Source organism: Paractinoplanes toevensis, assembly GCF_018332695.1.
Lineage (GTDB): Bacteria > Actinomycetota > Actinomycetes > Mycobacteriales > Micromonosporaceae > Actinoplanes > Actinoplanes toevensis.
Genome location: NZ_BOQN01000010.1, coordinates 56,490 through 112,189, shown reverse-complemented (window position 1 = coordinate 112,189; position 55,700 = coordinate 56,490). Strand labels below are relative to the sequence as shown.

Annotated in this window: 56 protein-coding genes, 1 pseudogene and 1 riboswitch (2 of these 58 cut by a window edge); of the genes and pseudogenes, 33 read left to right on the top strand and 24 right to left on the bottom strand. The window is 70.5% G+C overall.

The features are described from left to right. Window positions 1-290 carry the 5' portion of an ABC transporter ATP-binding protein gene (locus tag Ato02nite_RS04000; protein WP_213004975.1) on the bottom strand. 1,126 nt of this gene lie to the left of the window's left edge, so the window shows 290 of its 1,416 coding nt (coding positions 1-290); it begins with the start codon at window positions 288-290; the stop codon falls past the left edge of the window. A gap of 10 nt (window positions 291-300) precedes the next feature. After that, entirely contained in the window at window positions 301-882 is a 582-nt protein-coding gene (locus tag Ato02nite_RS03995; RefSeq protein ID WP_213004974.1) for an ECF transporter S component, read from the bottom strand. 54 nt (window positions 883-936) lie between these two features. Then, window positions 937-1,039: riboswitch (TPP riboswitch) on the bottom strand. Window positions 1,040-1,178: 139 nt separating this feature from the next. On the opposite strand from Ato02nite_RS03995, the gene Ato02nite_RS03990 reads away from it, so the two are divergent. After that, a complete protein-coding gene (locus Ato02nite_RS03990) occupies window positions 1,179-2,024 on the top strand; it encodes an alpha/beta fold hydrolase (RefSeq protein WP_213004973.1) in 846 nt (281 codons plus the stop codon). Here the strand turns inward: Ato02nite_RS03990 and Ato02nite_RS03985 are convergent. From Ato02nite_RS03985 to Ato02nite_RS03955, 7 genes are read right to left on the bottom strand one after another with little or no spacing between them, the layout of a single operon-like run. Beyond that, the gene (locus Ato02nite_RS03985) at window positions 1,984-2,598 is read right to left on the bottom strand and encodes a hypothetical protein (protein ID WP_213004972.1); all 615 of its coding nucleotides are present in this window, start codon (window positions 2,596-2,598) and stop codon (window positions 1,984-1,986) included. The two genes, Ato02nite_RS03990 and Ato02nite_RS03985, sit on opposite strands and share 41 nt — an antisense overlap. Before the next feature lie 27 nt (window positions 2,599-2,625). Next, window positions 2,626-3,030 (bottom strand): Fur family transcriptional regulator, encoded by a 405-nt coding sequence (locus Ato02nite_RS03980; RefSeq protein ID WP_213004971.1) that lies wholly within the window; start codon window positions 3,028-3,030, stop codon window positions 2,626-2,628. Beyond that, window positions 3,027-3,329: an ArsR/SmtB family transcription factor gene (locus Ato02nite_RS03975; protein WP_213004970.1), complete on the bottom strand. Its 303-nt coding sequence runs from the start codon at window positions 3,327-3,329 to the stop codon at window positions 3,027-3,029. The genes Ato02nite_RS03980 and Ato02nite_RS03975 overlap by 4 nt, the downstream gene beginning before the upstream one ends. 31 nt (window positions 3,330-3,360) lie before the next feature. Beyond that, complete coding sequence (locus Ato02nite_RS03970) at window positions 3,361-4,227, bottom strand: metal ABC transporter permease (RefSeq protein WP_213004969.1); 867 nt, start codon at window positions 4,225-4,227, stop codon at window positions 3,361-3,363. Between the two features lies 1 nt (window position 4,228). Beyond that, window positions 4,229-5,011 carry a metal ABC transporter ATP-binding protein gene (locus Ato02nite_RS03965; RefSeq protein WP_213004968.1) on the bottom strand — a complete coding sequence of 261 codons (783 nt, stop codon included), beginning with the start codon at window positions 5,009-5,011 and terminating at the stop codon, window positions 4,229-4,231. Then, window positions 5,008-5,901 (bottom strand): metal ABC transporter substrate-binding protein, encoded by an 894-nt coding sequence (locus Ato02nite_RS03960; protein WP_213004967.1) that lies wholly within the window; start codon window positions 5,899-5,901, stop codon window positions 5,008-5,010. The genes Ato02nite_RS03965 and Ato02nite_RS03960 overlap by 4 nt, the downstream gene beginning before the upstream one ends. A gap of 50 nt (window positions 5,902-5,951) precedes the next feature. After that, complete coding sequence (locus tag Ato02nite_RS03955) at window positions 5,952-6,209, bottom strand: DUF6703 family protein (protein ID WP_438873008.1); 258 nt, start codon at window positions 6,207-6,209, stop codon at window positions 5,952-5,954. A gap of 31 nt (window positions 6,210-6,240) precedes the next feature. Here Ato02nite_RS03955 and Ato02nite_RS03950 point away from each other — a divergent pair, with 31 nt between their 5' ends. The 3 genes from Ato02nite_RS03950 (at window position 6,241) to Ato02nite_RS03940 (ending at window position 8,551) form a co-directional block, all read left to right on the top strand. Then, complete coding sequence (locus Ato02nite_RS03950) at window positions 6,241-6,582, top strand: antibiotic biosynthesis monooxygenase family protein (protein WP_213004966.1); 342 nt, start codon at window positions 6,241-6,243, stop codon at window positions 6,580-6,582. A gap of 17 nt (window positions 6,583-6,599) precedes the next feature. Beyond that, a complete protein-coding gene (locus tag Ato02nite_RS03945) occupies window positions 6,600-7,094 on the top strand; it encodes an Rv0361 family membrane protein (protein ID WP_213004965.1) in 495 nt (164 codons plus the stop codon). A 77-nt stretch (window positions 7,095-7,171) separates the two neighbouring features. Next, entirely contained in the window at window positions 7,172-8,551 is a 1,380-nt protein-coding gene (locus tag Ato02nite_RS03940; protein ID WP_213004964.1) for a glycine--tRNA ligase, read from the top strand. A gap of 18 nt (window positions 8,552-8,569) precedes the next feature. Here Ato02nite_RS03940 and Ato02nite_RS03935 read toward each other — a convergent pair whose 3' ends face one another. Continuing rightward, complete coding sequence (locus tag Ato02nite_RS03935) at window positions 8,570-9,052, bottom strand: XdhC family protein (protein ID WP_246606043.1); 483 nt, start codon at window positions 9,050-9,052, stop codon at window positions 8,570-8,572. Between the two features lie 253 nt (window positions 9,053-9,305). Between Ato02nite_RS03935 and Ato02nite_RS03930 the strand changes: the two genes are divergently transcribed. The 5 genes and pseudogenes from Ato02nite_RS03930 to Ato02nite_RS03910 all read left to right on the top strand — a co-directional run bounded on the left by Ato02nite_RS03930 (window position 9,306) and on the right by Ato02nite_RS03910 (window position 13,759). Further along, window positions 9,306-9,833, top strand: coding sequence for a hypothetical protein (locus tag Ato02nite_RS03930; RefSeq protein ID WP_213004963.1), 528 nt, complete (start codon window positions 9,306-9,308; stop codon window positions 9,831-9,833). A 64-nt stretch (window positions 9,834-9,897) separates the two neighbouring features. Continuing rightward, window positions 9,898-11,016, top strand: a complete 1,119-nt coding sequence (gene dusB, locus Ato02nite_RS03925; RefSeq protein WP_213005046.1) for a tRNA dihydrouridine synthase DusB — start codon at window positions 9,898-9,900, stop codon at window positions 11,014-11,016. Next, on the top strand, window positions 11,013-12,083 hold the full coding sequence (locus tag Ato02nite_RS03920; RefSeq protein ID WP_246606041.1) for a DUF2786 domain-containing protein: 1,071 nt from the start codon (window positions 11,013-11,015) through the stop codon (window positions 12,081-12,083). The genes dusB and Ato02nite_RS03920 overlap by 4 nt, the downstream gene beginning before the upstream one ends. Window positions 12,084-12,146: 63 nt before the next feature. Continuing rightward, window positions 12,147-13,208: pseudogene (locus Ato02nite_RS03915) on the top strand (MFS transporter); the annotation flags it as partial. Window positions 13,209-13,243: 35 nt separating this feature from the next. Continuing rightward, window positions 13,244-13,759: a DUF1269 domain-containing protein gene (locus Ato02nite_RS03910; protein ID WP_213004961.1), complete on the top strand. Its 516-nt coding sequence runs from the start codon at window positions 13,244-13,246 to the stop codon at window positions 13,757-13,759. 57 nt (window positions 13,760-13,816) lie between these two features. Here the strand turns inward: Ato02nite_RS03910 and Ato02nite_RS03905 are convergent, their stop codons facing one another. From Ato02nite_RS03905 to Ato02nite_RS03885, 5 genes are all read right to left on the bottom strand, one after another. Continuing rightward, entirely contained in the window at window positions 13,817-14,188 is a 372-nt protein-coding gene (locus Ato02nite_RS03905; RefSeq protein WP_203814157.1) for a hypothetical protein, read from the bottom strand. A gap of 62 nt (window positions 14,189-14,250) precedes the next feature. Further along, window positions 14,251-14,781 carry a roadblock/LC7 domain-containing protein gene (locus Ato02nite_RS03900; RefSeq protein WP_213004960.1) on the bottom strand — a complete coding sequence of 177 codons (531 nt, stop codon included), beginning with the start codon at window positions 14,779-14,781 and terminating at the stop codon, window positions 14,251-14,253. Window positions 14,782-14,827: 46 nt separating this feature from the next. Next, window positions 14,828-15,874, bottom strand: coding sequence for a DUF4388 domain-containing protein (locus Ato02nite_RS03895; RefSeq protein ID WP_213004959.1), 1,047 nt, complete (start codon window positions 15,872-15,874; stop codon window positions 14,828-14,830). 11 nt (window positions 15,875-15,885) lie between these two features. Next, complete coding sequence (locus Ato02nite_RS03890; protein ID WP_213004958.1) at window positions 15,886-16,266, bottom strand: roadblock/LC7 domain-containing protein; 381 nt, start codon at window positions 16,264-16,266, stop codon at window positions 15,886-15,888. A gap of 109 nt (window positions 16,267-16,375) precedes the next feature. Next, window positions 16,376-16,792 (bottom strand): hypothetical protein, encoded by a 417-nt coding sequence (locus tag Ato02nite_RS03885; protein WP_213004957.1) that lies wholly within the window; start codon window positions 16,790-16,792, stop codon window positions 16,376-16,378. 122 nt (window positions 16,793-16,914) lie between these two features. On the opposite strand from Ato02nite_RS03885, the gene Ato02nite_RS03880 reads away from it, so the two are divergent. Continuing rightward, window positions 16,915-17,271 (top strand): VOC family protein, encoded by a 357-nt coding sequence (locus Ato02nite_RS03880; RefSeq protein WP_213004956.1) that lies wholly within the window; start codon window positions 16,915-16,917, stop codon window positions 17,269-17,271. Here the strand turns inward: Ato02nite_RS03880 and Ato02nite_RS03875 are convergent. Further along, window positions 17,265-18,818, bottom strand: coding sequence for a methyl-accepting chemotaxis protein (locus Ato02nite_RS03875; RefSeq protein ID WP_246606040.1), 1,554 nt, complete (start codon window positions 18,816-18,818; stop codon window positions 17,265-17,267). The two genes, Ato02nite_RS03880 and Ato02nite_RS03875, sit on opposite strands and share 7 nt — an antisense overlap. Before the next feature lie 44 nt (window positions 18,819-18,862). Here Ato02nite_RS03875 and Ato02nite_RS03870 point away from each other — a divergent pair, with 44 nt between their 5' ends. The 6 genes from Ato02nite_RS03870 to Ato02nite_RS03845 are packed head-to-tail and all read left to right on the top strand — an operon-like array spanning window position 18,863 to window position 24,998. Continuing rightward, window positions 18,863-20,077 (top strand): deoxyguanosinetriphosphate triphosphohydrolase, encoded by a 1,215-nt coding sequence (locus Ato02nite_RS03870; protein WP_213004955.1) that lies wholly within the window; start codon window positions 18,863-18,865, stop codon window positions 20,075-20,077. An 11-nt stretch (window positions 20,078-20,088) separates the two neighbouring features. Beyond that, complete coding sequence (gene dnaG, locus Ato02nite_RS03865; protein ID WP_213004954.1) at window positions 20,089-21,954, top strand: DNA primase; 1,866 nt, start codon at window positions 20,089-20,091, stop codon at window positions 21,952-21,954. Further along, entirely contained in the window at window positions 21,951-22,472 is a 522-nt protein-coding gene (locus Ato02nite_RS03860) for a hypothetical protein (RefSeq protein ID WP_213004953.1), read from the top strand. Before dnaG ends, Ato02nite_RS03860 begins: the two co-directional genes overlap by 4 nt. Window positions 22,473-22,505: 33 nt before the next feature. Then, entirely contained in the window at window positions 22,506-23,429 is a 924-nt protein-coding gene (locus Ato02nite_RS03855; RefSeq protein ID WP_213004952.1) for an ABC transporter ATP-binding protein, read from the top strand. After that, on the top strand, window positions 23,429-24,187 hold the full coding sequence (locus tag Ato02nite_RS03850) for an ABC transporter permease (protein ID WP_213004951.1): 759 nt from the start codon (window positions 23,429-23,431) through the stop codon (window positions 24,185-24,187). The genes Ato02nite_RS03855 and Ato02nite_RS03850 overlap by 1 nt, the downstream gene beginning before the upstream one ends. A 1-nt stretch (window position 24,188) precedes the next feature. Continuing rightward, complete coding sequence (locus Ato02nite_RS03845; RefSeq protein ID WP_213004950.1) at window positions 24,189-24,998, top strand: ABC transporter permease; 810 nt, start codon at window positions 24,189-24,191, stop codon at window positions 24,996-24,998. 60 nt (window positions 24,999-25,058) lie between these two features. Here Ato02nite_RS03845 and Ato02nite_RS03840 read toward each other — a convergent pair whose 3' ends face one another. After that, entirely contained in the window at window positions 25,059-26,207 is a 1,149-nt protein-coding gene (locus Ato02nite_RS03840) for a YihY/virulence factor BrkB family protein (protein WP_213004949.1), read from the bottom strand. A 278-nt stretch (window positions 26,208-26,485) separates the two neighbouring features. On the opposite strand from Ato02nite_RS03840, the gene Ato02nite_RS03835 reads away from it, so the two are divergent. From Ato02nite_RS03835 to Ato02nite_RS03805, 7 genes are all read left to right on the top strand, one after another. After that, window positions 26,486-27,664 (top strand): ROK family protein, encoded by a 1,179-nt coding sequence (locus tag Ato02nite_RS03835; protein WP_213004948.1) that lies wholly within the window; start codon window positions 26,486-26,488, stop codon window positions 27,662-27,664. Then, the gene (locus tag Ato02nite_RS03830; RefSeq protein WP_213004947.1) at window positions 27,661-29,208 is read left to right on the top strand and encodes a sugar ABC transporter ATP-binding protein; all 1,548 of its coding nucleotides are present in this window, start codon (window positions 27,661-27,663) and stop codon (window positions 29,206-29,208) included. Before Ato02nite_RS03835 ends, Ato02nite_RS03830 begins: the two co-directional genes overlap by 4 nt. Next, window positions 29,205-30,206 (top strand): ABC transporter permease, encoded by a 1,002-nt coding sequence (locus Ato02nite_RS03825; protein ID WP_213004946.1) that lies wholly within the window; start codon window positions 29,205-29,207, stop codon window positions 30,204-30,206. The genes Ato02nite_RS03830 and Ato02nite_RS03825 overlap by 4 nt, the downstream gene beginning before the upstream one ends. A 48-nt stretch (window positions 30,207-30,254) precedes the next feature. Further along, on the top strand, window positions 30,255-31,295 hold the full coding sequence (locus Ato02nite_RS03820; RefSeq protein ID WP_213004945.1) for a substrate-binding domain-containing protein: 1,041 nt from the start codon (window positions 30,255-30,257) through the stop codon (window positions 31,293-31,295). Between the two features lie 27 nt (window positions 31,296-31,322). Next, window positions 31,323-32,492, top strand: coding sequence for a Gfo/Idh/MocA family protein (locus tag Ato02nite_RS03815; RefSeq protein WP_213004944.1), 1,170 nt, complete (start codon window positions 31,323-31,325; stop codon window positions 32,490-32,492). A 537-nt stretch (window positions 32,493-33,029) separates the two neighbouring features. Continuing rightward, on the top strand, window positions 33,030-33,917 hold the full coding sequence (locus Ato02nite_RS03810) for a sugar phosphate isomerase/epimerase family protein (protein ID WP_246606038.1): 888 nt from the start codon (window positions 33,030-33,032) through the stop codon (window positions 33,915-33,917). A gap of 198 nt (window positions 33,918-34,115) precedes the next feature. Continuing rightward, a complete protein-coding gene (locus Ato02nite_RS03805; protein ID WP_213004942.1) occupies window positions 34,116-35,123 on the top strand; it encodes a sugar phosphate isomerase/epimerase family protein in 1,008 nt (335 codons plus the stop codon). A 43-nt stretch (window positions 35,124-35,166) separates the two neighbouring features. Here Ato02nite_RS03805 and Ato02nite_RS03800 read toward each other — a convergent pair whose 3' ends face one another. Then, window positions 35,167-37,236 (bottom strand): M14 family zinc carboxypeptidase, encoded by a 2,070-nt coding sequence (locus Ato02nite_RS03800; RefSeq protein WP_213004941.1) that lies wholly within the window; start codon window positions 37,234-37,236, stop codon window positions 35,167-35,169. A 10-nt stretch (window positions 37,237-37,246) separates the two neighbouring features. Then, the gene (locus tag Ato02nite_RS03795; protein ID WP_438873007.1) at window positions 37,247-38,734 is read right to left on the bottom strand and encodes a M1 family metallopeptidase; all 1,488 of its coding nucleotides are present in this window, start codon (window positions 38,732-38,734) and stop codon (window positions 37,247-37,249) included. 209 nt (window positions 38,735-38,943) lie between these two features. Here Ato02nite_RS03795 and Ato02nite_RS03790 point away from each other — a divergent pair, with 209 nt between their 5' ends. The 5 genes from Ato02nite_RS03790 to Ato02nite_RS03770 all read left to right on the top strand — a co-directional run bounded on the left by Ato02nite_RS03790 (window position 38,944) and on the right by Ato02nite_RS03770 (window position 45,577). Next, the gene (locus tag Ato02nite_RS03790) at window positions 38,944-39,366 is read left to right on the top strand and encodes a DoxX family protein (RefSeq protein WP_213004940.1); all 423 of its coding nucleotides are present in this window, start codon (window positions 38,944-38,946) and stop codon (window positions 39,364-39,366) included. 132 nt (window positions 39,367-39,498) lie between these two features. Next, a complete protein-coding gene (locus Ato02nite_RS03785; RefSeq protein ID WP_213004939.1) occupies window positions 39,499-41,388 on the top strand; it encodes an IPT/TIG domain-containing protein in 1,890 nt (629 codons plus the stop codon). A gap of 246 nt (window positions 41,389-41,634) precedes the next feature. Beyond that, a complete protein-coding gene (gene pflB / locus Ato02nite_RS03780) occupies window positions 41,635-43,866 on the top strand; it encodes a formate C-acetyltransferase (protein WP_213004938.1) in 2,232 nt (743 codons plus the stop codon). A 14-nt stretch (window positions 43,867-43,880) separates the two neighbouring features. After that, window positions 43,881-44,600, top strand: coding sequence for a pyruvate formate-lyase-activating protein (pflA, locus tag Ato02nite_RS03775; protein WP_246606036.1), 720 nt, complete (start codon window positions 43,881-43,883; stop codon window positions 44,598-44,600). 23 nt (window positions 44,601-44,623) lie between these two features. Next, the gene (locus Ato02nite_RS03770; RefSeq protein ID WP_246606034.1) at window positions 44,624-45,577 is read left to right on the top strand and encodes a nucleoside hydrolase; all 954 of its coding nucleotides are present in this window, start codon (window positions 44,624-44,626) and stop codon (window positions 45,575-45,577) included. Here the strand turns inward: Ato02nite_RS03770 and Ato02nite_RS03765 are convergent. Together Ato02nite_RS03765 and Ato02nite_RS03760 are read right to left on the bottom strand one after the other, a co-directional pair. Then, on the bottom strand, window positions 45,531-46,187 hold the full coding sequence (locus tag Ato02nite_RS03765; RefSeq protein WP_213005041.1) for a DNA alkylation repair protein: 657 nt from the start codon (window positions 46,185-46,187) through the stop codon (window positions 45,531-45,533). The two genes, Ato02nite_RS03770 and Ato02nite_RS03765, sit on opposite strands and share 47 nt — an antisense overlap. Window positions 46,188-46,268: 81 nt before the next feature. Next, entirely contained in the window at window positions 46,269-48,992 is a 2,724-nt protein-coding gene (locus Ato02nite_RS03760) for a M14 family zinc carboxypeptidase (RefSeq protein WP_213004936.1), read from the bottom strand. A 164-nt stretch (window positions 48,993-49,156) separates the two neighbouring features. On the opposite strand from Ato02nite_RS03760, the gene Ato02nite_RS03755 reads away from it, so the two are divergent. From Ato02nite_RS03755 to Ato02nite_RS03745, 3 genes are all read left to right on the top strand, one after another. Further along, window positions 49,157-49,822 carry a response regulator transcription factor gene (locus tag Ato02nite_RS03755; RefSeq protein ID WP_213004935.1) on the top strand — a complete coding sequence of 222 codons (666 nt, stop codon included), beginning with the start codon at window positions 49,157-49,159 and terminating at the stop codon, window positions 49,820-49,822. After that, entirely contained in the window at window positions 49,815-51,125 is a 1,311-nt protein-coding gene (locus Ato02nite_RS03750; RefSeq protein WP_213004934.1) for a sensor histidine kinase, read from the top strand. Before Ato02nite_RS03755 ends, Ato02nite_RS03750 begins: the two co-directional genes overlap by 8 nt. 88 nt (window positions 51,126-51,213) lie before the next feature. After that, window positions 51,214-51,531 (top strand): PepSY domain-containing protein, encoded by a 318-nt coding sequence (locus Ato02nite_RS03745; protein WP_213004933.1) that lies wholly within the window; start codon window positions 51,214-51,216, stop codon window positions 51,529-51,531. Here the strand turns inward: Ato02nite_RS03745 and Ato02nite_RS03740 are convergent. Genes Ato02nite_RS03740 through Ato02nite_RS03730 form a run of 3 tightly spaced genes read right to left on the bottom strand, consistent with a single transcriptional unit; the run spans window position 51,528 to window position 54,957 of the window. Further along, the gene (locus Ato02nite_RS03740) at window positions 51,528-53,030 is read right to left on the bottom strand and encodes an acyl-CoA synthetase (protein WP_213004932.1); all 1,503 of its coding nucleotides are present in this window, start codon (window positions 53,028-53,030) and stop codon (window positions 51,528-51,530) included. The genes Ato02nite_RS03745 and Ato02nite_RS03740 overlap by 4 nt on opposite strands. Window positions 53,031-53,033: 3 nt before the next feature. Beyond that, the gene (locus tag Ato02nite_RS03735) at window positions 53,034-54,161 is read right to left on the bottom strand and encodes a DUF5938 domain-containing protein (protein ID WP_213004931.1); all 1,128 of its coding nucleotides are present in this window, start codon (window positions 54,159-54,161) and stop codon (window positions 53,034-53,036) included. Between the two features lies 1 nt (window position 54,162). Beyond that, entirely contained in the window at window positions 54,163-54,957 is a 795-nt protein-coding gene (locus tag Ato02nite_RS03730) for an SDR family NAD(P)-dependent oxidoreductase (protein WP_213004930.1), read from the bottom strand. Window positions 54,958-55,060: 103 nt separating this feature from the next. Here Ato02nite_RS03730 and Ato02nite_RS03725 point away from each other — a divergent pair, with 103 nt between their 5' ends. Beyond that, on the top strand, window positions 55,061-55,660 hold the full coding sequence (locus tag Ato02nite_RS03725) for a TetR/AcrR family transcriptional regulator (RefSeq protein ID WP_213004929.1): 600 nt from the start codon (window positions 55,061-55,063) through the stop codon (window positions 55,658-55,660). A 29-nt stretch (window positions 55,661-55,689) separates the two neighbouring features. Further along, window positions 55,690-55,700, top strand: partial view of a serine/threonine-protein kinase gene (locus Ato02nite_RS03720; protein WP_213004928.1) — the 5' end (the start) only. It continues 2,050 nt past the right edge of the window; only the first 11 of its 2,061 coding nucleotides appear in the window; its start codon is at window positions 55,690-55,692; the stop codon falls past the right edge of the window.

Sequence of the window (55,700 nt, the reverse complement as noted above, 5' to 3'; positions counted from 1 at the left end):
CCGCTGCGGGCCATCACCAGCTGGGTCTGCGGGTCCTGGAAGACGATGCCGACCCGGTCGCGGGCGTCGGCGGGGGAGCGGCCGTCGATCTCGACGGTGCCGGCCTGTTCACCCGAGTCGTCGGGGAGCAGGCCGGCCAGCGCGGCGAGCAGGGTGCTCTTGCCGGCCCCGGAGGGACCGAGCAGCAGCACCCGTTCGCCGTGGTCGATGCGCAGGTCGACGTCGCGGACCGCCCAGGCGCGGCGGCCCGCGTGCCGCCAGCCGAAGCCACGTAGGACGACCTTGCTCATGCGGGACGGATCAGACGAGGGCGCGGGAACGGCCGGCCGCGAACCGGTCGAGCACCCCGGTCTGGGCGAGCGCCCGGACCAGCAGGAGGCTGCCCAGGCCGGCGATCACCAGCGACGACGCCGCGGTGATCAGGATGTACGGCAGTCGCATGCTGGCCCAGGACGTGCCGGGGTACCAGACCAGCGCGTCGTACACCGAGGCGACGATGCCGGCGGTGGCGCCGGCGAGCAGCGCCACCGGCAGGTTGTAGACCTTGTAGGCGAACGCCGCGAAGATCAGTTCGGCGCCGAGGGCTTCCAGCGGTCCCTGCACGACGAGGGTCCAGCCCCAGCTCGTGCCGATCGCGACGGAGACCAGCGAGGCGAGGGTGAGGGTGTAGAACGCGGCTCCGGGCTTGCGCACGATCAGCGCGCCGAGCACGGCCGGGACCAGCCACATCCCGTAGAGGACGGCCCGCCCGGGCAGCGGGATGGCGTCGGCCGGCCCGTTCCAGAGCAGGCCCCAGGCCCAGAAGATGACGCCGAACGCGACGGCCACGATCGAGGCGATCACGATGTCTATCGTGCGCCAGCGGTTGGGATTTGTTGCCATGTGTACCTCCCGATGGGTACCGGGAGGAGACGCACGCCGCAACGCTGCGGCGCGGCTGGAGAAAGACCGAGCTTCCTGCGCTGGCATTACCCAGATCAGGTACGAGGGTCTGCGGTTGCCCGCACTCTCAGCGCTGTGCGCTCCCCTGTCGGATCGAAGCTTGTTCGCGACCTACCTCGACCCCCGCATCGCGTGAGCGATGCAGCTGATCTCCGCCGTCGCGAACAAGCTTCGCTGCATGTGTTTCGATGACGCTAACACCGTTGGCAGTGCGTGGACAGCGAGGGAGCCGTCACATGGAGATCAAGGCGCGCGGGATGACCTTCGACGTGTACGAGGGTGGGCCGGCCGACGGCGAGCCGGTTCTGCTGCTGCACGGCTTTCCGCAGGATCACCGGGAGTTCGACCTGATCCTGCCCCGGCTGCACGAGGCCGGCCTGCGCACGTACGCCGTAGACCAGCGTGGTTACTCGCCCGGCGCCCGCCCGGAGAACGTCAGCGCCTACCGGATCACCGAGCCGGCCAAGGACGCCATCGCGATCCTGGACGCCCTCGGCGTCGAGAAGGCGCACGTCATCGGCCACGACTGGGGCGCGCAGGTCGGCTGGATCCTGGCCGCCCAGTACCCCGAGCGGGTGAGCACCCTGACCGCGGTGTCGGTGCCCCATCCGCGCGCGTTGCGCCTGGCCATGCGGGTCCGGCCGACCCAGCGGGCCCGGTTCAGCTACTTCGCCGTGTTCCGCAGCGCGATCGCCGAGCGTTTCCTGCTCGGCGCGAACGCGGCGGTGCTCAAGGCGATGCTGAACCCGATCGGTGACCGGGCGTCGCTGTACGTGGACGCGATGCGTGAACCGGGCGCGCTGACCGGCGGCCTCAACTGGTACCGCGCTTTCAGCGGCAGCGACCTGGGCGGCGTCAGCGTGATCACCGTGCCCACCACGTACGTCTGGAGTGACCGGGACGGTGTCGTCGCCCGCACCGCCGCGTTGCGCACCCGGGACTGGGTGGAGGCCGATTACCAGCTCGTGGTGCTGCGCGGGGTGAGCCACTGGGTGCCCGAGCAGGCGGCCGGGCCGCTCGCCACGTACGCCCTGGCCCGGATCACCGGCGGCGGCCCGACGCCGTCAGGCCCAGCTTCTTGAGTTCCAGCCCGGCGAGCGCGTCCAGCGCCGCGGCGTCGCCGTTGCGCCAGCTCTGGGCGATGTCGGGGCCGAGTTTGGCCAGCTCGTTCAGGGGCTGGCCGGCGAGGGCGCGCAAGGCCAGGAGATCGCGGCCGGCGGGCTCACTCCGTACCGAAGAAGCCACCGCGGCCCGGCGCATCCACCGCAACCGCAGCGGAAGCCAGAGGAACAGCACCAGCGCGAGCGGAACGGAGAGCGCGAGGATCATCATGATCAGCGCCAGCTGATCGACTATTTCCTGCTGCTGGGCGCCCGCGTCGGCGAGCGAGCGGGCCGCGTCGGCGGCACCGTTGAACGGTTTGACCAGCTGGTCGCCGACCAGCGGCACCCGGCCGATCTTGCCGCCGGCGTCGGCCAGGTTGTCGGCGATGCCGCCGCCCGCGCTCTGCAGTTTCTGGCCCGGCACGGCCAGTTTCTCGACCATGTCGTGCACCCAGAGACCGGCCCGGATCCACAGGTAGACCCAGATGATGACGATGATGTCGGTGAGCAGTTGGCGGATGGCGGTGGGGATCCGCTCGGCGTAAAGCTTCACGGGGCACAGCGTCCCACGTGGAGTGGATCAGCGCTTGGTCGCGCACTCCGGACAGGTGCCGAAGATCTCCATCGTGTGCGAGACGTCGACGAAGCCGTGCTGCGCGGCCACCCGGTCGGCCCACGACTCGACCGCCGGGCCCTCCACCTCGACCGCCGTGCCGCAGGAGCGGCAGACCAGGTGATGGTGGTGGCCCTGGCTGCACCGGCGGTAGAGGTGCTCGCCGCCGGGCGGGCGCATCACGTCGATCTCGCCGGCGTCGGCGAGGCCCTGCAGCGTGCGGTACACCGTGGTGAGGCCGACGCGTTCGCCCCGCTCCCGCAGGATCGCGTGCAGGTCCTGGGCGCTGTTGAAGCCCTCGGTGTCGTTGAGCACGGCGCTCACCGCGCTGCGCTGCTTGGTGTTGCGCTGCGCGGTCGATTCGGCGTTCACGATCTGACCTCCCTCGCGTGGCTGACGGCGTCGGCGACGATGTGCGCGACGTGGTCGTCCACCAGCGAGTATGCGATCTCCCGGCCACGGCGTGCACCCCGGACCACGCCGGCGCCGCGCAGCACCCGCAGATGCTGGGACACCAGCGGCTGGGGTGCGCCCAGTTTCTCCACCAACTCGTGCACGCAGCGTTCTCCCACACCGAGCTCCGCGACGATCGCGACACGGATCGGCGCGGACAGAGCACGCAGGAGCTCCCCGGCCGATTCGTACGCCTCATATCCGGTCGACGTCGTCATCGCGGTGCCCAATTTAGCGTGTGCCTGCGGCTCATCCTTGGAGGACGACATCGGGCGGCTCCACTTCCCGGGGATGCTGGGCGCGGCGACGCAGCGCCCGGACGGCAGCGCCGCCGGCCGCGATCGCCACGAAGACGGCGAGCGCGACGATGACGGTGGTCGCGCCGGGGGCGGTGTCCGCTTCGGCGGAGACGGCCACGCCGACCCCCGCGGCGCCGAGCCCGATCACCATGGCGAGCGCCATCGTCGTGAGGAAACCCCGGGTGACCTGCTGGGCGGCGGCGACCGGGACGACCATCAGAGCAGAGACCAAGAGCAATCCGACGGTACGCATGGCGATGGTCACGGTCACCGCGGTGGTCACCGCCATCAGCAGATTGAGGGTACGCACCGGAAGGCCGCTGACCTTGGCGTACTCCTCGTCGTTGCAGACCGCGAACAGCGCCGGGCGGAACACCGTCATGGTGATCAGGACCGCCGCGCCGAGCGCGACGATGACCACGACGTCCTGCGGCGAGGTGGTGATCAGCGAACCGAACAGGTACTGCATCAGGTTGGCGTTGCTGCTGTCGTCGGAGAGCCCGACCAGCACCACGCCGCCCGCGATGCCGCCGTAGAACAGCAGCGCCAGGGCCAGGTCGCCGGAGGTGCGGCCGCGCTGGCGGATCAGTTCGATGCCGACCGCGCCGATCGCCGACACGATCACCGCGCTGATCACCGGGGAGTGGTGCAGCAGCAGGCCCACGCCGACACCGGTGAGCGCGACGTGGCCGATGCCGTCGCCGATCAGCGACAGCCGCCGCTGCACCAGGTAGATGCCGAGGGCGGGGGCGGCCAGGCCGATCACCAGCGCGCCGATCAGTGCACGGATCATGAAGTCGTACTGGAAGAGATCCATTTCAGCCCGCCGTCATCCGGTCGGCCGGCGCCCACTCGCAGATGCCGGCCTTCTCCAGGGCGGCGTGCGGGTGCACGTGGTCGTGGCCGGGGTCGGCGTGGTGGCCGGCCGGTTCGGGCGGCACGCCCTCGTGGGCGATGCGGCCCTCGTGCACCACGACGGCCCGGTCGATCAGCGGCCGCAGCGGGCCCAGCTCGTGCGCGACGAGCAGGATCGTGCCGCCGCGGGCCGCGAACCGGCCCAGGGCGGCGGCGAACGCCTCCTGGCTGGCGGCGTCCACGCCGGCCGTGGGCTCGTCGAGGACCAGCAGGTCGGGCTTCCCGGCCAGGGCGCGGGCGATGAGGGTGCGCTGCTGCTGGCCGCCGGACAGGGTCGACACCGGGTCGGCGATCCGGTCGAGCAGGCCGACGTCCTCCAGGGCCGCCGTGACCGCGGCCCGGTCGGCGGTGCCGGCCGGGCGGAAGATGCCGCGCCGGGCCAGCCGGCCGGAGGCCACCACCTCACCGACGGTGGCGGGCACGCCGCTGCCGGCGCCGAGGCGCTGCGGGACGTAGCCGACCCGGGCCCAGTCCCGGAACTTCCGCTGGGCGGTGCCGAACAGGTCGATGTCGCCGCGGGCGGCGGGGACGAGGCCGAGGATCGTACGGATGAGGGTGGACTTGCCGGAGCCGTTGGCGCCGAGGATGGCGACGACCTCGCCACCGCTGACGGCCAGCGAGACGTCGTGCAGGATCTCCCGGCCGTCGTACCCGACGGCCAGGTGGCGTACGTCGACGACGGTCATGAGGTGCACCCCAATGCCTCGGTCAGTGCGGCCAGATTGGCGCGCATGACGGTGAAGTAGTCGGACGTCGTGTCGGTCAGCCCCTCCAGCGGGTCGAGCACGGCGGTCCTGGCCCCGACCTCGCGGGCGATGGTCTCGGCCACCTTCGGGCTCACCAGCGTCTCGAAGAAGATCGTGGTGCTGCCGGTCGCTCTCGCCTGTTCGGCCACGGCGGCGAGGCGCTGCGGGGAGGGCTCGGCCTCGGGGGAGATGCCGGTGATGCCGACCTGGGTGAGGCCGTAGCGGGTGGCCAGGTAGTTGAACGCGCTGTGACTGGTGACCAGCTCATGCCGCTGACAACTCGCCAGGCTCTTCGCGTACTCCTTGTTGAGGTCCTGAAGTTGGGTCTGCAGTTCGGCGGCCGCGGATCGGTAGGCCGCGGCGTGCGCCGGGTCGGCGGCGGCCATCTTCTCGCCGAGGGCGCCGGCGATGGTGCTGAACCGGACCGGGTCGAGCCACACGTGCGGGTCGCGGTCGCCGCCTTCCGACTCCTCGGTCTTCTCGGTGTACGGCAGCAGCTCGACCACCGACGCGACGTCGAACGAGCGGTCCTTGGCCTCCTGGGCGATGGCGGCGTCGACGGCCGGCTGGAAACCGCTCAGGTAGACCGCGAGGCCGGCGTCGGCGACGTCGGCGACCTGGCGCGGGTTCAGCTCGACGTCGTGCGGCTCGGCGCCCGGTTTGGTGAGGTTGGTGACGGCCACCGTGTCGCCCCCGATGCGTTCGCTGAGGAACTGCAGCGGGTAGAAGGCGGTCACCACGTTCAGCTTGCCGTCGGCCTGGGCCGGCCGGTCGGCGCACCCGGCCGCCACGGCGAGGGTCAGCAGTGCGGCGAGCAGAACGCGGGGCATAGCACCCACTGTCGCCGACAATGATAATGATTGTCAAAAGCGCATGGGTTTTACACAGCCTTCGCGATCACTGCGGCCACCAGCAGAACGAGCATCACCATCCGCAGGGTCCGGGTCGACGGTCTCTGCACCGGCCAGGTGGTGAACGTCAGCGCGGCCAGACCGGCCGCCAGCAGGAACAACAGGGCCGCGCCCACGATCCCCGGCAGGAACAGCCCGGCCAGCATCAACCCCAGCGCCACGATGAACGCGGTGGTCGGGTTCACCCGGGCCAGCCGGCGCAGCAGGTTGTCGGACGTCGCCACCATGTCGCCTCCTAGCGCTGCGTACGCTCGTCGCATGCTCGTGCTCAACCGCTTCGTCGTCCCGCCGGACACGTCTGACGGCTTCGTACTCCGGGCGCACGCCGCCCTCACCGCGCTGGCCGAGCGGCCCGGATATCTCTCCGGGCGGCTCACCCGCGCGATCGACGACACCGCCCACTGGACCCTGGTCACCGAATGGGAGTCCGTCGGAGCCTACCGGCGGGCGCTGAGTGGATTCGACGTCAAGGTCCACGCCACCCCGCTGCTGGCCGAGTCGGTCGACGCGCCGTCGGCCTTCGAGACCCTGGCCAGTGCCGCGCCCGGTGGGGAGGTCGTCGTGACGGCCAGTGACCGGGCCGCGGAGCCGTGGCGCTGACGACTAATCTGGGCCCTATGACGACGGCGCCGCACGTTCCTGGCCCGCCCCCGGGGCCCGGTGTCTATCCGCCGTTCCCCGCGCCGCCGGTCGAGGGCAAGGGCAAGCGGATCGGCTGGGGCCTCGGCATCGCGGCCGGGGTCGTCGTGCTGATCTGCGGCGGGGGAGTGGCCGCGCTGATCGGCATCGGGGTGTCCGCCACCGGCGCGCTGCAGGAGCGGGCCGAGGCCGCCGTCTCCGACTATCTCGACGCGGTCGAGGCCAAACGCTACGACGACGCCTACGAGCTGCTGTGCGACAGCACCCAGGAGGACGAGAGCTCGGCCCAGTTCCAGGCCCGGATCACCGGCGAGGAAGTCATCACCGGTTACACCCTCGGCGACTTCAACATCGTCAGCATGTCCATGCCGGTCGACGTCACCTACGACAGCGGTGCGTCCGCGGAGCTTTCGGCCGCTCTCGAGCAGGACACCGACACGGGCGAGTTCGAGGTGTGCTCCCTCGGAGAGTAATCTCGCTGTTTGTCCTGATCCTTATGTGATCACAGCCCACTACGTCCCCGCCGACACCCAGCCGGCGTAGGAGGAACATGCCCGCCGACCGTATCGATGCCGTCGTCTCCCTGGCCAAGCGCCGGGGCTTCGTCTTCCCCTCCAGCGAGATCTACGGAGGAACCCGCTCGGCCTGGGACTACGGTCCGCTGGGCGTGGAGCTGAAGGAGAACGTCCGCCGCCAGTGGTGGCGCACGATGGTTCAGCAGCGTGACGACATCGTCGGCCTCGACTCCGCCGTCATCCTGGCCCGCGACGTGTGGGCGGCCTCCGGTCACCTCGACGCGTTCGTCGACCCGCTGACCGAGTGCCAGTCCTGCCACAAGCGGTTCCGCGCCGACCACCTCGAGGAGGCGTGGGAGGCCAAGCACGGCTCGCCGCCGTCCTCGCTGCAGGAGCTGAACTGCCCGAACTGCGGCAACAAGGGCACCTTCACCGAGCCGAAGATGTTCAACGGCCTGATGAAGACCTACCTCGGCCCCACCGAGAGCGCCGAGGGCCTGCACTACCTGCGCCCGGAGACCGCGCAGGGCATCTTCGTGAACTACAACAACGTCGCCACCGCGGCCCGCAAGAAGCCGCCGTTCGGCATCGCGCAGGTCGGCAAGAGCTTCCGCAACGAAATCACCCCGGGCAACTTCATCTTCCGGACGCGTGAGTTCGAGCAGATGGAGATGGAGTTCTTCGTCGAGCCCGGCAAGGACGAGGAGTGGCACGAGTACTGGTTGCAGCAGCGCTGGAACTGGTACCGCGACCTGGGCCTGTCGGAGAGCAACCTGCGCTTCTTCGAACACCCCAAGGAGAAGCTCTCGCACTACTCGAAGCGCACCGTCGACATCGAGTACCGCTTCCAGTTCGGCGGCACCGAGTTCGCCGAGCTCGAGGGCATCGCGAACCGCACCGACTTCGACCTCACCACGCACTCCAAGCACTCCGGCGTCGACCTGTCGTACTTCGACCAGGAGAAGCAGGAACGCTGGATGCCGTACGTGATCGAGCCGGCCGCCGGCCTGACCCGCGCGGTGCTGGCGTTCCTCCTCGAGGCGTACGACGAGGACGAGGCCCCCAACACCAAGGGCGGCGTCGACAAGCGCACGGTCATGCGGTTCGACCCGCGCCTGGCGCCGATCAAGGTGGCGGTGCTGCCGCTGTCGCGCAACCCGGAGCTGTCGCCGAAGGCCCGCGGCCTGGCCGACACGCTGCGCAAGCGCTGGATCGTCGAGTTCGACGACTCGCAGGCGATCGGCCGGCGCTACCGCCGCCAGGACGAGATCGGTACGCCGTTCTGCGTCACGGTCGACTTCGACACCCTCACCGACGACGCGGTGACGGTGCGCGACCGGGACACCATGAAGCAGGAGCGGATCGCCCTCGACCAGATCGAGGACTACCTGCTCAAGCGCCTGCCCGGCTGCTGATTCAGAAGCTTCTGCTTCTCAGAAGCTGAAGCCGCCCGGCCGGTCGTTCCGGTCAGCGATGAGCCCGGCCAAGGTCGCGATGGCGATCTCGGCCGGGGTCCGCGCCCCGATGTTGAGACCGATCGGGCGGTGCACCCGCGCGATCTGATCGTCCGGGACCCCGAGCTCACGAAGCATGCCGACGTGCGGCCCTTCGATCGTGGGCTTCCCCAGAATCCCGATCCACCGGGTCGGCGCCGCGAGGGCCTCCTGGAGCAGCACGCCGATCTCGGCCCGGTGGTGGTCGCTGAGCACGACGTCGGTGCTCTCGTCCAGCCCGGCGGCCGCTAGATCGTGCACGACCCGATCGCCGTGCGCCCGCGGGGTGCCCTGAAGCCGTGACTCATCCGGCTCGACGAGCACCGTCTGAAACCCGGCGTCGATCCCGAGCCGAAGCATCGCCTCCGCCGTAGGCGACTCGAACACCACAACCAGCCGCCGCGGACTCATCCCATCACTCACGCAGCCGACTGTGCCAGATCCACACCCGCGCCGCGGCCTGGAAGCTTCGTAGGGTAGTCGAGCGCCTAGTATGTGCCTGCGGGGGAAGCATGACCCCGGCCGCGTGCGAGCAGAGGCTGTCCGGGGTTTCTCTGTCATATTTTACCAGAGACTAGGGGTCGCTAGACCAGTAGTCGTCAGACTACCATCAAGCCATGGGAGACGCATTCACCGCCGGGCCCTCGGTCCGGTTGACGTATATCCCGGAGGCAAGATGCCCACCCCCGAAGAAATCATCGAGCAGATCGCCGAATTGAAGGAGCGCATGGACCAGGAAGCAGGATTGCGAGCCAGTCAAGACCGTGACCTGTCCGGCGTGATCGAGACGCAGCGCGCGCACGGCCGTCTCCTGAAGGCCCTCGCGACCAACCAGTCGCAGCAGACGGAGATATTGCTCCGACTCACAACGACAGTGGACCGGCAAGGCGCGACGCTGGACAGCTGCGTCGCGTTGCTGAGCCAGCACGCGTTCAAGCTGGCCCAGGTCAGCGCGGTGCAGGACCAGCAGACGGCAGTGCTGGAGCACCAGGGTGCCGTACTGGAGCAGCAGGGCACTGTGCTGCAGCAGCAGGGCACCGTACTGGAGCAGCAGGGCACCGTACTGGAGCAGCAGGGTGCCGTATTGGAGCACCAGGGTGCCGTACAGGAGCAGCAGGGCACCCTACTGAGACAGCAGGGCACCGTACTGCAGCAGGTTGACGGAAAGCTCGACGTCTTGATCCGGCGCGGTAGCGGCGGGTAGAGCACGGGCGATTCGGGGTCGTCGGGCTGGGCGTGTCACCCTTGAGGGCGTGACTGCACCGCTCATGCTCGGCGACCACGTCGTCAACCCGCCCGTCGTGCTCGCTCCGATGGCGGGCATCACCAACGTGGCGTTCCGCAGGCTCTGCCGGGAGCAGGGTGGCGGGGTCTATGTGTGCGAGATGATCACGACGCGGGCGCTGGTGGAGCGGATTCCCAAGACGCTCAAGATGATCGCGTTCGCGGAGGATGAGGGGTTTCGCAGCCTGCAGCTCTACGGCGTCGATCCCGATGTCACCGCGGCCGCGGTGCGGATGATCGGTGAGGACGGGCTGGCCGACCACGTCGATCTCAACTTCGGCTGCCCGGTGCCCAAGGTCACCCGGCGCGGCGGCGGGTCGGCGCTGCCGTGGCGGCGGCGGCTGTTCGGGCGGATCGTGTCGCAGGCCGTGGCGGCGGCCAAGCCCTACGGCATTCCGCTCACCATCAAGATGCGCAAGGGCATCGACGACGACCACCTGACGTACGTCGAGGCGGGTCTCGCGGCGCAGGAGGCCGGTGTCGCCGCGGTGGCGCTGCACGCGCGCACCGCCGAGCAGCGCTACTCCGGCAAGGCCGACTGGGACGCCATCGCCACCCTGAAGCAGGCCCTCGACGTGCCGGTGCTCGGCAACGGCGACATCTGGGAGGGCTCCGACGCGCTGCGCATGGTCGAGCACACCGGGGTCGACGGGGTCGTCGTCGGGCGGGGCTGCCTGGGGCGGCCGTGGCTGTTCGCCGACCTGGAGGCCGCGTTCACCCGGGGCGCCGGTTACCGGCCGGTGCTGCCGAGCCTCGGCGAGGTTGCGAAGATCATGTCCCGGCACGCCGAGCTGCTGGTCGACGCGCTCGGCGACGAGAAGCACGGCTGCGCCGACTTCCGTAAGCACGTCGCCTGGTATTTGAAGGGTTTCCCGGTCGGCAGCGACCTGCGCCGCCGGCTCGCCATGATCTCGTCGCTGGCCGAGCTGGACGACCTGCTCGCGCTGCTCGACCCGGCGCTGCCGTTCCCGGCCGACGCGCTGGGCCAGCCGCGCGGCCGGGTGAACGCGCCGGGCAAGGTCTCCCTGCCGTACGGGTGGCTCGACAGCCGCGACGACGAGTCCGTCCCCGAGGGCGCCGAGACCGACGAATCCGGCGGATGATGGCCGGGGTCGACACGATCCGGGCGGTACTGGGCGGGGAGATCACTTTCGAGGCGGGCCTCGATGCGCTCACCGTCGCGCCCGACGCCGACGGTGCGCTCGCGCAGGCGGTGGCGGTGGCCGCCGACCGGCTTTTCCAGGCCGGGTGGCAGCCGGCCGAGCTGCACCGGGTGGTGGCCCGGCTCGGTGATCCGGTGCAGGCGCAGGTGATCGCCGACGCGGCGAAGGCCTATCTCGGGAAGTTCACCGACGTCGACCCCCGCTGGCGGGCGCAGGCCGAGGAGCTGCCGCGCAACACCGTCCGGGCCGACCGGATCAAACGCAACGACGCCACCCTGGGGCTCCTCCTCGAGTTGCGCCGGCTGCCCCGGATCGAGGCGCTGATCCCGCCGCCGGGCACCGTCGCCACCACCCGGTATCAGGGGGCCGGCAACCGCATCCTGGAACGGGTGCGCGCCCTGCTGGCCAAGGCCGAGGGCACCGACTTCCCGGCCGAGGCGGAGGCGTTCTCCGCGAAGGCGCAGGAGCTGATCGCCAAGCACAGCATCGAGTCGGTGCTCACGGCCGCGCCGGAGGCGGTCCCGCTCGCCCGCCGGGTCGGTGTCGACCACCCCTACGAGAGTGAGAAGGCCACCCTCCTCGACGCGGTCGCCCGGGCGAATCACTGCCACACCGTCTGGTCGCCCGAGCTGGCCTTCTCCACGGTTTTCGGGTTCGACTCCGACATCGACGCGGTCGAGTTGCTCTACACGTCGCTGCTGGTGCAGGCGAACCGGGCGATGGCCCGCGACGAACCGGCCAAAGGCAAGGCCCGGATCAAGGTGTTCCGGCGCAGCTTCCTGGTCGCCTATGCGCACCGCATCGGCGAACGGCTGGAGCGGACCACCCGCCACGAGATCGAACGGCACACCGACCTGCTCCCGGTGCTGCGCAGCCGCGACCTGAAGGTGCAGGAGGCGTTGACGCGCGCTTTTCCCCGTACGGTCAAGGCGCGCGGCAGCCGGGTCGACAGCCTGGAGGGTTGGGAGTCCGGCCGCGCCGCGGCCGACGAGGCCGAATTGGGTTGACCGGCGGAGGAGGATGAGGGCGTGCATCCAGCTTGACGATGAACGTCTCTTCTCTACGCCGTCCGCGCCTTCGCCGACGGCGTGCTGCTCTACCCGGTCTACGCGCTGCTGTTCGCCGATGCGGGCCTGACGACCGGGCAGATCTCCACGCTGTTCGTGATCTGGTCGGTGGTCTCGTTCGCGTTCGAGGTGCCCTCCGGCGCGCTCGCTGACGCGTGGTCTCGGCGCGGCCTCTACGCGATCGGCCAGACCCTCATCGGCGCCGGTTACGCGCTGTGGCTGATCTGGCCGGCGTTCCCGGGGTTCGCCCTCGGCTTCGTGCTGTGGGGGCTTGGCGGTGCGCTCACCTCCGGCACCCTCGAGGCCCTCGTCTACGACCAGGTCGGCGAGGCCTATGCCGCGGTCATGGGCCGGGCGGGCACGGTCGCGATCCTCGCCATGACCGCCGCCACGCTGCTGGCGGCGCCGGCCTTGGCGGTGGGCGGCTACCGGCTGGTGGGCATCGCCAGCGTCGCGGTGGTCACCCTCAGTGGGCTTCTCGCGCTGCGTCTTCCCGATTCCCGGGGTACGGGCGGGGACGGCGAAAGCTATCTCGGGCTGCTGCGGTCGGGGATGCGCGAATCCGTCAAGAACCGGCGGACCATCGTCGCGCTCGCGGTGGCCGCCCTGCTGCCGGGGTTCAGCGCCCTCGACGAATATCTGCCGCTGCTCGCCCGGGACAAAGGCGCGCCGACGGTGGCCGTACCCCTGATCTACGCCCTCACCGCACTCGCGATGGCCGCGGGAAGCGCGCTCGCCGGACGGTTCGCCGGGCGGGTTTCCGCCGGTGCGGCGGCCTTGCTCGCCGCCGGCGTCCTCATTCCGCACCTGGCCGGCATGGTGGTGATCTCGGTGGCGTTCGGGCTGCTGCAGTTCGCGATGGTCCGGGCCGAGACCCGGCTCCAGGAGGAGATCACCGGGCCGGCCCGCAGCACCGTGCTGTCGGTGAGCGGTTTCGGCGCGGAGGTCTTCGCCGTCGTCCTGTACGCCTGGTTCGCCCTGCCGCTCACCTTGCCGGCGCTGTTCGCGCTGGCCGCGATCCCGCTGCTGCTCACCGCGGTCCTGGAAATCGTCCGCGAGGGATGAGGAACGCGGCGTCCCACGCGCCCACGATGGGCGGCATGACGACCTTTACGGTGTGGAAGTTCGACGGCCCGGACGGCGCCGAGCACGCCTCCGCGCAGCTCAAGGACGCCGAGTCCGAGGGTCTCGTCAAAGTGCTCGACCACGCCGTGATCACGTGGCCGGCCGGCGCCGCACAGCCGAAGCGGCTGCACGGCCACGACGGGGTGTGGCGCGGTGCCGGCTGGGGCGCGTTCTGGGGCCTGCTGGCCGGCACGCTGTTCCTGGTCCCGGTGGTCGGCGGGGTGGCCGGCGCCGCGATCGGCGCGATCAGCAAGGCCACCCAGGACACCGGCATCACCCGGGACCAACTGGCTCGGATCCGTACCGAGATCACCGAGGGCACGTCCGCGCTGTTCCTGGTCACCGACGCCGGCAACCTCGACCGGCTCGGCGAACGCTTCCACGGCATGGGCGAACACAGCCGCCTGATCGACACGAACCTCACCGACGGCGAGCGCGAGATCCTGCTCGAGACTTTCGGCGGCGCCCGGGCGAACCCGCAGCCCTACTGAGCGGCGCGGGCGGGGAGGACGGTCAGCCCTCCCCGCCGGGAGCGGGCATCGCGCCGGTCAGACGTCGAGGTCGTTTTCGATCCGGCGTAGCTGGTGGCGGGCCATGGCCAGGTTGGACCGGTCGCGGCGCAGCGCCACGTAGAGGAACAGGCCCTTGCCGGAGCGGCTGGTCAGCGGGCGGATCAGGTGGTACTGGCTTTCCAGCGTGATCAGGATGTCCTCGATCTTCTCGGAGATGTTGAGCATCTCCATCGCCCGTAGCTTCGCGCGGACCACGTCGGTGTTGCCGGCGGCGGCGACCGTCAGGTCGAGCTCCTTGCCGCCGCCGACGGTGCCCAGCGCCATGCCGCTCGTGTGGTCCACGAGGGCGACGCCCACGGCGCCGTCGATTTCCATGATCTCTTTGAGTGCGGTGTCCATGTCGGGCATGGGATGGTCCTCCGTTGCGGTGGGATGGCGGTCCGCCGCTTGGCCGGCGGTACCGGGGGTGATCAGCCGGTCGCCTGCCGGCGCCGGGCGTTGTCGGGCAGCGTGGCCATCGGGGTGCGCCGCGTCAGCGGTGCGGCCGGGCCGGTCTGCGTGGGGCCGGGCTGAGTGCTGCCGGGCTGCGTGGGGCTGTGTTGCGAGGGGATGGCGGGGCGGGGCGCCGATTTCGCCTCCACCGCGAGGATCCGCACCAGGCGCCGCACGCAGCGGCGTGCCTCGAGGTGCACCATCGCGAGGTTGGCGTCCCCGGACGTGACCAAGGTGAGCAGCGAGTTCTGGCCGGCGGTGTACGTGGTGATGTAGCCCCGGTCGCACTCCACCACCGACTCGCGCAGGCTGCCGTGGTTAACCGCGTGGGCGAACCGCCGGGCCAGCGCCAGATGCGCGGCGGCCAGCGCGGCGAGGCCGTCCGGTTCCAGCCCGTGCGCGTCGTGCGCGACCACCAGGCCGTCGGTGCTCGCGAGCACACTGCCGGACAGTTCCGGCAGCCGGGCGCGCAGGCGGTCGAGCTCCTGGAGCACCGCCGGATCCGTCATCCTCGGTCTCCCTTTCTGTTCTGGTCGTCAGGTGGGGGTGCGCGCGTCACCGCAGGGCCCGCAGTGCGGTACGGATGCGTTTGAGCAGGACTTCATCGGTGCCGGGATGGACCGGCGCGGGTTCCGAGGCCACCTCTTTCGGCAGCTTCGCGCCGGGTTTTCGGCGGGCCAGCCGGGGCGGGCGGTACAGCGTCCCGTTCGCGTTGGTCTCCTCGGTGAGCGCCGGCGACGGGGGTCGGGGCGGCGACGCGGCTGGGGGCGGCGACGGCGGCGGGGGTTCGGGCTTGGTGGGGCGAGCCCCCGACACCACCGGCACGGTCGGGACGTCGCCGGGACTCACCCGGGGGCGGCGCGCGTCCACCGCGGTCCCGCGGGCCCGGGGCAACCGCACGAACTCGGGAGCCTCGGCCCGTACCTCCGGAAGCTCCAGCAGACCCAGCGCCGCAAGGCGCCGCAGCTCCTGAATGGTCGCGAAGCCGGCGCGGCCCAGCAGTAACGCCAGGTCGGCCGGGGTGCGCTGGCCGTCGGCGTGCACCAGCAACTCCCACTGCGCGGCGGTCAGCGTGATCCGCTCCCGCGGCGGGCGGGTCACCGGCGTCACCACCGCCGTGTCCACCCGCGGGTCGGGGAAGATGTCGTCGAGCAGCTTCGCCCGGCGGCGCACCTCCCGGTCGACCGCCGCCGGGTCGATGTGCGCGATCGGGCCCAGCCAGTGCATGGCACCGCCGAGGAACTCGACCGGCGCGGCCGCCGGCGACAGCGCGAAGTACGCGGCGTCGTAGGTCGCGCCGAGCACGCACAGCTCCAGCTCACCCTGGGTGAGATGCCCCTGCTCGACCAGCAGCCGGCCCACCTGGGCGGTGGAGGTGCCCTGGTCGAGGGCGGTCTGCCAGGTGCGCCCGGCCAGCCGGCCGGACGCGGTGAGCAACTCGCCGACCCCGGGCGCCGCCGGTGACTCGGCGTAGATGACCCGGCCCTCGAGGACGTAGACCGCGCCGCCCGGGTGGCCGCCGACCACCAGGGCACCGGTCTGCCGGTCGGCCGCCACCTGGGTGAACAGGCGCGCCGGCGCGGCGGTCTTCGAGGGGGTCACCCGGTCTCTCCTCACGTGGCGATCAGGTCGTCGGCCAGTTTCTGCATGCGGCGGCGGGCCACCGCGAGGTTCCCCTGCTGCCGGTCCAGCCAGACGTAGAGGACCAGCCGGCTGTCGAAGTCGGTGTGCACGAGCCGGAGCAGGTGGTAGCCGCCGGCCGTCGTGATGATCAGGTCTTCCAGCAGGTCGTGCGGTATCGCCGAGACGAACAGCGACCGGCTGGTGGCGGCCTGGACCACGTCGGCCGTGCCGGCCGCGGCCGCCTCGTGGTCGGAGTTCGGTGCGGTTCCCGTCGTGGCGACCGGGAAGCCGGTGGTGTAGTCGACGATGCTGGCGCCGACCGCGCCAGGAATCGCCATGGCCTCCTGCAGACAGTGATCGACGCCGGGCACGTCTCTCCCTCAGCGCTGGTGTCCCCCACTGGATGGCGACGAACGTCCCTGCTGTCACCGTGGGCCATCCTGCGGCGACCACCAGCCGACAAGTCGCACCCGATGTGCGTCATGGTCGGCGAGACTCGCAGCGCCGCCGTTGCGGTCCGATTTCTCCCAGCCAGTGCCGCTCGCCGGCGACCAGCCGCACCGGGGCCCCGCCGGACCGCAGCAACTCGCCGGCCGCGTCGGCGACCGTCACCGCGACCCGCGACGCCAGCTCGTTCTGCCCGATCAGGCCGTCGCGCATCAGCACCCGCCCGACCCGGCGGCCGGCCCGGCCCTCGGCCACCGCGGCCGACCACGCCGCCGGGCTCAGCCGCCCGGAGGCGACCAGCCGCTCACCGAGACCGGGACAGGACGGGGTCTCGGCGTACGCGATCCGGCCGCCCACCAGGTGAAGCACGCCGCCCGGCGTGCCACCCACGTGCAGCGCCCCGGTCCACCCGGCCGCACCCAGCTCGCTCAACCACCACCGAAGTCGCACATCCCGCATGGTTCGAGCCCATCGAGCGTCGTCGTCGCACGGTCGGTGCGGGTGCTCAGGACGAGGGTCCCTCGACAGGGGCGCGTAACATGATCGTCACTTTTCGATAAGGGGGGCGCCATATGCCGGTCCGCTGGGAACAGATCGTCGTGGACGCGGAGGACGCGCACCGGCTGGCCCGCTGGTGGGCCGAGGCCCTCGGCTACCAGATCGTGCACGAGGCCCCCGACGAGGTGGAGATCCGGCGCACCCCCGACGAACTGCCCGGCCTGCTGTTCACCCCGGTGCCGGACGCCAAGACGGTCAAGAATCGCCTGCACATCGACCTGCGGCCGGACGATCAGGAGGCGGAGGTCGAGCGGCTGGTGAACATGGGCGCCCGGCTCGCCGACGTCGGTCAGCGCGACGTCGGCTGGGTGGTCCTGGCCGACCCGGAGGGCAACGAGTTCTGCGTGCTGTCCAGCCGCAAGGATCAATAGCGGAAGCGGGCCATCAGCGTCTGGATCTCGCCGGCCGCCGTGCTCACCACCTCGGCGGAGGTACGCGTCGTGTTCGCACCCTCCGCCGTCGACTCCGTCGAACGGGTGATGTTCGAGACCGTGCCGGAGATCTCCCCGGCCGCCGCCGACACCTCACCCACGTTCCGCGACATCAGCTCGGTCGTCGCCGACTGCTGCTCGACCGCCGCCGCGATCATCCGCTGACCGTCGTCGATCTGCGCGATCACCTCGGTGATCGAGGCGATCGCCGCCGCGGTCCCGCTCGTCATCTCCTGGATCGCCGAGATTTTCGCGGTGATGTCCGCGGTCGCCTGCGCCGTCTCCTGGGCCAGGTCCTTCACCTCGGTCGCCACCACCGCGAAACCCTTGCCGGCCGCACCGGCCCGGGCCGCCTCGATCGTCGCGTTCAGCGCCAGCAGGTTCGTCTGCTCCGCGATGTTCGTGATCAGCTGCACGATGTCGCCGACCTCCCGGCTCGCCTCGCTCAGCCGCCCCACCGCCTCCGCGGTCCGCGCCGCGTCCCGGGTCGCCGCACCGGTCGTCGCCGTGGCCACCTCGGTCTGCCGGGCGATCTCCCGGATCGACGCCGCCAGCTCGTCGGTCGCGGTCATCATGTCGCCCACCGCCGACGCCACGTTCCGGGCCGACGCGTCCGCGCTGCGCGCCTGGGCCGACGTCTGCTCGGCCGAACCGTCCAGCTCCCCGGCCAGCGTCCGCAGATCACCGCTGGCCGAGGTCAGCGTGCCGATGCGCACCGCCGTCGCGGACACCGTCTCGCGCAGCGCCCCCATCGCGCCGTTCAGCGCCCCGGCCATCTCACCCAGCTCGTCGCGGCGCAGCACCGGCACCCGGACGGTCAGGTCGCAGTCGGCCACCGCCCGCAGGCCGGCCACCATCTCCCGCAACGGCCGCCGGATCGCCCGCAGCGTCCGCCACCCGGCCAGTGCCGTGATCAGGATGCCGGCGAGACCGGCCAGCCCGATGATCCAGTCGCTCTTCTTCGCCGACGAGACACCCCGGTCACTGGCCGCCAGCACCGCCGCGCCCATCGCGTCGTCCAGCGCCCCGAGATCCTCCTCGAGCTGCGCGTAGACGGTCAGATAGCTGGCGAGCTGCGTGGTTGACCGCGAACTCACCACCTGCGCCGCCAGATCCGCATATGTCACGATCTGCGGGCGCACTCGCCGGTAGTCGGCCTGCAGGTCCGTCGGGGCTTCGACCGCCGCCGCGTCGAAATTGTCGAGCATCACCGCACCGTGGTCGGCGACCTCGTTGTCCGCCGCCGACCTGCTGTACATCGCGGACATCACGTCGGCCCGCAATGCATCGTGCATCATGTCCGCGTTCCACTGGTGACTCATGCCGTCCGATATCCGGGCGATGTCCCGGTTCGCGTCCGCCTGCACGTGCGAGCTGTAGATCGCGAAGCCCACCACCAGCGCCACCGATATCAGCCCGGCCGCCACCATCACCAGCAGACGGGCGACGATGGTCATGCTCCGGCCGGCCGGAGAATCGGACTCCACGGCTACTACATCGGCAACCGATACGAGCCGCTTAGGCTGGGATCATGACGGCGCCCGACGCCCAGAGGTGGCTTACCGAACCGGCCAAGGACAGCGGGTACGGAAGGACGCCCTACCAGCGGGACCGGGCCCGCGTCCTGCACTCGGCCGGCTTCCGCCGGCTGGCGTCCAAGACCCAGGTGCACACGGCCGGGTCCGACGACTTCCTGCGTACGCGGCTGACGCACTCCCTGGAGGTCGCCCAGATCTCCCGCGAGATGGGCGCCCGGCTCGGCTGCGACCCGGACGTCGTCGACGTGGCCGGGCTCGCCCACGACCTCGGCCACCCACCCTTCGGGCACAACGGCGAACACGCCCTCGACGAGGTCGCCCAGCCCTGCGGCGGCTTCGAGGGCAACGCACAGACCCTGCGGGTGCTCACCCGCCTCGAGGCCAAGGTCCCCGGCGCCGGCCTCAACCTCACCCGCGCCTCCCTCGACGCCTGCGCCAAATACCCCTGGCCTCGAAAACCCGGATACCCCAAATTCGGGGTGTACGCCGACGACCGCCCCGTCTTCGACTGGATGCACCCGGCCGACCTGGGCGAGCGCCGCTGCCTCGAAGCGCAGGTGATGGACTGGGCCGACGACGTCGCCTACTCCGTGCACGACGTCGAGGACGGGGTGCACGGCGGCTACCTCACCCTCCGGCCGCTCCTGCACGACCCCGACGAGCGGGCCGCCCTCTGCGCCGACGTCGCCGCCACCTACTCCGACGAACCGCCCGACGCGCTGGCCGCCGCCCTCGAACAGCTGCTCGCCGACCCGGCCGTCGCACCCGTCGCCGACTACGACGGCACGTTCGCCGCGCAGGTCGTCCTCAAACGGATGACCAGCATCCTCACCGGCCGGTTCGTGGCCTCCGCGGTCGGCGCCACGCAGAGCCGCTACGGCAACGGCCCGGTCCGTCGTTACGACGCCGACCTCATCGTGCCGCGCACCGTCCGTAACCAGTGCGCGCTGCTGAAAGGCATGGCGTTGCGCTACGTGATGCGCACCCGGGCCGCCGAGGACTGGTACGACCAGCAGCGCACGATCCTCGTCGAGCTCGTGCACGCTCTGGTCCGTACGCCGGAAAGGTTGGATCTTGTTTTCGGCCCGTTGCATGCCGCCGCGGGAAGCGACGCCGCCGCACTCAGAGTGGTGATCGACCAGGTCGCGTCGCTGACCGACCACGCCGCCGTGGCATGGCACCGGACCCTGGTGGCGGCGCGCACCTGACGCGAGGCAGGATGTATGCCGTGGCGGGCAGGGTCAAGGACGAAGACATCGCGCTGGTCCGCGACCGCACGTCGATCGCCGACATCATCGGCGAGTCCGTGACGCTGCGGTCCGCCGGCGGCGGCAACCTCAAGGGCTTGTGCCCGTTCCACGACGAGAAATCACCGTCCTTCACGGTCGCTCCAGCTCGCGGCGTGTACTACTGCCACGGGTGTGGTCAGGGTGGCGATGCCATCAAATACCTGATGGACGCCGAGCACCTGTCGTTCATCGAGTCGATCGAGCGGCTGGCTTCGCGGGCCGGCATTCAGCTTCGCTACGAGACTGACAATTCGCCCAGCCCTGGTCCGCGGCCGCAGGCCGGGCAGCGGCAGCGGCTGCTCGCCGCGCACGTGAGCGCGGCCGAGTTCTACCGCGACCAGCTCGGCACGGCCGGGGCCCGCAAGGCGCGCGAGTTCCTCGCCCAGCGCGGGTTCGGGCGGGACGCCGCCGAGCGGTACGGGTGCGGGTTCGCGCCGGACTCGTGGGACGCGCTGGCCAAGCACCTGCGGCAGAAGGGCTTCACGGCCGAGGAGTTGAACACCGCCGGGCTGACCAAGCCGGCCCGGTCCGGTTCGCTCATCGACCGGTTCCGCCGGCGGCTGCTGTGGCCGATCAAGGACCTGACCGGGGACGTGATCGGGTTCGGCGCGCGCAAGCTGTTCGACGACGATGACGGCCCGAAATACCTGAACACGCCGGAGTCGCCGCTCTACAAGAAGTCGCACGTGCTCTACGGCATCGACCAGGCCAAACGCGAGATCGCGAAGCGCGGCCGGGCGGTCATCGTGGAGGGGTACACCGACGTGATGGCCTGCCACGAGGCGGGCGAGCCGACGGCGGTGGCGACCTGCGGCACGGCGTTCGGCGTCGACCACATCGGGGTGCTGCGGCGGCTGCTGATGGACAGCGACAGCTTCACCGGCGAGATCATCTACACGTTCGACGGGGACGCGGCCGGGCAGAAGGCGGCGCTGCGCGCCTTCGAGGAGGACCAGCGGTTCGTCGGACGCACGTTCATCGCGGTCAGCCCGGACAACATGGACCCGTGCGAGTTGCGGCTGGCCCGGGGTGATCTCGCGGTGCGCGACATGATCGCCGGGCGGGAACCGCTCGTCGACTTCGCACTGCGGCACACCATCTCGCGGTTCGATCTGGACACGGTGGAGGGCCGGGTGGAGGCGATGCGCAAGGCCGCCCCGCTGGTCGCCAAGATCAAGGACCGGGAGAAGCGTCCGGAGTACGCGCGGAAGCTCGCCGGCGACCTCGGGATGGACCTGGAACCGGTGCAGCGTGCGGTGAACGCGGCCCTGCGCGGTGCCGCCGCCGACGAGGCCGCCCGACCGGCCGGCCGCACCGTGGTCGCGCCGCAGCGACTCGTCGAGCGGGAGTCGCTGAAACTGGCGCTGCAGGAGCCGGTGCTGGCCGGGCCGATGTTCGACACGGTCGGCACCGAGGACTACGGCGATCCGGTCTACCAGGCGATCCGGTCGGCGATCGGGGCGGCGGGCGGCGCCTCGTCGGCGTCCTCGGGTGGCGTGGTGTGGATCGAGAAGGTGCGCGACTGCTGCGATGATCTGGCCGGCAAGGGGCTGATCTCGGAGTTGTCGGTGGAACCGTTGCACACCGATGCCGCGGTCGATCCGCGCTATGTGCAGATCACCATGGCGCGGCTGCAGGTGGGCTCGGTGACCACTCGGATTCGTGATCTGAAGTCGAAGGTGCAGCGGCTGAACCCGGTGGCGCACAAGGATGAGTACCTGGCGTTGGCCGGCGAGCTCTTCTCCCTCGAACAGCAGGCGCGCGCGTTGCGCGATCAGGCGGCAGGTGGACTGTGAACCTACTTCGGCGTAAACCCAAGCTTCCGGCGGCGCTGCGGCCCGCGCTGGCTCCGGACGAGCGGGTGGTGGCGTGGGCCGCGCTCGACGGCGATCAGGCCCTGGTCGCCACGAACCACGGCCTGTGGCTGCCGGACGGTAAGCGGCTCGGCTGGCACGAGATCCACAAGGCGGCGTGGTCCGGGCGGGAGCTGCGGATCACGCCGGCCGATCTGGCCGAGGACCGCGAGGAGTACGTGGTGCTCGTCGACGGGCCGGTGGTCAGTTTCCTGCTGCTGGAGCCGGGCGAGGTGCCGGACCAGGTGCGGTCCCGGGTGACCCGGTCGGTGGCGTACACGTCGCACCACCCGCTGTCGGCGGGCGGGGTGCGGGTGGTGGGCCGGCGGGTGCCCGGCAGGAACGGTCTGAGCTGGGCGGTCCGCTACGACGCGGGTACGCCGGTGAAGCTGGCGGCGGTCACCGAGCTGACGAATGAGCTGGTGTCGGCGGCCCGGGAGGCGACCGCGCCGCCGGAGTGATTTTTGTCGTACCCCCTCTCTAGGGTTCTCGCCGTGGACTCCCTCATACATGCGCGCGGCCTCGTGAAGCGGTTCGGTGACTTCACGGCGGTCGCCGGCATCGACGTCGACGTGCGCCGGGGCGAGGCGTTCGGGTTTCTCGGCCCGAACGGCGCCGGCAAGAGCTCGACCATGCGCATGATCGGGTGCGTGTCGCCGCCGACCGATGGCGTGCTGCAAATTCTGGGGATGGACCCGCGGCGGGACGGGCCGAAGATCCGGGCGAAACTCGGCGTGTGCCCCCAGCTGGACAATCTGGACATCGAGCTGACCGTCCGGGAGAACCTGTCGACCTATGCCCGGTTCTTCGGCATTCCGCGCAAGGTGGCCCGGCAGCGGGCCGCCGAGCTGCTGGATTTCGTGCAGCTGTCCGAGCGTGGCGACAGCAAGGTCGAGCCGCTGTCCGGCGGCATGAAACGGCGGCTGACGATCGCCCGGGCGCTGGTCAACGAACCGGAGATCGTGCTGCTCGACGAGCCCACCACCGGTCTCGACCCGCAGGCGCGGCACCTGGTGTGGGAGCGATTGTTCCGGCTCAAGCAGCAGGGCGTGACCCTGGTGCTGACGACCCATTACATGGACGAGGCCGAGCAGTTGTGCGACCGGCTCGTGGTGATGGACGGTGGCCGGATCGTGGCCGAGGGTTCCCCGCGGGCGCTGATCGAGCAATATTCGACGCGCGAGGTGGTGGAGCTGCGGTTCGCCGCCGAGTCCCAGGAGCCGTATTCGGAGAAGCTGGCCGGCCTCGGCGAGCGGCTCGAGGTGCTGCCCGATCGCATCCTGCTCTACGTGTTCGACGGCGACGCGGCGGTGGCCGAGGTGCAGCGGCGGTCGCTGGCCCCGGCCAGTGTGCTGGTGCGGCGCAGCAGCCTGGAGGACGTGTTCCTGCACCTCACCGGCCGGACGCTGGTGGACTGATGGTCGCCGGGGCGTACGTTCTGGAGTACCACCTGGTCAACTACCGCCGCACGTGGCGGTCGAGCGCGCTGTCCACGCTGGTCCTGCCGCTGCTGACGATGCTGGGCTTCGGGCTCGGCGTCGGGGCCTACGTGTCCGGCGGCGTCGAGGGCGTTCCCTATCTCGACTGGATCGTGCCGGGTCTGATCGCGTCGACCGCGGTGCAGGCGGCGTTCGGCGAGGCGACCTGGCCGGTGCTGAGCTACTTCGAGTGGCTGAAGGTCTACTTCGCGCAGGCCGCGGCGCCGCTGCGGGTGGGCGACATCCTGGGTGGCCACCTAGCGTTCATGCTGTTCCGGGTGCTGACCAGCGCGGCGGCGTTCCTCGGGGTGGCGGCGCTGTTCGGGGCGGTGCATTCGTGGTGGGCGCCGATGACCCTGGTGGTGTCGCTGGTCGTGGGCCTGGCGGTGGCGGCGCCGACGGTGGCGTACAGCGCGAGCGTCAGCAGCGACAGCTACCTGGCGATCCTGATGCGGTTCGCGGTGCTGCCGATGTCGCTGTTCTCCGGGGTGTTCTTCCCGGTCGAGTCGCTGCCGGTGGTGCTGCGCTGGGTGGCCTACGCGCTGCCGCTGTGGCACGGCGTCGAGTTGAGCCGGGACGCCATGCTCGGGCTCGCGCCGGGGTGGCTCGGCCTGCTGCACGTGGTTTATCTGCTGGCCTGGTGCGCGGCCGGGTGGCTGCTGGCGCACCGGCTGTTCCGGCGCCGGTTGGCGGTCTGAGATGGTGACTCTGGTTCTGCCGCGGCTGGTCTCGTTCGAGGGGTCGGGCCGGCGCGCGGCCTCGGTGACCGAGCGCAACATCAACACCCTGCGGTCGATGTACTGGGTGGTGCTGGTCTCCGGGTTCCTGGAGCCGGTGCTCTACCTGTTCTCGATCGGCGTCGGCGTGGGCGGGCTGATCGGTGACATCGCGTTGCCGGACGGGCGCCTGGTCGGCTACGCCGAGTTCGTGGCGCCGGCCATGCTGGCGGCGTCGGCGATGACCGGTGCGCTGTCCGAGACGACCTTCAACTTCTTCGGGAAGATGAAGTTCATGCGGCTGTACGAGGGGATCCTCGCGACGCCGGTGCGGCCCATCGAGATCGCCCTGGGCGAGCTGGCCTGGGCGATGGTGCGCGGGGTGCTCTACTCGTCCGCGTTCCTGGTGATCATGGTGGCGATGGGCCTGACGACACCGGGGCGGGCCCTCGCGATGCTCCCGGCGGCCGTCCTGATCGGCTTCGCATTCGGGGCGCTCGGCATGACGATCTCCACGCTGATCCGCAGCTGGCAGGAGTTCGACCTGATCTTTTCGGGGCAGTTCGCGCTGTTCCTGTTCTCCGGCACGTTCGTGCCGGCCACGGCCTACCCGCAGTGGTTGCGCTGGGTGATCGAGGTGACGCCGCTGTACCGGTCGGTCGATCTGGCTCGCGCGCTGAGCCTGGGCCCGGTGGGCTGGACCCAGGCTCTCGACGTGCTCTACCTGGTGGCTCTGCTCGGTCTCGGCCTCACGGTGGCGGGCCGCCGGATGACCGGCATGCTGTGCAAGTGACCGGCCGCGCGCCGACCGAGGTCGGTGCGCGGCCGCGGGTGTGCTGCCGGGAAGTGACGGTCAGTTGGTGCTCAGGCCGCGGTCGCTGCCCTTCTTGAGCTTGCGGTCGTCGCGCAGTTCGAGGAAGGGCTCGTCGGAGGGGTCGTGGCCGGCCGCGATGGCGCGGCCCCGTTCCAGTTCGGCGTCCAGTTCGGCGCCGAGCAGGATGGCGATGTTCGAGATCCACAGCCAGACGAGGAAGGCGATGACGCCACCGAGGGTGCCGTAGGTCTTGTCGTAGTTGGCGAAGTTCGCCAGATAGATCGCGAACCCGCCGGACGCGATGAGCCACAGCACCACGGCGAAGATGCCGCCGGGGCTGACCCAGCGGAAGCCGCCGGTCTTCGCGTTCGGTGACGCCCAGTAGAGAATGGCGAACATCAGGCTGATCAGGACCACCAGCACCGGCCACTTGGCGATGTTCCAGGTGGTCACGGCCACCCCGCCGAAGCCGAGCTTCTCGCCGACGACCCGCGCCACGTCACCGGTGAAGACCACGATGACGGCCGACACGACCAGCATGACGCCGATGACCGCGGTGACCGAGACCCGGATCGGCAGGGTCTTCCAGATCGGCCGGCCCTCGGGTACGTCGTAGACGGCGTTGGACGCGCGCATGAAGGCGGCGGTGTAACCGGAGGCCGACCAGAAGGCCAGCACGATACCGAGGATCGCGGTGAAGCTGGACGCGCCGCTGTCGCTGACGTTGTCGAGCACGGTGTTGACCAGGGTGGTGATCTGCTCGTTGCCGGTCAGCTCGCCGACCGTGTCCTTGACCGTGTCCTGCCCGTTCGGGCCGAGCAGGCCGGCCAGGGACACCAGCACCAGCGCGCCCGGGAAGATCGACAGCACGCCGTAGTAGGTGAGGGCGGCCGCCCAGTCCGAGATGTTGTCCTCGGAGAACTGCTTGAAGGTTCGCTTGATCGCGGCGAACAGCCCCTTGGCGCCGAGACTGGTGGGGGAGTCGGGGCCGGCGTCCGGCGGGGTCTTCGGGTTCGAGTAGTCCGGCTCGGGGCCGGTCTTGGTGGTCGCCGCGGCGGCCGTGTCGTAATCGCCGTTTCCGCGGGCGTACGCCTCGTCGTCCCGCCCTTCGCGAGCCTCCGAACGGCGGTCGGCGACGGCGGGCTTGTCGTTGTCGGCGTCCGCGTCGGACTTGTGGAAGAGCTTCATAGCGGGTTTCCCCTCCGGGTGAAGACGGGCGTTGCGGCCGCCTTCCGCACGGGTCTTGCCTCCCCGCCACGTGCGAATACGGCCAGTACTGCAATGCCCACGGAGCGCGCCTTCCTAACGCCCCGGCCGGGTGTCGGCACCGGACCTCGCTGCCAACTTTTGCTTTTGGTGACGAAAGTTGGGATAGATCTGGGAGAAGGTCTGGACTGGCGTGGCAGAACGAGCCTAGTGTGACCGGCACAACACCGGGTGTTCGACAGTGCCGTCCGGAGGTGTCCGTGTTTCACGCTGATGCGCCCCACCTGCGGATTTTGCGACTTCTGCGGGATGAAGGAGCCGTTTCCCGGGCCGAACTCGGCGACCGGCTGGAGCTGACCCGGCCCCGGCTCCTCGCCGAGGTCGAGCGCCTGGTCGGGGTCGAGCTCATCGCCGAGGCGGGCATGGCGGCCTCGCGCGGCGGGCGGCGATCGACGCTGGTGGAGATCCATCCCCGGTTGCGGTTCGCGGCGGTCGACCTCGGCGCCAGCTCGATCGACATCGAGGTGGTGAACGGGCGGCTGGAAACGGTGGCCGCCTACCGGGAGGCCGCCGACATCCGGTCCGGGCCCAAGGTGATCCTGCAGCGGGTCAACGAGCTGCTGGCCAAGGCGCGCATCGACGGCGCCTACGAGCGGCTCGACGCGGTGGGCATCGGGGTGCCCGGCCCGGTCAGCTTCCGCGACGGGGTGCCCGTGTCGCCGCCGATCATGCCCGGGTGGGACCGCTTCCCGGTGCGCGAGTTGCTGGCCCGCGAGCACAGCTGCCCCGCCGTGGTGGACAACGACGTCAACATCATGGCCATCGGCGAGCGGCACGGCGGGGTCGCGCACTCGGTGGACGACTTCCTGTTCGTCAAGATCGGTACCGGGATCGGGTGCGGCATCCACCTCGGCGGCACGGTCTATCGGGGGATCGACGGGTGTGCCGGCGACATCGGGCACATTCAGGTCGATGCGGACGGGCCGGTCTGTTCCTGCGGCAACGCGGGCTGTCTGGAGGCGCTGTTCAGCGGGGCGGCGCTGGCCCGCGACGCGCTCGCGGCGGCCCGGGCCGGTGAGTCGCCGGCGCTGGCCGAGCGGCTCGCCGGGGCGGAGGAGCTGACCGCCCGGGACGTGGCGGAGGGCGCGGCCGAGGGGGACGTCACCTGTATCCGGCTGATCCGCGAGGGCGGTCGGCGGGTCGGCGGGGTCCTCGCCACCCTGGTGTCGTTCGCCAATCCTTCGATGATCGTGATCGGGGGTGGTTTGGCCCAACTCGGGCACGTGCTACTGGCCGAGATCCGCAGCGTCGTCTACCGCCGGTCGCTGCCGCTGGCCACCGGCAACCTCCCGGTCGTGCTGTCCGAACTGGGCAGTCGCGCCGGCGTCACCGGCGCGGCCGTGCTGGCCAGCGACATGGCCTTCGAGCAGGCGTCATGAGCGACCCGTCCGCCTCCGCCGGCACCGCAACGGGTGGCGACCCCGTCCTGCGTCTCACCGATGTCGTCAAGACCTTCCCGGGTGTCCGGGCGCTCGACGGTGTCCAGCTCGAGGTGCGGGCCGGCGAGGTGCACTGCCTGCTCGGGCAGAACGGCGCCGGCAAGTCGACGCTCATCAAGGTCCTGGCCGGCGTGCACCACGCCGACAGCGGCGAGATCAGCTGGCTCGGCGAACCGTTCGCACCGGTCACCCCGCAGGCCGCCATGCGGGCCGGCATCGCCACCATCTACCAGGAGCTCGACCTGGTCGACGACCTGTCGGTGGCGGAAAATGCGTTCCTCGGGCACGAGCAGAGCCGGTTCGGCTTCACCCGGCGCCGGTCGTCGGCGGCCAGCACCCGGCAGATCCTGGCCCGGCTCGGCCACCCGGAGATCCCGCCGCGCCGGCTCGTGAAGAACCTGCCGGCCGCCGGCAAACAGATCGTCAGCATGGCGCGTGCCCTCTCGCACGATGCCCGGCTGATCGTCATGGACGAGCCCAGCGCCGTGCTTGCCCACGACGAGGTCGCCAACTTGTTCCGGATCATCCGGGAACTGACCGCGCAGGGCATCGCGGTCATCTACATCTCGCACCGGCTCGCCGAGATCCGCGAGATCGGCGACCGGGTGACGGTCCTCAAGGACGGCCGCACGACGGCCGCCAACCTGCCGGCCCGCAGCACCCCGACCCGGGAACTGGTGGGCCGGATGACCGGCCGCAGCATGGAGTACGTCTTCCCACCCCGGCGCCCGGCCCCCGAGGCCGAACCGGTCCTGGTGGTGGAGGGACTGACCCGGCACGGCGAGTTCGCCGACGCGACCCTGGCGGTCGCCCCCGGTGAGATCGTGGGAATCGCCGGCCTGGTCGGCTCCGGCCGCTCCGAACTGCTGGAGACCATCTTCGGTGCCCGCCGCGCGGACAGCGGAACGGTCACCATGGACGGCCGCCGGATCACCGGCGTCGGCGCGGCCGTGGCCCGCGGCATCGGCATGGCGCCGGAGGAACGCAAGAGCCAGGCGCTGCTGCTCGACGAGCCGGTCTACAAGAACATGACCCTCGCGTCGTTCAGCGGCTTCGCGCACGGCGGCTTCACCGACACCCGCGACGAGCGCGCCGCCGCGCTCCGGACCGCCGACCAGCTCGAGCTGCGGCCGCGCGACGTCGACCGGCCGGCGCGCACGCTCTCCGGCGGCAACCAGCAGAAGGTGGTGGTCGGCCGCTGGCTGCTCGGCGGCACGAAACTGCTGCTGCTCGACGAACCCACCCGCGGCGTCGACGTGGGCGCCCGCGCCGAGCTCTACCAGGTGATCCGCGGCCTCGCCGACGACGGGGTGGCCGTGCTGCTGGTCTCCAGCGAGGTGCCCGAGGTGCTCGGCCTCGCCGACCGGGTCCTGGTCATGCGGGAGGGCCGGCTCGTCCACGAGGCCCCGGCCGAGGAACTCGACGAAGACACCGTTCTCGACCTCGTCATGGCGGGGTCCTTGTTGGAGGGGGAGCCCGCGTGATCGCCGAGGCCGTGCGGGCAAAGAGTCCGCGCCAGATCGATGACGGCGTCATCCGCAACCTGGGTCTGGTCGGAGTGCTGATCATCCTGGTGATCATCGGGATCGTCACCAGGCCCGAGCTGTACTCCGACCCGACCTGGGTGCGCAACAACGTCCTGACCATCCTGCAGCAGGCCTCCGCGATCGGCGTGGTCACCGTCGGCATGACGTTCGTGATCATCGGAGGCGGCATCGACCTGTCGGTCGGCGCGATCATCGCGCTGTCCGGCGTCTGGGCCACCACCCTCGCCACCCAGAGCTACGGCGCCGCCGGCATGATCTTCACGGCGCTGGTCGTCGGTCTCGCGGTCGGCGTCGTCAACGGCGTCCTCATCTCGTACGGCAAGCTGGTGCCGTTCATCGCCACCCTGGCCATGCTGGTGTCGGCCCGCGGCCTGGCCGCCCAGATCTCCGGCAAGCAGACGCAGGTCTCGGCGAACGCCACGATCAACGACATCGCCTCCACCAAGCTGATCGGCATCCCGCTGCTGGTGTGGATCCTCGCCGCGGTGGTGGCGGCCGGCTGGGTGCTGCTCAACCGCACCACGTTCGGCCGACGCACGGTCGCGGTCGGCGGCAACCCGGAGGCCGCCCGGCTGGCCGGCATCAACGTCAAACGGCACACCCTCATGCTGTACGCGCTCTCCGGCATCTGCTGCGGAATTGCCGCGATCATGCTGACGTCCCAGGCGACCAGTGCCCAGGCCGCCATGGCGAACCTGTACGAACTCGACGCGATCGCCGCGGCGATCATCGGCGGCACGCTGCTGTCCGGCGGCCGCGGCACCATCGTCGGCGCCCTCTTCGGGGTGCTGGTGTTCTCCACGATCACCAACCTCTTCGCCATCAACAACCTCTCCACCGAGGTCCAGAACATGGTCAAGGGCGGCATCATCGTCGCCGCCGTGTTGATCCAGCAGTTCCGGTACCGCTCCCTCACGCAACTGCTCAAGCGCTGATCTCTTCGACCCGGGCCGCTCTATCCGGGTACCCCCTTGGGAGGAATCATGTCCGCTTTGTCCCGTAGGCGCGTTCTGTTCGGCGGCGCGGCCGTCAGCGCCGGCGCCCTTCTCACCGCCTGCACCAGCAACGACCCGGGCACCGACGCCCAGGTCAAGACCAACTCCAGCGGGGACGCGAACGCCGCCCCGGGCACGAAGGTCGTGATCGGATTCTCGGCACCGGCCGCCGACCACGGCTGGATCGCCGCGATCACCAACAACGCCAAGGCGCAGGCCGGCGCGTACACCGATGTGGAGCTCAAGACGGTCGAAGCCGGCGCCGATGCCGCCGCGCAACGGGCCGCCCTGGCCACGCTGATCGCGCAGAAGCCCACCGTGCTGGTGATGCTGCCGCACGACGGCAAGGAGCTCAACGCCACCGGCCTCGAGGCGATGCGGGCCGGCATCCCGGTGGTCAACCTCGACCGCGCGTTCCCGTCGCAGGCCGCCTACCGGCTGCAGATCAAGGGTGACAACTTCGGCATGGGGCTGGCCGCCGGCGACTACATCGGCGCGCAGCTCAAGGCCAAGGGCGTCAGCAATCCGATCATCGGGGAGATCCCCGGCATCGACTCGCTCGAGCTCACCCAGGAACGCACCCAGGGTTTCAACACGGCCCTTGCGGCGTACGGGTTCAAGGTGGCCAACCGCAGGCCGGCGGAGTTCACCGCCGACTCGGGTCAGGCGTCGGCCACCGCCCTGCTGCAGGCACTGCCCAAGATGGACGCCCTCTGGAACCACGACGACGACCAGGGCATCGGCGTGCTGGCCGCGATCAAGCAGGCCAACCGCAGCGAGTTCTTCATGGTCGGCGGGGCCGGTTCCAAGGCCGCCATCGACGCCATCTCCGCCGACAACAGCGTGCTGAAGGCGACCGTCACCTACAGCCCGTCGATGGCCTCCTCGGCGATCTCGCTGGCCCGCCTGATCGGCCAGGGCAAAGGCCTGAACGACCTGGTCGAGCTGCAGGTCCCCAAGCAGATAACCCTCGCGTCCGAGACGATCACCAAGGAGAACGCCGCCAAGTACGCGAAGCTTGGCTTCTGATCTCACTTCCTCAAAACAGGGGGATTCATGGCGGAACAGCTGCGGGTCGGCATGGTCGGCTACGCGTTCATGGGCGCCGCGCACTCGCAGGCCTGGCGCACCGTCAACCACGCGTTCGACCTGCCGCTGTGGGCACGGATGCGGGTGGTGTGCGGCCGCTCTCCGGACGGGGTGGCCGCCGCCGCCGCGCGCCTGGGGTGGGAGTCGCACACCACCGACTGGCGATCGGTGATCGAGCGGGACGACGTCGACCTGGTCGACATCTGCACGCCCGGCGACACGCACGCCGAGATCGCCCTCGCCGCGCTCGCCGCCGGCAAACACGTGCTGTGCGAGAAACCCCTGGCCAACTCGGTGGCCGAGGCCCGGGAGATGGCCGCGGCCGCGACCGCGGCCCAGGCCCGGGGCGTACGGACGATGTGCGGCTTCAACTATCGCCGGGTGCCGGCGGTGGCTCTCATGCGCCGGATGGTCGAGGCCGGCCGGATCGGCGAGATTCGCCACGTGCGCGCCGTCTACCTGCAGGACTGGATCGTCGACCCGGAGTTCCCGCTGGTCTGGCGCCTGCGGAAGGAGGTCGCCGGGTCGGGTGCGCTCGGTGACATCGGGGCGCACATCATCGACCTGACCCAGTTCGTGACCGGCCGCTCGATCCGGTCGGTCACCGCGGCCACCGAGACGTTCGTGAAGTCCCGGCCGCTGCCGACGGCGTCGTCCGGGCTGTCCGCCTCGGGTTCCGCGGAACGCGGCGAGGTCACGGTGGACGACGCCGCGCTGTTCCTGGCCCGGCTCGACGGCGGGGCGATCGCCACCTACGAGGCGACCCGGTTCGCCACCGGCCGCAAGAACGGGCTGCGGGTCGAGCTGAACGGCTCGCTCGGCTCACTGGTGTTCGACTTCGAGCGGATGAACGAGCTCGGCTTCTACGACGCCACGCTGCCCGCCGCCGATCAGGGCTTCAGCCGGATCCTGGTGACCGAGCCCGAGCACCCGTACATGGCCGCGTGGTGGCCACCGGGCCACCTGATCGGCTACGAGCACTCGTTCACCCACGAGATGCGCGATCTGATCGAGGCGATCGGCGTCGGCAAGGACCCGGCGCCGTCGTTCACCGACGCGCTGCAGGTGCAGCTGGTGCTGGACGCGGTGGCCCGCTCGGCGGCGACCGCACGGTGGACCGAGGTCGAATCGATCTAGCCATCCTGGACGACCGTCGCGGAGCCGGCGAGGGAACGGCGCGGTTGCGCCCCGCGCCGGGGCCGGCCCCGCGACGGTGATCTTTCGTCCGCACGGGTGATCGTCGCGTGCGTGTCCGAAGGTGCACATGCTGCACATAGATAGCGCTCTCCCGGGGTCGTCCGCGCCACCCGGATGCATCTCTACTGGCAGGTCACCCTAGCCGCACACATTGGTGATCGCCGATCTTCTCGGCGCCCCTCGATCATGTTGGTGCCGGTCACCGCGTCGCACGGTGCGTACGCCGCTGATCCTGTGGACACATGACGCTCGTATCCGGGGGTAGAGGGACCCCACGGATGGAGGCGTCATGGCAACGCGACGGACCAACCCGCGCGCGTCGATCACCGACGGCGGCATGGTCCATACTGGACGCCGACGCACGCGCGGATGCACGTGCATTTGCACCGGTGCGCTTGTCCGGGGAGGACTCTGATGCGGCTGAGACATCCTTCCGGCCGGATCGTGCACCTGAGTTGTGAGATCGCACCGCGACCGGTGAGCAATCTACCGGGCATCGTCGGGCGGCTCGACACCTATGGGGCCGTCCGGGCGCGACTCGGCGTCGACCTGCTCGGTGTCAACCTCTGGCTTCCCCCCGCACTCGCCGCCGCCCTCGCCGTAGAGAGCCGTGCCCGCACCCGGCTTCGTGCCGAACTCGACGCCCGCCGCCTCGAGGTCGTCACGTTGAGCGGGGCGCCCTTCGGTGAGGGCGGCGGCGAGCAGCCCGCGACGGAAACCCAAGCCGCCACGGAAACTCAGCCGGCCTGGACCGAACCGGCCCGCCGGGAGTACACCCTCGACCTCGCCCGCATCCTGCTCGACCTGCTCGACGCCGAAGCGGTCCGGGGCGCGGTCAGCACCATCGGCTTCGGCCCGCGGTCCGGCTGGGCCGAGGCGTCCGACAAGGCGAGCCTCGGCATCCTGCGCCGGCTCACCGCCGGCCTGGCCGATCTGGCCTGGCAGAACGGGCGCGCGGTCCGGGTCGGCTTCGAGCCCGCCCCCGGCTTCGTGCTCGACACTCCCGAGCAGACCGTGGCCGCGCTCAGCCGCATCGACCGGGAACGCCTCGGTGTCTGCCTCGACCTCGGCCACGTCGCCCGCAACTGGGCCGACCCGGCCGCCGGCATCGAGTCGCTCACCGACGCCGGGCTTTCGATCATCGAAGTCCGGCTCACCGCCGTGCCCGGCGGCACGACCGAACCATGGCGCACCGCCCTGCGCCAGGTCTTCGGTGCCGCCGGGCCCCTCACCGAATACCTCACGCTGCTGTCCCGTTACCCCGACCCGACCCCCGAGCAGATCGCGGCCGACGTGGCGTACCTCCTGGCCGAGCTGGCCGCCCTCGGCCTCGCGCCGGAGAACGAACCCTGCCCGGTGCGATAGCCGCGATCGGCCGCCGCTCCGCGGCCTCGCGCCCGGCCCGGTGGCGGCGATAGAGTCGGGTTCGGCTCCGCCGCTCGGCGGGCCGCCCCGGGAGGCGCAAACCCGGCGCGGCCGGAACGCCTGCCGGTGGTGCCGACCCAAGGTCGGCCCTCCCTCGCCGCCCGCCGATGACGGCTGCGAGCAGGGGAGTTAGACACCATGGCCCGACCCATCACGCTCTTCACCGGCCAGTGGGCCGATCTGCCCTTCGACGAGGTGTGCCGGCTGGCCGCCGAGTGGGGCTACGACGGACTCGAGATCGCCTGCTGGGGTGATCACTTCGAGGTCGACCGGGCGCTCGCCGAGCCCGATTACCTCGACCGCAAGCGCGCGCAGCTGGAGAAGCACAACCTGAAGGTGTTCGCGATCTCCAACCATCTGGTCGGCCAGGCGGTCTGTGACCATCCGATCGACGAGCGCCACCAGGACATCCTGCCCGCCGTGATCTGGGGCGACGGCGATCCGGAAGGGGTGCGGACCCGGGCCGCCGAGCGGATGAAGGACACCGCGCGGGCGGCCGCCCGGTTCGGTGTGCAAACCGTCGTCGGCTTCACCGGGTCGTCGATCTGGCACACCGTGGCGATGTTCCCGCCCGCCTCGCCGGCCATGATCGACCGCGGTTACCAGGACTTCGCCGACCGGTGGAACCCCATTCTCGACGTGTTCGACGAGGTCGGAGTGCGCTTCGCGCACGAGGTCCACCCCAGCGAGATCGCGTACGACTACTGGACCACCCGCCGAGCGCTGGACGCCATCGGGCACCGGCCGGCGTTCGGGCTGAACTGGGATCCGTCGCACTTCGTGTGGCAGGACCTCGACCCGGTCAACTTCATCCTCGAGTTCAAGGACCTGATCTACCACGTGGACTGCAAGGACGCGAAGGTCCGCACCGGCGACGGCCGGCGCGGCCGGCTCAGCTCCCACCTGCCCTGGGCCGACCTGCGGCGCGGCTGGGACTTCGTGTCGACCGGGCACGGCGACGTGCCGTGGGAGGACTGCTTCCGGGCCCTGAACGCGATCGGTTACGACGGCCCGATCTCGATCGAATGGGAGGACGCCGGGATGGACCGCCTGGTCGGGGCGCCCGAGGCACTGCAGTTCGTGCGCCGGCTGGCCTTCGACGCACCCGGCGCCGCGTTCGACGCCGCCTTCTCCTCGTCGTCCTGACGGTGTGACCGAAGGGGGCGGGCCACGCCCGCCCCCTCCGCCGTCACTGCTGCTGCTCGCTGGCTATCCGCACCAACTCGACCAGGCCGCCGGCGTACTCCTGCGACTCGGCGTGCGCCTCGTCGTACGGCGGCTGGAAGCCGACACCCTCCCACTCCTGGGTCGTGTCGTTCCAGATGTCGTTGCCGATCTCGAAGTCCCAGGCGTCGATGCCCAGGTCGTAGTAGAGCTGGTCGGCCGAGTTGCCGGCCGCCGAGTACAGCACGTCCGCGACCGGCCCGGTGTACGACGGCCAGGTCACCGTCCCGCGCTCGGCCGAGATCGCCCCGACGATGCGGCGCGCGCTGTCCAGGAAGAACTTCGACTCGTCGATCGACGGCCGCGGCAGCGTGACCCGCCCGTCCGCCCGGTAGGCGCCCGGCGGCCACATGAAGTAGCCGCCGTAGCTGTGCACGTTCAGCGCGAACTTGATGTTCGGGTGCGCGCTCGCCAGGGCGATCACGTTGCCGCTCTCTGCCTCGGACAGTTCGGCGGTGCCCGCGTACGTGCCGGACAGGCAGTTCGGGCTGCCACCCACGTAACCGTCGAAATAGGAGCCGACCGCGTAGTTGCGGTTCACGTCGACGCCCCACGAATCGCGGTAGCGCGGGTCACGGCTGGTGCCCGTACAGTGATTGACCAGGTTTTTTCGTTGGAAGTTGAAGTCGTTGAACGAGTAGTTCGCGCCGTCCGGGTTCACCGTGGGAATCACGAAGATGTCCACCGTCTCGACGAGCCGCTTGGTGGCCGGGTCGGTCGCGTAATTGGCCAGCAGCCGTTCGGCGAATTCGAGTGTCACCAGCGGGGTGGCCCATTCCCGCGCGTGTTCCTGGCTGTATGCGAGCACCCCGATCTTCGAGCCGTCCCGCACCGCGCCGATCCGCAACGCCTGCACGGTCCACGGTTTCTCGGAGACTTCGGTGCCTTTCAGCCCGTCGTCCAGCCGAACCGGTCCCGCCACCGGCATCGGCAACCCGGCCGAGCCGCTTTCGACGGAGGCCTGGAACCGCTGCGGATACTTCGCCGAGATAAAAGCGGCCACGTCGTCGGTCGAGCTGATCACCTTGCCGCCGGCATCGGTGGCCAAGGTCAAGGTCAGAACCCGATCCCGGTACGCCGCGGACAGCGGCCGATTCGCCTGCCCTGGATCGACCGTCTTCACCTGGACGCCGTTCATTCCCTGATCGCCGAACTTCACCGATTCGACCACCACGGCCGCCGCGTTCGGGTCACCCAGATAGGCCACCGCCGTACGCCGATAGCCCTGGGTCTTGTTCGGCAGATTGAGAACGTCGACCAGTTTCGGGTACTGCCTCTTGAGTCGCTTGATGCGCGCCGAGACGTCCGCCGGCGTCATGTAGGCGTCGACGAAATCCTTCTGATAGCCGGTCGGTGTGGCCGGGGGTGTGGCGTTCGGCCAGACCGCCGGAGTGACCGCGCGGCTCTTTCCGCCGAGACTCGAGGTGGCCACGACCGAGACCGGTTTCGCCGGCAGCGGCTGCGGAAGCGCGTAGTGGTACTGGTATTCACCGGAATCCTCGAAACGAACCAGCTGATAGGAGCCGGTGGCCCCGTCGGCGGTGGTCCAGGTGACGGTGATCTCGACGTCCGGATCGTCGGTCGCCGTGGTCGCGACCTGCGTCTGCAGGAAGGTGCGCCCGCCGGTCGTCCACCAGTAGGCCTGCAGGAACTGCAGCGTGTCGGCGGCCAGCCGCTGCGGTGCGGCCGGACCGGCCGCATCGCCTTCCCGCTGGATCACCTGGACGGGCTGGGCGCCCGCGCCGGTCAGCGCGGCCAGCTGCGCGTTGTCGACCACCAGGTCGGCGAGGACGGCACCATCGGCCGAGGTGCGTGGCCGGGCGGCGATGTCGGCGCCCTCGGCGACGAGCCGTTGCAACGCGGCCTCGTCGGGAAGCCGGAAGCGGATGAGGGCGTGCTCGGCATCGCCCAGCGTGACGGTGGCTGCTTCGGGTGTGGCGCCGGCTCTAGGTGTGGCGCCGGCTGAAGCCGGCGTCAGTGAGACGGTGAGAAGGGCAGCGGAGAGCGCCGCTACCCAGCGATTCCGTGGTGACATCGCACTCCCCTCAGTGCTCGTGCAGCAGGGCGTGGGTCCGGCTGATCTGCGCCCAGGACTTCGGCATCGCCGGCGTGGCCTTCTTGGCCAGGGAGGCGAGCACCGGCTTGGCCGGGGTGTAGAGCCACGCCTGGAACAGGGCGTCCAGGTCCTGGCCGGAGATCTTCTCGGCCAGGGCGGTGAACTCGGCGGTGGTGCCGTTGCCGTAGCGCTGCTCGGCCGTCCAGGTTCGCAGGATCTCGAAGAACGCGTCGTCACCGACGGCCACCCGCAGCTGGTGCAGGGTCATCGCGCCGCGGTCGTAGACGGCGTCGCCGAACAGCTCGGCGGTGCCGGGATCGGCCGGAGCGGTGGTCCAGATCGAGGCGTCGTCCGGGTACGTCGCGTACAGGTAATCGAAGATTTCCTGGGCCGTGCCCTCGTCGTTCTTCTCCGACCACAGCCACTCGGCGTAACTGGCGAAGCCCTCGTTCAGCCAGATGTGCTGCCAGTCGGCCACCGACACCGAGTCACCGAACCACTGGTGGGCGTTCTCGTGCACGACCACCGACGTGTTGGCGCCGCGGCGGAAGAACGAGGCACCGAAGTTCGGGCGGGTCTGGGTCTCCAGGGCGAAACTGATCGAGCCGGGCGGCAGCACGACGCCGCCGCGCGCCTCGAACGGCCACGGGCCGAACAGCGTGCTCTCCCAGTCGGTGATCTCGGCGGTGCGCTCCACGCTGGCCTGCGCGCCGTCCCGCCACTCCGGGCTGAGCAGCTGGGAGTAGGCGTTGTAGACGGTCTGGCCGTCCGCGGTGGTGTCCTGGGTGATGTCGTACTGGCCGACGGTCAGGAACGTCAGGTAGGTGGCCTGCGGTTTCAGCGACCGCCAGCTCCACCGGGTGTAGCCGAGCGTCTCCTGGACCGGGGGCCGCGGCATGCTGCCGTTGCTGATCGCCTCCACCCCGGTCGGCACCGACACCGAGACGTCGAACGTCGCCTTGTCCAGCGGGTGGTCGTTGCTCGGGAACCACCACCAGGCGATCTCCGGTTCGCCGATGGCGAGGGCGCCGTCGGCCGTCCTGGTCCAGGCGGTGAAGCCGGCCGCGACCTTGGTCGACGGAACACCCGAGTACTGCACGACGACGGTCATGGCACCGCCGGCCGCGATCGTCCGGGCCGGGGTGACGACCAGTTCGTGGTCGCCCTCGCGGGCGAAGGTGGCCGGCCGGTTGTTCACGTAGATCGACGCGACGTCGAGCACGAAGTCGAGGTTGAAGCGGCTCAGGTCCTGGGTGGCGGTGGCCAGGATGGTGGTGGTGCCGGTGAGCTTGTCGGTGCTGGGGGTGTAGCGCAGCCGGATGTCGTAGTGGCCGACGTCGTAGCCGCTGTTGCCGTAGTCCGGGAAATAGGTGTCGCCCAGTCCCGGACCACCCGGAGCGGGGGCGGCCTGGGCCGCCACGCCGGTCGCGCCCAGGATCAACGCTGTGGCGGCCATCGCCACGAGCAGTCGTCGCACGGGAGAGTCCTTCCATCGCTTTTGGCTTGGTCCCGCCGAACATATCGGAGTAGTTCGATCTATGCAGACCCTCCACTGTGTCGAATGCCACAGACTCTGAGTAACTTCTGAGATGCCGCCCGTCACCTGCGGCAGCAATATCTCCGAAATATCCGGGCAAGGTGCCACGCCTTGAACGGGTTAGGCGTACCTAATTAGTGTGTCTCCGCATGGATACTCATAAATATGTTGGGCCGGTCTGGTCGCTCTTCCGCATCGTCGTCGGCCTGCTCTTCACGCTGCACGGCGCCGCCACGGTCTTCGGCGTCTTCGGTGGCAACCAGGGCAAGGGCGAGGCGTTGCCGATGGGCCAGTGGCCGGGCTGGTGGGCCGGGCTCATCCAGCTGGTCTGCGGGCTGCTGGTGATGGCCGGCCTCTTCGCCCGGCCGGCGGCCGTCCTCGCGTCCGGCTCCATGGCGTACGCCTACTTCGTCGTCCACCAGCCGCACGCCCTGCTGCCGACCCAGAACGGCGGGGCCGAGGCCGCGCTGTACGCGTGGTCGTTCCTGGCGATCGCGGTGGTCGGCGCCGGACCGTGGTCGGTCGACGCGCTGTGGCGCCGGGACCGCGCGGAGGTCCCCGCCGTGGCCTAGAACCTCTCCTGCAACCGAAGTGCTCCCGTCGATTCCGTTCAAGATCAACGGCCGCTGCCGAAGATCACGGCACGAATCGACCCCTCGGGCCGCCGTCCCCATCCCCGGGGCGCGGCCCCGGAAGGAGCACGGATGCGTCGCAAGACCCGTCCCGTCAGCCACGGTTTCCTGGCGGCGGCCTTCGTCGCCACCGGTCTGGTCGCGCTACCGGCGCTGCCGGCCGCCGCCGCCACCCGCACCTCCGGCACCGTCCACCCCACCGGAGCGCTGGCACCCACGGCGAAGGTCGCGGCCAAGCTCAAGATCCGTGCACTCGGCACCCTGCCGGCCGGCGTCGACCTGCGGGCGGGCGCGCCCGCCGTCGGTGACCAGGGCCAGGTCGGCTCGTGCGTGGCCTGGTCGATCGGGTACAGCCTGAGCGGCTACTACGCCCGCGGCATCGTCGGCGCCGGCGTGCCCTACGCGCCCCTCTACCTCTACATGCGCACCGTCCAGGGCACGCCCGGACCGAACACCGGCCTGTCCGTGTCGGCCGCGCTGCGCAACGAGCAGACCGAGGGCATCGACACCCAGGCCGACTACTGGCAGGGCACCACCAACTACAGCGTCCGGCCCACCGCCGACCAGATCGCCAACGCGGCGAACTACAAGCTCACCGGCTGGACCACGCTGTTCTCCGGCGTGCAGGGCGGCACCAAGGCGCAGACCGCGATCCAGCAGTCGCTCGCCGACGGGACACCGGTGTCGATCACCATCCCGGTGTACTCGGCCTTCGACGCCATCAACTCGATGACGGCCTACAGCAGCACCTCGGGCGCGCTGCGCGGTTACCACCAGGTGACCGCGTACGGCTACGACTCGACCGGCCTGATCATCCGCAACTCGTGGGGCACCCGCTGGGGCAGCTCGGGCGACGCCAAGCTGGCCTGGTCGTTCGTGAACAACAGCGTGCTGGCCGGCTACACCGTCGCCGGGGTCTCCGACAAGGGCCAGGCCACCGTGGGAACGCCCAAGGTCACCGGCCTGTCCACGGCGAAGGCGGCGGCCGGCACGACCGTCACCGTCACCGGCACCAACCTGTCCGGCGCCACCAAGGTCAGCTTCGGGACCGTCGCCGCCGACTTCACCAACGTCACCACCGACGCCGGTGCCGCCGCGATCGCCGCGGTCGTCCCGGCCGGCCAGAAGATCGGCTCGGTCGTCGACGTCACCGTCACCACCAGCGCCGGCACCAGCGCCGTGGTCACCGCCGACAAGTTCACCTACGCCACCCCGGCACCGACCCTGACCCTGCTGACGCCGGCCACTGCGACCACCCTCGGCGGCACCGTGATCACGCTGACCGGCACCAACCTCACCGGCGCCACGGTCAAGGTGGGCGGCGTGGCCGCGAGCACCCGCAACGTCACCGCGACGTCGCTGACCCTCACCGCACCGGTCCGCCCGGCCGGCTCGGCCGACGTCACCGTCACCACGGCCGGCGGCACCGTCTCGCTGCCGCTGACCTACATCGCCCCGGCCGCGCCGACCGTGACGTCGGCGAGCGCCACCACGGTCACCACGAAGACGAGCACCTTGCTCACCGTGACCGGTACGTCGTTCGTCGGCACGGTCACCGCCACCGCCGACGGCAAGAACGCCGCGGTCAGCCGGATCTCGGACACGCAGGTGAAGCTCACCGTCCCGGCCCACGCCGCCGGAACCGTCCCGGTCGTGATCAAGGCGGCCGGCGGCAGCACCGCCCCGATCAGCATCACCTACGTCGCCCCGGCGCCGACGGTGAGCTCGCTCAGCCCGGCGGCCGGCTCGGCCACCAAGGGCGCGGTCGTGACCGTCACCGGCTCCAGTTTCACCGGGGCCACCAGCGTGAAGGTCGGCACCACCGAGGTCCCGTTCCAGGTGCTCTCCGACACCAAGGTGCAGGTGACGGTCCCGGCCACGGCGGCCGGCACCTACCTGGTCACGGTCACCACCCCCAGCGGCACCAACGTGACGAGCACGAAGTACACCGCCCGCGCCTGATCGGCGCCACGAGCCCGGCCCGCCCTGGACTTTCCCGGGGCGGGCCGGCGTGCTTCAGGCTGATCACGTCGACCGTGCCTCAGGGGGCTTGTGGTTGGCCCCGCCGGGACCTTCGGTCCCTCCCGTTCGGTCCGTTCCATGCAGGCTCGGGCCTAGTGGCCCGCGAGGGTAGGGACCAATGGCCCGGATTCCCGGCACGCCGCGGTGCCAGGGTGGAGGAGAGGAACGGCAGGGGAGGAACGGGCGATGACCGAGAAGAACGCGTGGCGTGGATTCACCGAGGGTGCGTGGCGGGACGGGATCGCTGTCCGTGACTTCATCCAGGCCAACTACACGCCCTACACCGGTGACGCCGGGTTCCTCGCCGGACCGACCGAGCGCACTACGGCGGCCTGGGCGAAGCTCACCGCGATGTTCCCCGAGGAGCGCGAGCGCGGCGTCTACGACGTCGACCCGGACACCCCGTCCACCATCACCTCGCACCGTCCGGGCTACATCGACCGGGACGCCGAGCTCATCGTCGGTCTGCAGACCGACGCTCCGCTTCGCCGGGCGATCATCCCCAACGGCGGCTGGCGCATGGTCGAGAGCAGCCTCAAGATGTACGGGTACGAGCCGTCACCGGTGGTCGCGGACATCTTCACCAAGTACCGGAAGACCCACAACTCCGGTGTCTTCGACGTGTACGACGCGAACATCCTCGCCGCGCGCAAGGCCCACATCCTCACCGGCCTGCCCGACGCGTACGGCCGCGGCCGGATCATCGGCGACTACCGGCGGGTCGCCCTCTACGGCGTCGACCACCTGATCGCCGCGAAGAAGGCCGACAAAGCCGCCTCCGGTGCGCCGTTCACCGAGGAGATGATCCGCCGGCGCGAGGAGCTGTCCGAGCAGATCCGGGCGCTGACCGAGCTCAAGCAGATGGCCGCTTCCTACGGCTATGACATCTCCGGCCCGGCGTCGACCGGGCGCGAGGCGATCCAGTGGCTGTACTTCGCGTACCTGGCCGCGGTGAAGGAGCAGAACGGCGCGGCCATGTCGCTCGGGCGCACCTCCACCTTCCTCGACATCTACCTGCAGCGCGACATGGCTTCCGGAGAGTTGACCGAGTCGCAGGCGCAGGAACTCGTCGACGACTTCGTGATCAAGCTGCGGATCGTGCGTTTCCTGCGCACCCCTGAGTACGACGCGCTGTTCTCCGGCGACCCGACCTGGGTCACCGAGTCGATCGGCGGCATCGGCGCGGACGGCCGGCCCCTCGTCACCCGCACCTCGTTCCGCTATCTGCAGACCCTCTACAACCTGGGCCCGGCACCCGAGCCGAACATGACCGTGTTCTGGTCGCCGGCGCTGCCCGAGGGCTTCAAGCGGTTCTGCGCCCAGGTGTCGATCGACACGAGTGCCATCCAGTACGAGTCGGACGAGCTCATGCGGCCGCGCTACGGCGACGACACCGCGATCGCCTGCTGCGTCTCGGCCATGGCGGTCGGCAAGCAGATGCAGTTCTTCGGCGCGCGGGTCAACCTGGCCAAGACCTTGCTCTATGCGATCAACGGCGGCCGGGACGAGATCACCGGAGTCCAGGTCGGACCGGTCCTGGCGCCCCTCACCGGTGCGGTGCTGTCCTATGACGAGGTCGCGCGGCGCTTCGACACGATGATGGACTGGCTCGCACAGACCTACGTGGACGCGCTCAACATCATCCACTACATGCACGACAAGTACGCCTACGAGCGCATCGAGATGGCCCTGCACGACTCGGACATCCTGCGCACGATGGCGTGCGGCATCGCCGGCCTGTCCGTCGCGGCCGACTCGCTGTCGGCGATCAAACACGCCACCGTCCGGCCGGTGCGCAACGACGACGGGCTGATCACCGACTACGAGATCGAGGGCGACTTCCCGGCGTACGGCAACAACGACGACCGGGCCGACAAGATCGCCGCCGAGCTGGTCGAGATCTTCATGTCGAAGATCCGCAAGCACCCGACCTACCGCGACGCCGTGCACACCCAGTCGGTGCTGACCATCACGTCGAACGTCGTCTACGGCAAGGCCACCGGCAACACCCCCGACGGCCGCCGGGCCGGCGGGCCGTTCGCCCCCGGCGCCAACCCGATGAACGGCCGTGACAAGCACGGCATGGTCGCCGCGGCGCTGTCGGTGGCGAAGCTGCCCTACGAGCACAGCCTCGACGGCATCTCGCTGACCACCACGGTCACCCCGGCCGGCCTCGGCAACACCAGGCTCGAGCAGGTCACCAACCTGGTTGGCGTGCTCGACGGCTACACCAGCGTCAACGGCTTCCACATGAACGTCAACGTGCTCGACCGGGCCACCCTCGAAGACGCGATGGCCCACCCGGAGAACTACCCGCAGCTGACCATCCGGGTCTCCGGTTACGCCGTCAACTTCGTCCGCCTGACGACCGAACAGCAGAAGGACGTCATCTCCCGCACCTTCCACGGCGCGCTGTAGTCATGGTGGGGTCGGTGCACTCGTGGGACGTCGTCACCGCCGCCGACGGGCCGGGCACCAGGTTCGTGACGTTCCTCGCCGGCTGCCCGCTGCGCTGCCTCTACTGCCACAACCCCGACACGTGGCAGCGGCGCAGCGGCCGGCCGATGACGGTCGAGGGACTCATCGCCAAGATGCTGACGTTCCGGCCGTTCATCCGGGCCGCCGGGGGAGGGGTGACGGTCTCCGGCGGCGAGCCGCTGCTGCAGCCGAGCTTCGTGGCGGACTACCTGCGCCGCTGCCAGGAGTACGGAATGCACACGGCCCTGGACACGTCCGGCTTCCTGGGCGCCCGGGCCACCGACGAGTTGCTCGACGACACCGACCTGGTCCTGCTCGACGTGAAATCGTCGATCCCGTCGCTCTACCGGAAGGTGACCGGCATGCCGCTGGAGCCGACGATCGCCTTCGGCAACCGCCTGGCCGCCCGCGGCAACCGCATCCGCCTGCGCTTCGTCCTGGTGCCGGGTCTGACCGACGCCCGGGAAAACGTCGAGGGCATCGCGAAACTGGCCGCCGGCTGGGGCAACATCGACCGGGTCGACGTGCTCGGCTACCACCGCCTGGGCGTAGCGAAGTACGAGAAGCTGGGCCTGCGCTACCCCCTGGACGGCGTCCCGCCACCCACCCCCGAGCAGTTGGCCACCGCGGCAGCAATCTTCGCCGACCACGGCCTGGAAGTCAGCGTCACCTGACGGCAGCACCTATCGTCATCCGGGTGACTGCTCAGCCGGTGATCATCGACTGCGACCCCGGACACGACGACGCGCTGGCCCTGCTGCTGGCGGCCGGTGACTCGCGGGTTCGCCTGCTCGGGGTCACCACCGTGGCCGGCAACCAGACGCTCGACAAGACGACGAGGAACGCGCTGCGGATTCTCGCCCTGGCCGGGATCGCCGGTGTTCCGGTCGCGGCCGGCTCCGACCGGCCGCTGGTCGGCGAACTCACCGTGGCCGAGGACATTCACGGCTCGTCCGGGTTGGACGGGCCCGACCTTGACGGGCCGGTCGGCGAGGTCGCGGGCGTGCACGCGGTCGAGCTGATGCGGCGGCTGATCGCCGGGTCGGCCGAGCCGGTCACGCTGATCGCCACCGGGCCGCTGACCAACGTCGCGCTGCTGCTGCGCACCCACCCCGAGGTCGTGCCCGGTCTGAACCGCATCGTCTTCATGGGTGGCTCGACCGAGCGCGGCAACACCACGCCCTACGGCGAGTTCAACATCGTCACCGACCCCGAGGCGGCCGACATCGTGCTGCGCTCGGGGCTGCCGACCACGATGATCGGCCTGAACGTCACCCACCTGGCCCTGGCCACCACCGAGGTCATCGCCGAGTTCCGGGGGATGGGCACTCGGCTGGGCACCATCTGCGCCGAGCTGATGACGTTCTTCGCGAGCGCCTACCGCCGCGAGTTCGGCTTCGAGCACCCGCCGGTGCACGACCCGATCGCCGTGGCCGCCGTCCTCGACCCGTCGATCGTCCGGACGGTGCCGGCCGCGGTCGCCGTCGAGCTGAACGGCACGCACACCCGCGGCGCCACCGTCGTCGACCTCCATCACCGCACCGGCGCCACCCCGAACGCGGACGTCGCGGTGGGCCTGGACGTGGACGCGTTCTGGCGGCTGCTCATGGCCGCGGTGCGTCGCTGTGCTGCCGGCGCACCATCTCGGTGATCCAGACGGGAGCGAACGGGGACGTGCAGTTCGGGGGAGTCGGGTAGTCCCGGAGCACCCCCAGGCGCTCGCCGATGTCGATCGCGCGGTCGCGGTGGCCGGCGTGCTCGATGCCGATCTGGGCCAGGCAGTGGTTCATCGCCCACTGCAGGCGGTCGGGAGCGTCCCGCATCTCCGCCTCGATGACGTCGAGCAGCCCGGCGAGATCGAGGGTCTCGGGTTTCCGCGCCACTCGTTCGGTGGTCAGCGCCCAACCGGCGCTCGCCACCACCGGGTCCGGATCGGCCAGCCAGGCCAGGCGCAGTTCCTCGGCGTGCGGATTCTTCTTCACCACGTAGTTCACCAGCCAGTCGTGCACCTTGGGGGTGCGCGCCTCGCGCAGCATGCCGTCCAGTTCGGCCCGCTCGAACAGCTTGGGGCGGCAGATCAGCAGCGCCAGCAGCCGGGCCGCGGTGTCACCGGTCTGCCAGAGCTTGCGGGCGAGTTCCGGCTGCGTCTTCAGCTGTTTCCCGAGCGCGCGCAGTTTGCCGAGGTTGATCCCGTGGTCGTCACCGTGTTTCTCGTTGATCTCGCGGGCCCGGGGATCCTCCATGGCGGCCAGTTCGGCCATCACCTCGGCCACCGTGGTCTCGCTCACCGCTGCCTCCGATCGCCGAGGGGGTGCGGGCCGGTCGGCCCGCACCCCGGTCGCTCAACCCACGACGGAGCGTAGCGGGATCCCGGCCGTCCGGAGGTCGGCCACCAGGTCACGCAGGTACGGGTGTTCGTCGAACTTCAGACCGTCCGGGTTGGGGATGGTCAGGTAGGCCGAGTCGCCCACCACCGCGACCGTCGCCGTGTCCGTGTAGCGGCTGACCAGGCTCCGGGTGCGGGTCAGGTCGGCGGTGGCCACCTGGATGCGGTCCGGTCGCCACTCGCCGCCCAGGTTGGCCGGGACCGGCTGGGCCGCCGCGGCCGCCCGCGCCGGGGCGGGACCGGGTGCGCGCAGCGACGCCGCGGTGCCGGCCGGGTGCAGCAGCGCGTTGGCCACCAGCTGCTGGCCACTCTCGGTGTACGCCCGGAACAGCGGGTTGAACGCGAACAGCACCGCGTGCCCGGCGCCGGTCGGCTCGTCCACCACCACCGACGTTCCCTTCAGGATGTCGGCCTGCACGGTGTAGCCGTTGTGCCAGAACGTATCGCCGGCGGGGTAGGTGACCACGTTGACCCCGGTGGTGGTCGGGTTGAGGATCGGGTCGTCGTTGTTGAACTGGAAGTCCTCGGCCGGGCGGCCCAGCGCGACCGGGCTGCTGCCGTCCACGTCGACCCGCAGGTGCGAGCCGATCACCAGGTAGTCGTCCGGTTTCGGTTTCTCGGTGGTGGAGGTCAGGCCGGCCGCCCGGGCCAGCCGGGTGCCCTCGTTGCGCAGTCCGATGTAGGTGTGGCCCTGGGCGATCCAGTTCCGCAGGTTGGCCTGGCCGGCCGCGGTGAGCCCGCCGGTCGCGCTGCTGCCGTCCGGCACCAGCAGGACCGTACGGCCGGTGAACGCGGCCGTGTTGTCGTTGATGTCGGCCGTGGTCACCGGCGTCAGGTTCAGGCCCCACCGCTCGCCGAGAACGTACCGGGCCTCGCCGTACGAGCCGGAGGTGGTGGAGATGCCGGTGCCGCGGAACAGGCCGACGTCGGGCCGGGCGATCGGGGCCCCGGCGGCGGGACGGCGGCCGGCGGTCAGGGTGACGCCGAGTGACCGGGCGAGCCGGTCGACGGCCGGCGTGACTCCGGCGCCCGGCACCCGGACCAGATCGCCGTCGCGGACGGCGGCGACACCCAGCCCGAGCAGCCGGAAGGTCAGCTGGGCGGCGGCCGCCGAATCCAGGGGGTACGTGTACGACGGTGCCGGCCCGGTCCGGCCACCGGAAAGACGCCGGACCAGCTCGGCCCGGGGCCGCACCACGTCACCGGTGTAGATGGTGTCGATGCCCATCAGCAGCGGATTGCTCCACGACGACACGTCGTAGAAGTACGGGAACGGAACGTACGGGTCCTCGCCCAGCGTCGCCTGGATCCAGTGTTTCTGCGGCTGGTCCATCGGGATCCAATACGCGCCGGCCGGCACGGGGACGTTGCTGGCAGTCCGGCCGCCGAAGATCCGGGCGTTGCGCACCTTGAGCGGTTTGGTGACCTCGTACACCTCGACGTCCATCCGGCGCAGCCGCTCGACCAGCTGCCGGACGTCGGCGAGCTGCCGGTCCGGCAGCAGGAAGTACGACCTGACCTTGATGTCCGGCACCGGGAACTGGACCTCGTTGGTCGGCTGGACAACCTCGTTGGGTTCGAGCGCGCCGGCCCGGCCCTCGGCGAGCGCGTCCGCCCAAATCTTGTAGTAGCCGGTGAGCACCTCGCGCTTGTTGGCGGCGGCCCAGCCCAGGGTTGCCCACTGGGTGTTGAACTGCTGCTGGACCCGATCCTGAACCGCCGAGGCACTTCCCTTCTCGTACGTCATCCCGGCCGCGCCGAACCCGGTGGCCGGAACCGTGTCGCCGTAGCCCATGTAGAACAGGTCGTAGACGTCGTAGTTGAAGTAGCACTCGGTGGTCACGGTGTCGGTGCAGGCGCCGTTGTAGCCGAACCCGGCCTTGTTGGCCGCGCCGATCCGGTTGATCCAGTCGACCGGCTCGTCGGCGATCTCGTGGTGGATCGGGTCGGCGTTGGGCGGGAAGAAGTACTGCTGCCCGCCCATCTCGTGGGCGTCGACGAAGACCTGCGGCGGAAGCTTCCGGAGCAGTTCGAGCTTGCTGTCGGTCTCCGGCTGGGTGCGCGCGAACCAGTCCCGGTTCAGGTCGAAGCCGTACTCGTTCTGCCGCCGGCTCGCGTCCCGGCCGTCCGGGTTCTGGGTCGGCAGGATCACCGTGATCAGGTTGTCGTTGCGCTGCTTGACTGCGCAGGACAGCCCGGCGGCCAGCTCGTACAGCGTCTTGAGCGAGGCGTCGGCGCCGCTCTTCTCGCCGCCGTGCACGTTGCCGGCGATCCAGACGACGGCCGGCCGCTTGGCGGCGATCCGGCGGGCCTGGCCGGCGCTGGTCTCGCGGGGGTCGCGAAGGCTGCGAAGGTCGTTCAGGGCGCCCGGCTTGTTGGAGACCACGGCGTACGGCAGCGGCCGGCCGAGCACGCTGGTCCCCATCGTGCCGGTGACGACCCGGTCGGACGCCCGGTCCACCGCGCTCAGGTAGTCGCTGATCTCGCCGTTGGTGACCACCCGCTGCTGGCCGAGGCCGAGCGGAAAGCCGAGGAACGTCTCCGGGCTCGGCACGGTGCTCAGGTGGGCGGCGGGGTCGGTGCTGCACGCGGCGTCGGCCGGGGTCCCGCCCAGAAGCGGGGTGAGGCCGGCCGTCAGCGCGACCGCCATGACGGCCGCCAGGCGTTTCGGAATTCGCATCGCATCCTCGTTTCCGTCCCGAGAAATCTGCGATGGTCAATCTATCGGCTTGGTCGGCGGAGCGGACCGGAAAGCACTTCACGGGGCCGCCCGGGCCTGCTTTCAGCGTGTGTTCAGGCGCCGTACGCGAGGATGGACTTTCCCGACCATCCGGAGGCAGGCACATGCGCGTTCTCGTCGTCGACGACGAGAAAAGGCTGACCAGGTCGTTGCGGGCCGGCCTGACGGCGGAGGGCTTCGCGGTCGACGTGGCCCACGACGGGGTCGACGGGCTGTGGCTGGCCCGGGAGAACACCTACGACGTGATCGTGCTCGACCTGATGCTCCCGGGCATCAACGGTTACCGGATCTGCGCGACGCTGCGCGCGGAGAAGGACTGGACGCCGATCCTCATGCTCACCGCCAAGGACGGCGAGTGGGACCAGGTGGAAGGCCTCGATACCGGGGCCGACGACTACCTCACCAAGCCGTACTCGTTCCCGGTGCTCGTCGCCCGCCTGCGCGCGATCGCCCGGCGCGGGGCCCGTGAGCGCCCGACCCAGCTCGAGGTGGGTGACCTGCGGGTGGATCCGGCGACCCGGCGGGTCTGGCGCGGCGGCACCGAGATCGAGCTGACCGCGCGGGAGTTCTCGCTGCTCGACTTCCTGGCCCGGCACCGCGACGAGGTGGTCTCGAAACGGCAGATCCTCGACGGGGTGTGGGACGCCGACTTCGAGGGCGACCCCAACATCGTCGAGGTCTACGTCCGGCACCTCCGTAACAAGATCGGCCGGGAGGCGATCCAGACGCTGCGGGGCGCCGGCTACCGGCTGGGTGGCCACGGTGGCTGAGGCCCGCACACGCACCAGCGTCCGCACACGCACCACCGCCGCGGCCGTGCTGATCGTCGCGCTGGCGCTGGTCGCCGGGGCGGTCACGCTCGTGGCCCTGATGCGCGACTCGTTGCGCGACGGGCTGGCGAACACCGCCGAGCAGCGGGCCGCCGCGCTGGCCGGCCAGATCGAGACGACCGGACTGCCGGCCGCGGGCGTGGCGGACGACGATGACGACCCGGAACTCGTCTGGCAGGTCCTGGACGAGCGCGGCGCGGCCGTTCGCTCCTCAACGCCGCTGAGCGAGCCGCTGCCCACCGAGGACGCGGACACGGTCCGGCTGCCGGGCGCCGGCCATCCGTACGCCGTGGTGACCGAGGAGGCCGGGACCTACACCGTGGCGGTCGCGGTCTCTCTCGAGGAGGTCGACGACTCGGCGGCGGCCCTGGTGACGCCGCTGCTGGTCGGCCTGCCGCTGATGCTGCTGCTGGTCGGCGGCGTGACCTGGGTGGTGACCGGCCGGGCGTTGGCGCCGGTGGAGCACATCCGGCGGGAGGTCGAGGAGATCACCGGCGATCGGCTGGACCGGCGGGTTCCCGAGCCGCCGTCCCGCGACGAGATCAACCGGCTCGCGCGCACGATGAACCGGATGCTGGCCCGTCTGGAGGAGTCCCGCGCGAGCCGGCAACAGTTCGTCGCCGACGCGTCGCACGAACTGCGCTCGCCGCTGGCCAGCATCCGCCAGGCGGCCGAGGTGACCCGGGACCACCCGGGGGCGCTGCCCGAGGGCGAGCTGGCCGAGGCGGTGCTGGAGGAGGCCGCGCGCATGCAGCGGCTCGTCGAGCAACTGCTGTTGCTCACCCGGGCCGACGGTGGGGCGCTGGCGCGGCAGGAGGTGGACCTCGACGACCTGGCTCTGGCCGAGGCGCGCCGCGCCGCCCGCCCCGGCCTGCAGGTCGACACGTCGGGGGTCGGTGCCGGGCGGGTGCGGGGCGAGCCGACCACGCTCGCCCAGGTCGTGCGCAATCTGGTCGACAACGCCGCCCGGCACGCCGCCGGCCGGGTGGCCGTGTCGGTGCGCGAGGCCGGCGGCGGCGTGGAACTGGTCGTCGAGGACGACGGCGCCGGCATCCCGGCCGAGCAGCGGGAGCGGGTCTTCGAGCGGTTCGTGCGGCTGGACGAGGCGCGGGCCCGGGACGCCGGCGGCAGTGGCCTCGGCCTGGCCATCGTCCGGCAGATCGTCACCGCGCACGAGGGCACGGTCACGGTGTCCACCTCGTCGCTCGGCGGCGCACGGTTCGCCGTACACCTGCCGGTCTGAAGGTTTTTTCAGGAGCATTCAGGCTGGCTTCAGCGGGGCGGGCGCAGGGTGTGGTCATTCCGATTCCGTACGAGGAAGGCATCACCTGATGAGGAAGCTCCGCACCAAGCGCGTCATCATTCCCACCGTCGCCGTCGTCGCCGCCCTCGGTGTCGGCAGCGTGGCCTGGGCCACCACGGCCAGCGCCGACGCCGACACCGCCGACCGCGCACTGCCCGCCGCCGAGCGTGCCTCGGCCGAGCAGGCGGCACTGGGCGCGGTCAGCGGCGGAACCGTCATCGACGTGGAGGCGGGCGACGACGGCGACGCGGCCTACGAGGTCGAGGTGCGCGCCGCCGACAACACCGAGTGGGACGTCGACCTGGACGCCGGTTTCCAGGTGCTGCGCAAGACCGCCGACAACTAGGGAGTCAGCCGGGTGCGGAGGTCGGCCTTGAGGATCTTGCCGACCTTCGACCTGGGCAGGTCCTCCCAGATCTCGATCTGTTTCGGGGACTTCACGCTGCCGATCCGCTCCTTCACGAAGGCGGCGATCTCCGCCTTGTCGACCGTCGCGCCGTCGCGCAGCTGGAGGATCGCGGTCACCCGTTCGCCCCACTTGTCGTCGGGCAGGCCGATCACCGCGCAGTCCTGGACCGCCGGGTGCTGCATGAGGACCTGTTCGACCTCGGTCGAGTACACGTTGAAACCTCCAGTGATCACCATGTCCTTGGCCCGGTCCACGATGAACAGGTAGTTGTCGTCGTCGAGGTAGCCGATGTCGCCGGTGTGGTGCCAGCCGTGCGCCGAGGCGGCCGCGGTCGCCGCCGGGTCGCGGTGGTAGCCACGCATCACCAGCGAGCCGCGGGCCACGATCTCTCCGGTCGCGCCGCGCGGGAGCAACTCGCCGTCCGGCCCCATGATGGCCACCGTGACCAGGGGCGACGGGCGCCCGGCCGAGGACAGCCGGGCGACGGCGACACTGCCGTCGGGCAGGTAGTGGTCGGCCGGCGCCATCGTGGAGATCATCATCGGCGCCTCGGTCTGGCCGAACAGTTGCGCCATCGGCCCGATCCGGCCCAGGGCCTCTTCCAGCCGGGCCGCCGACATCGGCGCCGCGCCGTACCAGAAGCAGGCCAACGACGACAGGTCGGCGGCGTCCAGCGAGGGGTGCGCGAGCACCATGTAGATCAGCGTCGGCGGCAGGAAGGTGTGCGTCACCCGGTGCCGCTCGATCAGCGTGATGAATTCGGCCACGTCCGGCTTGCGCATGATGACGATCTCGCCGCCCCGGGCCAGCACCGGGAAGCACAGCACCCCGGCGGCGTGGGTGAGCGGGGCGAGCGCCAGGTAGACCGGCGGGTCCGATGCCGGCCACGGATAGCTCATCAGCGTGATCGCTGTCATGACGAGAAGGTTGGCCCCGGTCAGCTCGACGCCCTTGGGCCGCCCGGTGGTCCCGCCGGTGCCGACGATCATGGCGAGGTCATCGTCCGCCGGCAGATCAACGGTCGCGGAGGAGGCGGACAGGAACTCGTCCCAGTCCGTGTCGAGGCAGACGAGCGTGGTCAGGCCATCGCTGATCTTCTCGACCAGGGGCGCGAACGCTTCCTGGTAGATCAGCGTGGTGCAGCCGAACAGGGTCAGCAACTCCCGGTTCTCGTACGCCTCGTTCCTGGGGTTGATCGGGCACCACACCGCGCCGGCCCGGCTGATGCCGAAGACGCAGGTGAAGGCGGTGGGATCGTTCCCGGAGAGGACCGCCACCCGATCTCCGGGAACGACCCCCCGGGCGGCCAGCGCCGCCGCGATGCGGAAGCTGAGCTCCCGCACCTGGCCGTACGTCCGGCTGGTGCCGTCCGTGGTGAGGCAGGGCGCGTCCGGGTCGAGGGACGCGCCCTTGTCGAGGTAGTCGACGAGCCGCATGACTCAGCGCTCCACCGTGACCGTCGGCTCGCGGACCAGGCCGAAGCTGGTCAGCACGCCGAGCAGTTCGCGGTGCCCGAAGGCCTGGCAGCCGGAGGCGAAACCGACCCGGCGCGGCGGGCGCTGCAGCAGGTGGTAGGCGGCGTACGCCTGCATCAGGCCGGTCTGCTTGTAGTTCGAGTTGCCGTAGATCACGCAGTGCGCCCGGCCGAGCGGCCCGGAGGCGTGCACCGAGTCGACCGACTTGTTCAGGCGCGGGTTCTCCCGGGGCGGCATCTGGTTCATGACCTGCGCGGCGGTCGCGGTCAGGGCCGCGTACCGATCGGCGGGGTTCATGTCCTTGGTCGCTTCCAGCGCGCCCGCGACGATCTGCGGAACCCCGTTCATCAGGGCGTTGTTGAAGACGCCGCCGAGCACCTTGACGTTGGCGACCCGCGGGTCGGAGCGGTACCACACCGGGTGCGACGTGCCGCCCCACGGCAGGGCCAGGGCCAGCTCGTGCTGCCCGGGCAGCACCAGCTGATAGAGGCCGGCGGACGGGTCCCACTCCTCGTAGCGGTTCTGCTCCAGCCGGAAGGCGCCCGAGGTGGCCGCGTTGACCAGGATCGTCAGCGTGGACGCGATGGTCGGGCTGCCGCCCCAGAACACCGCGATGTCAAGGGTGTCCAGTCCGGGCTTCTCCAGGCACAGCTCGGCGGCGATCTCGCCGGTCGTGTACATCTGCGCGATGCCGGGCGCGAGCAGCAGGCCGGCCGCGGCGAAGTCGGAGCCGTACTTCTCGTCGCAGGTGATCATCCAGTCCTGCTCGCCGGTGGTGTCCAGGTAGTGCGTGCCGGCGGCCAGGCACGCCTCGGCGACCTCCGGCCCGTACACGCTGAACGGCCCGACCGTGTTGCACACCACCGCGGCTCCGGAGAACAGCTCGGTGAGTTCCTTGGTGTCGTGCGCGACCTCGACGATCTCGTAGTCGGCGGTCTCGATGCCGGCCACGTTCTGCCGCATCGAGGCGTCCAGCTTGTCGGCACTGCGCCCGGCCGCGATGAACGGCACGTTGTACTCGCGCAGGTATTCGCAGATCAGCCGGCCGGTGTAACCGGAGGCGCCGTAGACGACGACGGGCTTGGTGGCCATGTCACATCCCCATTCCGCCGTCGACCGGCAGGCCCGCGCCGTTGATGAAGCGGGCCGCGTCGGAGGCCAGGAACACCACCGCATCGGCCATGTCACCGACCTCGCCCAGCCGGCCGGACGGTGTCAGCTCGACGACGGCGCCGACCGCCTCCTCGGGCGAGCCGAACAGTCCGAGCCGGGCCACATCGTTGGCCAGTCCCGCGCCCATCGCGGTAGGAACAAGACCGGGATAAATGCAATTGACGCGTACGCCGTAGCCGAGCTTGCCGGATTCCATGGCCGCGACCCGGGTGAGCCGGTCGACGCCGGACTTGGTGGCCGAGTAGACCGAGATGCCGGGGAACGCAATCGTCGCGGCGACCGAGGCCACGTTGATCACCACACCACCGCTTCCACCAGCACCGCCCGGCCGCATGGTCCGGAACGCGTGCTTGATGCCCAGTGCCGTGCCGAGCAGGTTGACCTCGAGCTGCTTGCGGACCGCGGCCGGGTCGAGGTCGACGATCAGGCTGGTGATCTCGATGCCGGCGTTGTTCACCACGATGTCGAGCCCGCCGAGGATCTCGACCGCCTGGGCGACGGCCGCTTCCCAGCCGGCGTCGTCGGTGACGTCGAGGTGCACGAAGCCGCCGCCCGCGCCCAGCGACTCGGCGACCTTCGGGCCGAGGTCGTCCTGCAGGTCGGCGATGACGACGGAGGCGCCGGCCGCGGCGAGTGCGAGGGCCATGCCTTCGCCCAGGCCCTGTGCGCCGCCGGTGACGAGGGCGCGGCGGCCGGTGAGATCGATCTGTGCCATGGAAGCTCCCGGGGAGTGCTGAGGACGAGACCCACATCACATGCCCGTTCTTGACACTTGTCAAGAGATGTCTGGACGCTTGTCAAGCTCGTAGGATGGGCCCGTGCCCTCCACCCGACCGATCGACAAATTCGATCGCCGCCGCGACGAGCTGGCCGAGTCCGCGCTGGCCACGCTCGGTGCGATGGGTTATGCCCGGGCGAGCCTGCGGGAGATCGCCGGCAACTCGCCGTTCAGCCACGGCGTTGTGCACTACTACTTCGACGACAAACTCGAGCTGGTCATCTACAGCGTTCGCTACTACAAGGCGCGCTGTGTGACCCGTTACGACGCGGTCGTGCGCGACTCGACCTTGGCGGAGGAGCTGGTCGAGGCGTTCGCGGCGAAACTGGCGCAGACCATCCGCGAGGAGGCGCCGATGCACCGCCTCTGGTATGACCTTCGCACGCAGAGCATGTTCGAGGCGCCGCTGCGCGAGGCCATCACCGAGATCGACGGGGCACTCGAGGCGATGATCTGGCGGGTCGTCGAGCGATATGCGGCACTCACCGGCCGCCCGCCCTCGGTGGCCTCGCCAACGGCGTACGCCATGCTCGATGGTCTTTTCCAGCAGGCACTGCTGGCCTTCACCGCGGGCGGCGAACCGGTCCTCGACGGCCTCGCCACCGAGGTCCGCGCCGTCCTGCCGCTGCTGGTGCGCTGACCTCGGTCGCAGCCGGTAGGGTGCTGCGGGTGACGCGTCC

Coding starts and splice junctions, on each gene's coding strand:
- Ato02nite_RS03995 (WP_213004974.1), bottom strand. CDS start 882: ATGGCAACAAATCCCAACCGCTGGCGCACGATAGACATCGTGATCGCC.
- Ato02nite_RS03990 (WP_213004973.1), top strand. CDS start 1,179: ATGGAGATCAAGGCGCGCGGGATGACCTTCGACGTGTACGAGGGTGGG.
- Ato02nite_RS03975 (WP_213004970.1), bottom strand. CDS start 3,329: ATGACGACGTCGACCGGATATGAGGCGTACGAATCGGCCGGGGAGCTC.
- Ato02nite_RS03970 (WP_213004969.1), bottom strand. CDS start 4,227: ATGGATCTCTTCCAGTACGACTTCATGATCCGTGCACTGATCGGCGCG.
- Ato02nite_RS03965 (WP_213004968.1), bottom strand. CDS start 5,011: ATGACCGTCGTCGACGTACGCCACCTGGCCGTCGGGTACGACGGCCGG.
- Ato02nite_RS03960 (WP_213004967.1), bottom strand. CDS start 5,901: ATGCCCCGCGTTCTGCTCGCCGCACTGCTGACCCTCGCCGTGGCGGCC.
- Ato02nite_RS03955 (WP_438873008.1), bottom strand. CDS start 6,209: ATGGTGGCGACGTCCGACAACCTGCTGCGCCGGCTGGCCCGGGTGAAC.
- Ato02nite_RS03950 (WP_213004966.1), top strand. CDS start 6,241: ATGCTCGTGCTCAACCGCTTCGTCGTCCCGCCGGACACGTCTGACGGC.
- Ato02nite_RS03945 (WP_213004965.1), top strand. CDS start 6,600: ATGACGACGGCGCCGCACGTTCCTGGCCCGCCCCCGGGGCCCGGTGTC.
- Ato02nite_RS03940 (WP_213004964.1), top strand. CDS start 7,172: ATGCCCGCCGACCGTATCGATGCCGTCGTCTCCCTGGCCAAGCGCCGG.
- Ato02nite_RS03930 (WP_213004963.1), top strand. CDS start 9,306: ATGCCCACCCCCGAAGAAATCATCGAGCAGATCGCCGAATTGAAGGAG.
- dusB (WP_213005046.1), top strand. CDS start 9,898: ATGCTCGGCGACCACGTCGTCAACCCGCCCGTCGTGCTCGCTCCGATG.
- Ato02nite_RS03920 (WP_246606041.1), top strand. CDS start 11,013: ATGATGGCCGGGGTCGACACGATCCGGGCGGTACTGGGCGGGGAGATC.
- Ato02nite_RS03910 (WP_213004961.1), top strand. CDS start 13,244: ATGACGACCTTTACGGTGTGGAAGTTCGACGGCCCGGACGGCGCCGAG.
- Ato02nite_RS03905 (WP_203814157.1), bottom strand. CDS start 14,188: ATGCCCGACATGGACACCGCACTCAAAGAGATCATGGAAATCGACGGC.
- Ato02nite_RS03900 (WP_213004960.1), bottom strand. CDS start 14,781: ATGACGGATCCGGCGGTGCTCCAGGAGCTCGACCGCCTGCGCGCCCGG.
- Ato02nite_RS03880 (WP_213004956.1), top strand. CDS start 16,915: ATGCCGGTCCGCTGGGAACAGATCGTCGTGGACGCGGAGGACGCGCAC.
- Ato02nite_RS03870 (WP_213004955.1), top strand. CDS start 18,863: ATGACGGCGCCCGACGCCCAGAGGTGGCTTACCGAACCGGCCAAGGAC.
- dnaG (WP_213004954.1), top strand. CDS start 20,089: ATGTATGCCGTGGCGGGCAGGGTCAAGGACGAAGACATCGCGCTGGTC.
- Ato02nite_RS03850 (WP_213004951.1), top strand. CDS start 23,429: ATGGTCGCCGGGGCGTACGTTCTGGAGTACCACCTGGTCAACTACCGC.
- Ato02nite_RS03845 (WP_213004950.1), top strand. CDS start 24,189: ATGGTGACTCTGGTTCTGCCGCGGCTGGTCTCGTTCGAGGGGTCGGGC.
- Ato02nite_RS03840 (WP_213004949.1), bottom strand. CDS start 26,207: ATGAAGCTCTTCCACAAGTCCGACGCGGACGCCGACAACGACAAGCCC.
- Ato02nite_RS03830 (WP_213004947.1), top strand. CDS start 27,661: ATGAGCGACCCGTCCGCCTCCGCCGGCACCGCAACGGGTGGCGACCCC.
- Ato02nite_RS03820 (WP_213004945.1), top strand. CDS start 30,255: ATGTCCGCTTTGTCCCGTAGGCGCGTTCTGTTCGGCGGCGCGGCCGTC.
- Ato02nite_RS03815 (WP_213004944.1), top strand. CDS start 31,323: ATGGCGGAACAGCTGCGGGTCGGCATGGTCGGCTACGCGTTCATGGGC.
- Ato02nite_RS03805 (WP_213004942.1), top strand. CDS start 34,116: ATGGCCCGACCCATCACGCTCTTCACCGGCCAGTGGGCCGATCTGCCC.
- Ato02nite_RS03800 (WP_213004941.1), bottom strand. CDS start 37,236: ATGTCACCACGGAATCGCTGGGTAGCGGCGCTCTCCGCTGCCCTTCTC.
- Ato02nite_RS03790 (WP_213004940.1), top strand. CDS start 38,944: ATGGATACTCATAAATATGTTGGGCCGGTCTGGTCGCTCTTCCGCATC.
- Ato02nite_RS03785 (WP_213004939.1), top strand. CDS start 39,499: ATGCGTCGCAAGACCCGTCCCGTCAGCCACGGTTTCCTGGCGGCGGCC.
- pflB (WP_213004938.1), top strand. CDS start 41,635: ATGACCGAGAAGAACGCGTGGCGTGGATTCACCGAGGGTGCGTGGCGG.
- Ato02nite_RS03765 (WP_213005041.1), bottom strand. CDS start 46,187: ATGGCCGAACTGGCCGCCATGGAGGATCCCCGGGCCCGCGAGATCAAC.
- Ato02nite_RS03760 (WP_213004936.1), bottom strand. CDS start 48,992: ATGCGAATTCCGAAACGCCTGGCGGCCGTCATGGCGGTCGCGCTGACG.
- Ato02nite_RS03755 (WP_213004935.1), top strand. CDS start 49,157: ATGCGCGTTCTCGTCGTCGACGACGAGAAAAGGCTGACCAGGTCGTTG.
- Ato02nite_RS03745 (WP_213004933.1), top strand. CDS start 51,214: ATGAGGAAGCTCCGCACCAAGCGCGTCATCATTCCCACCGTCGCCGTC.
- Ato02nite_RS03740 (WP_213004932.1), bottom strand. CDS start 53,030: ATGCGGCTCGTCGACTACCTCGACAAGGGCGCGTCCCTCGACCCGGAC.
- Ato02nite_RS03735 (WP_213004931.1), bottom strand. CDS start 54,161: ATGGCCACCAAGCCCGTCGTCGTCTACGGCGCCTCCGGTTACACCGGC.
- Ato02nite_RS03730 (WP_213004930.1), bottom strand. CDS start 54,957: ATGGCACAGATCGATCTCACCGGCCGCCGCGCCCTCGTCACCGGCGGC.